This is a genomic window from Actinoplanes sp. NPDC004185, from assembly GCF_053603475.1.
The window spans coordinates 56,885-110,388 of record NZ_JBSGFR010000028.1 but is presented as its reverse complement, the minus strand read 5'-3'; the positions used below and the strand labels follow the sequence as shown (position 1 = coordinate 110,388).

At 71.0% G+C, this 53,504-nt stretch carries 64 protein-coding genes (2 of these 64 running past the window's edge); 25 read left to right on the top strand and 39 right to left on the bottom strand.

Annotated features, from left to right (window positions below):
* Positions 1-241: the end of a hypothetical protein gene (locus tag ACWEOZ_RS27250; protein ID WP_451913506.1), read on the top strand. 632 nt of this gene lie to the left of the window's left edge; 241 of the gene's 873 nt are visible here — the last part of the coding sequence; the start codon falls outside the window, past its left edge; the stop codon is at positions 239-241.
* 24 nt (positions 242-265) lie between these two features.
* Here ACWEOZ_RS27250 and ACWEOZ_RS27245 read toward each other — a convergent pair whose 3' ends face one another.
* From ACWEOZ_RS27245 to ACWEOZ_RS27235, 3 genes are read right to left on the bottom strand one after another with little or no spacing between them, the layout of a single operon-like run.
* Entirely contained in the window at positions 266-883 is a 618-nt protein-coding gene (locus ACWEOZ_RS27245) for a LytR C-terminal domain-containing protein (protein WP_451913505.1), read from the bottom strand.
* Positions 864-1,376: an RNA polymerase sigma factor gene (locus ACWEOZ_RS27240; protein WP_451913504.1), complete on the bottom strand. Its 513-nt coding sequence runs from the start codon at positions 1,374-1,376 to the stop codon at positions 864-866. Before ACWEOZ_RS27240 ends, ACWEOZ_RS27245 begins: the two co-directional genes overlap by 20 nt.
* A gap of 42 nt (positions 1,377-1,418) precedes the next feature.
* Positions 1,419-1,793: a DsrE family protein gene (locus tag ACWEOZ_RS27235; RefSeq protein ID WP_360545838.1), complete on the bottom strand. Its 375-nt coding sequence runs from the start codon at positions 1,791-1,793 to the stop codon at positions 1,419-1,421.
* A gap of 14 nt (positions 1,794-1,807) precedes the next feature.
* Here ACWEOZ_RS27235 and mtfM point away from each other — a divergent pair, with 14 nt between their 5' ends.
* The gene (gene mtfM / locus ACWEOZ_RS27230) at positions 1,808-1,912 is read left to right on the top strand and encodes a small membrane protein MtfM (protein ID WP_281420991.1); all 105 of its coding nucleotides are present in this window, start codon (positions 1,808-1,810) and stop codon (positions 1,910-1,912) included.
* A complete protein-coding gene (locus tag ACWEOZ_RS27225; RefSeq protein WP_451913503.1) occupies positions 1,909-2,508 on the top strand; it encodes an FABP family protein in 600 nt (199 codons plus the stop codon). Before mtfM ends, ACWEOZ_RS27225 begins: the two co-directional genes overlap by 4 nt.
* Positions 2,509-2,596: 88 nt before the next feature.
* On the opposite strand, the gene ACWEOZ_RS27220 is transcribed toward ACWEOZ_RS27225, so the two are convergent.
* Complete coding sequence (locus ACWEOZ_RS27220; protein ID WP_451913502.1) at positions 2,597-3,388, bottom strand: aminotransferase class IV; 792 nt, start codon at positions 3,386-3,388, stop codon at positions 2,597-2,599.
* A gap of 62 nt (positions 3,389-3,450) precedes the next feature.
* Here ACWEOZ_RS27220 and ACWEOZ_RS27215 point away from each other — a divergent pair, with 62 nt between their 5' ends.
* From ACWEOZ_RS27215 to ACWEOZ_RS27170, 10 genes are all read left to right on the top strand, one after another.
* Positions 3,451-3,849 carry a Fur family transcriptional regulator gene (locus ACWEOZ_RS27215; protein WP_360547078.1) on the top strand — a complete coding sequence of 133 codons (399 nt, stop codon included), beginning with the start codon at positions 3,451-3,453 and terminating at the stop codon, positions 3,847-3,849.
* Complete coding sequence (gene ygfZ, locus ACWEOZ_RS27210) at positions 3,846-4,907, top strand: CAF17-like 4Fe-4S cluster assembly/insertion protein YgfZ (RefSeq protein ID WP_451913501.1); 1,062 nt, start codon at positions 3,846-3,848, stop codon at positions 4,905-4,907. Before ACWEOZ_RS27215 ends, ygfZ begins: the two co-directional genes overlap by 4 nt.
* Positions 4,908-4,934: 27 nt before the next feature.
* Positions 4,935-5,768: a BKACE family enzyme gene (locus tag ACWEOZ_RS27205; RefSeq protein ID WP_360545830.1), complete on the top strand. Its 834-nt coding sequence runs from the start codon at positions 4,935-4,937 to the stop codon at positions 5,766-5,768.
* On the top strand, positions 5,765-6,700 hold the full coding sequence (locus ACWEOZ_RS27200) for an asparaginase (RefSeq protein WP_451913500.1): 936 nt from the start codon (positions 5,765-5,767) through the stop codon (positions 6,698-6,700). The genes ACWEOZ_RS27205 and ACWEOZ_RS27200 overlap by 4 nt, the downstream gene beginning before the upstream one ends.
* A gap of 69 nt (positions 6,701-6,769) precedes the next feature.
* Positions 6,770-7,300, top strand: coding sequence for a helix-turn-helix domain-containing protein (locus ACWEOZ_RS27195; RefSeq protein WP_451913499.1), 531 nt, complete (start codon positions 6,770-6,772; stop codon positions 7,298-7,300).
* Positions 7,297-7,749 carry a hypothetical protein gene (locus ACWEOZ_RS27190; protein ID WP_451913498.1) on the top strand — a complete coding sequence of 151 codons (453 nt, stop codon included), beginning with the start codon at positions 7,297-7,299 and terminating at the stop codon, positions 7,747-7,749. The genes ACWEOZ_RS27195 and ACWEOZ_RS27190 overlap by 4 nt, the downstream gene beginning before the upstream one ends.
* 86 nt (positions 7,750-7,835) lie before the next feature.
* On the top strand, positions 7,836-8,159 hold the full coding sequence (locus ACWEOZ_RS27185) for a DUF2516 family protein (RefSeq protein WP_451913497.1): 324 nt from the start codon (positions 7,836-7,838) through the stop codon (positions 8,157-8,159).
* Positions 8,156-9,043, top strand: coding sequence for an alpha/beta fold hydrolase (locus ACWEOZ_RS27180; protein WP_451913496.1), 888 nt, complete (start codon positions 8,156-8,158; stop codon positions 9,041-9,043). Before ACWEOZ_RS27185 ends, ACWEOZ_RS27180 begins: the two co-directional genes overlap by 4 nt.
* 189 nt (positions 9,044-9,232) lie before the next feature.
* Positions 9,233-9,685 carry a hypothetical protein gene (locus ACWEOZ_RS27175; protein ID WP_451913495.1) on the top strand — a complete coding sequence of 151 codons (453 nt, stop codon included), beginning with the start codon at positions 9,233-9,235 and terminating at the stop codon, positions 9,683-9,685.
* An 11-nt stretch (positions 9,686-9,696) separates the two neighbouring features.
* Complete coding sequence (locus ACWEOZ_RS27170; protein WP_451913494.1) at positions 9,697-10,506, top strand: EI24 domain-containing protein; 810 nt, start codon at positions 9,697-9,699, stop codon at positions 10,504-10,506.
* A 6-nt stretch (positions 10,507-10,512) separates the two neighbouring features.
* On the opposite strand, the gene ACWEOZ_RS27165 is transcribed toward ACWEOZ_RS27170, so the two are convergent.
* The 3 genes from ACWEOZ_RS27165 to ACWEOZ_RS27155 all read right to left on the bottom strand — a co-directional run bounded on the left by ACWEOZ_RS27165 (position 10,513) and on the right by ACWEOZ_RS27155 (position 13,904).
* Positions 10,513-11,529, bottom strand: coding sequence for a LacI family DNA-binding transcriptional regulator (locus ACWEOZ_RS27165; RefSeq protein ID WP_451913493.1), 1,017 nt, complete (start codon positions 11,527-11,529; stop codon positions 10,513-10,515).
* A 4-nt stretch (positions 11,530-11,533) separates the two neighbouring features.
* Positions 11,534-12,961 (bottom strand): GH1 family beta-glucosidase, encoded by a 1,428-nt coding sequence (locus tag ACWEOZ_RS27160; protein ID WP_360545810.1) that lies wholly within the window; start codon positions 12,959-12,961, stop codon positions 11,534-11,536.
* A gap of 181 nt (positions 12,962-13,142) precedes the next feature.
* On the bottom strand, positions 13,143-13,904 hold the full coding sequence (locus ACWEOZ_RS27155; protein ID WP_451913492.1) for a maleylpyruvate isomerase family mycothiol-dependent enzyme: 762 nt from the start codon (positions 13,902-13,904) through the stop codon (positions 13,143-13,145).
* Between the two features lie 57 nt (positions 13,905-13,961).
* On the opposite strand from ACWEOZ_RS27155, the gene ACWEOZ_RS27150 reads away from it, so the two are divergent.
* Complete coding sequence (locus ACWEOZ_RS27150) at positions 13,962-15,056, top strand: UDP-N-acetylmuramate dehydrogenase (protein ID WP_451913491.1); 1,095 nt, start codon at positions 13,962-13,964, stop codon at positions 15,054-15,056.
* 4 nt (positions 15,057-15,060) lie between these two features.
* On the opposite strand, the gene ACWEOZ_RS27145 is transcribed toward ACWEOZ_RS27150, so the two are convergent.
* Together ACWEOZ_RS27145 and ACWEOZ_RS27140 are read right to left on the bottom strand one after the other, a co-directional pair.
* On the bottom strand, positions 15,061-15,573 hold the full coding sequence (locus ACWEOZ_RS27145; RefSeq protein WP_451913490.1) for a CAP domain-containing protein: 513 nt from the start codon (positions 15,571-15,573) through the stop codon (positions 15,061-15,063).
* A gap of 119 nt (positions 15,574-15,692) precedes the next feature.
* Entirely contained in the window at positions 15,693-16,406 is a 714-nt protein-coding gene (locus tag ACWEOZ_RS27140; RefSeq protein ID WP_451913489.1) for a sensor histidine kinase, read from the bottom strand.
* A 223-nt stretch (positions 16,407-16,629) separates the two neighbouring features.
* Here ACWEOZ_RS27140 and ACWEOZ_RS27135 point away from each other — a divergent pair, with 223 nt between their 5' ends.
* The 10 genes from ACWEOZ_RS27135 (at position 16,630) to ACWEOZ_RS27090 (ending at position 24,834) form a co-directional block, all read left to right on the top strand.
* Positions 16,630-17,328 carry a response regulator transcription factor gene (locus ACWEOZ_RS27135; protein WP_360545800.1) on the top strand — a complete coding sequence of 233 codons (699 nt, stop codon included), beginning with the start codon at positions 16,630-16,632 and terminating at the stop codon, positions 17,326-17,328.
* 85 nt (positions 17,329-17,413) lie between these two features.
* Positions 17,414-19,756, top strand: coding sequence for a chemotaxis protein CheW (locus ACWEOZ_RS27130; RefSeq protein WP_451913488.1), 2,343 nt, complete (start codon positions 17,414-17,416; stop codon positions 19,754-19,756).
* A gap of 1 nt (position 19,757) precedes the next feature.
* Complete coding sequence (locus ACWEOZ_RS27125) at positions 19,758-20,195, top strand: chemotaxis protein CheW (RefSeq protein WP_451913487.1); 438 nt, start codon at positions 19,758-19,760, stop codon at positions 20,193-20,195.
* Entirely contained in the window at positions 20,195-21,067 is an 873-nt protein-coding gene (locus tag ACWEOZ_RS27120; RefSeq protein WP_451913486.1) for a hypothetical protein, read from the top strand. The genes ACWEOZ_RS27125 and ACWEOZ_RS27120 overlap by 1 nt, the downstream gene beginning before the upstream one ends.
* A 16-nt stretch (positions 21,068-21,083) precedes the next feature.
* On the top strand, positions 21,084-22,274 hold the full coding sequence (locus tag ACWEOZ_RS27115) for a protein-glutamate methylesterase/protein-glutamine glutaminase (protein ID WP_451913485.1): 1,191 nt from the start codon (positions 21,084-21,086) through the stop codon (positions 22,272-22,274).
* The gene (locus ACWEOZ_RS27110; protein WP_451913484.1) at positions 22,271-23,116 is read left to right on the top strand and encodes a CheR family methyltransferase; all 846 of its coding nucleotides are present in this window, start codon (positions 22,271-22,273) and stop codon (positions 23,114-23,116) included. Before ACWEOZ_RS27115 ends, ACWEOZ_RS27110 begins: the two co-directional genes overlap by 4 nt.
* A gap of 15 nt (positions 23,117-23,131) precedes the next feature.
* Positions 23,132-23,509 carry a response regulator gene (locus tag ACWEOZ_RS27105; protein ID WP_246595167.1) on the top strand — a complete coding sequence of 126 codons (378 nt, stop codon included), beginning with the start codon at positions 23,132-23,134 and terminating at the stop codon, positions 23,507-23,509.
* A complete protein-coding gene (locus tag ACWEOZ_RS27100) occupies positions 23,506-23,982 on the top strand; it encodes a chemotaxis protein CheX (protein WP_451913483.1) in 477 nt (158 codons plus the stop codon). The genes ACWEOZ_RS27105 and ACWEOZ_RS27100 overlap by 4 nt, the downstream gene beginning before the upstream one ends.
* On the top strand, positions 23,979-24,341 hold the full coding sequence (locus ACWEOZ_RS27095) for a response regulator (protein WP_451913482.1): 363 nt from the start codon (positions 23,979-23,981) through the stop codon (positions 24,339-24,341). Before ACWEOZ_RS27100 ends, ACWEOZ_RS27095 begins: the two co-directional genes overlap by 4 nt.
* Before the next feature lie 7 nt (positions 24,342-24,348).
* Positions 24,349-24,834 (top strand): hypothetical protein, encoded by a 486-nt coding sequence (locus ACWEOZ_RS27090; protein WP_360545785.1) that lies wholly within the window; start codon positions 24,349-24,351, stop codon positions 24,832-24,834.
* Between the two features lie 91 nt (positions 24,835-24,925).
* On the opposite strand, the gene ACWEOZ_RS27085 is transcribed toward ACWEOZ_RS27090, so the two are convergent.
* From ACWEOZ_RS27085 to ACWEOZ_RS26940, 30 genes are all read right to left on the bottom strand, one after another.
* The gene (locus ACWEOZ_RS27085; protein WP_451913481.1) at positions 24,926-25,975 is read right to left on the bottom strand and encodes a sulfotransferase family protein; all 1,050 of its coding nucleotides are present in this window, start codon (positions 25,973-25,975) and stop codon (positions 24,926-24,928) included.
* Between the two features lie 71 nt (positions 25,976-26,046).
* Positions 26,047-26,304: a hypothetical protein gene (locus ACWEOZ_RS27080; RefSeq protein WP_451913480.1), complete on the bottom strand. Its 258-nt coding sequence runs from the start codon at positions 26,302-26,304 to the stop codon at positions 26,047-26,049.
* Between the two features lie 3 nt (positions 26,305-26,307).
* Positions 26,308-27,882 (bottom strand): hypothetical protein, encoded by a 1,575-nt coding sequence (locus ACWEOZ_RS27075; RefSeq protein ID WP_451913479.1) that lies wholly within the window; start codon positions 27,880-27,882, stop codon positions 26,308-26,310.
* On the bottom strand, positions 27,872-29,914 hold the full coding sequence (gene flhA / locus ACWEOZ_RS27070) for a flagellar biosynthesis protein FlhA (protein ID WP_451913478.1): 2,043 nt from the start codon (positions 29,912-29,914) through the stop codon (positions 27,872-27,874). The genes ACWEOZ_RS27075 and flhA overlap by 11 nt, the downstream gene beginning before the upstream one ends.
* 77 nt (positions 29,915-29,991) lie before the next feature.
* On the bottom strand, positions 29,992-31,083 hold the full coding sequence (locus ACWEOZ_RS27065) for an EscU/YscU/HrcU family type III secretion system export apparatus switch protein (protein ID WP_451913477.1): 1,092 nt from the start codon (positions 31,081-31,083) through the stop codon (positions 29,992-29,994).
* Positions 31,084-31,086: 3 nt separating this feature from the next.
* Positions 31,087-31,851 (bottom strand): flagellar biosynthetic protein FliR, encoded by a 765-nt coding sequence (locus ACWEOZ_RS27060; RefSeq protein ID WP_360545771.1) that lies wholly within the window; start codon positions 31,849-31,851, stop codon positions 31,087-31,089.
* A complete protein-coding gene (gene fliP / locus ACWEOZ_RS27055) occupies positions 31,848-32,699 on the bottom strand; it encodes a flagellar type III secretion system pore protein FliP (RefSeq protein WP_451913476.1) in 852 nt (283 codons plus the stop codon). Before fliP ends, ACWEOZ_RS27060 begins: the two co-directional genes overlap by 4 nt.
* A gap of 1 nt (position 32,700) precedes the next feature.
* Positions 32,701-33,123: a flagellar biosynthetic protein FliO gene (fliO, locus tag ACWEOZ_RS27050; protein WP_451913475.1), complete on the bottom strand. Its 423-nt coding sequence runs from the start codon at positions 33,121-33,123 to the stop codon at positions 32,701-32,703.
* Between the two features lie 3 nt (positions 33,124-33,126).
* On the bottom strand, positions 33,127-33,879 hold the full coding sequence (gene fliN / locus ACWEOZ_RS27045) for a flagellar motor switch protein FliN (protein ID WP_451913474.1): 753 nt from the start codon (positions 33,877-33,879) through the stop codon (positions 33,127-33,129).
* Positions 33,876-34,808, bottom strand: coding sequence for a flagellar motor switch protein FliM (locus tag ACWEOZ_RS27040; protein WP_360545763.1), 933 nt, complete (start codon positions 34,806-34,808; stop codon positions 33,876-33,878). Before ACWEOZ_RS27040 ends, fliN begins: the two co-directional genes overlap by 4 nt.
* A 109-nt stretch (positions 34,809-34,917) precedes the next feature.
* Positions 34,918-35,385, bottom strand: coding sequence for a flagellar basal body-associated FliL family protein (locus tag ACWEOZ_RS27035; RefSeq protein WP_451913473.1), 468 nt, complete (start codon positions 35,383-35,385; stop codon positions 34,918-34,920).
* 20 nt (positions 35,386-35,405) lie between these two features.
* Entirely contained in the window at positions 35,406-36,422 is a 1,017-nt protein-coding gene (locus ACWEOZ_RS27030; protein WP_451913472.1) for a flagellar motor protein MotB, read from the bottom strand.
* Positions 36,423-36,513: 91 nt separating this feature from the next.
* A complete protein-coding gene (locus ACWEOZ_RS27025; RefSeq protein WP_451913471.1) occupies positions 36,514-37,302 on the bottom strand; it encodes a flagellar motor protein in 789 nt (262 codons plus the stop codon).
* Positions 37,302-37,595: a flagellar FlbD family protein gene (locus ACWEOZ_RS27020; protein ID WP_451913470.1), complete on the bottom strand. Its 294-nt coding sequence runs from the start codon at positions 37,593-37,595 to the stop codon at positions 37,302-37,304. Before ACWEOZ_RS27020 ends, ACWEOZ_RS27025 begins: the two co-directional genes overlap by 1 nt.
* 260 nt (positions 37,596-37,855) lie before the next feature.
* Positions 37,856-39,055, bottom strand: coding sequence for a flagellar hook protein FlgE (locus tag ACWEOZ_RS27015; protein ID WP_451913469.1), 1,200 nt, complete (start codon positions 39,053-39,055; stop codon positions 37,856-37,858).
* Positions 39,056-39,058: 3 nt separating this feature from the next.
* Complete coding sequence (locus ACWEOZ_RS27010) at positions 39,059-39,550, bottom strand: flagellar hook assembly protein FlgD (RefSeq protein ID WP_451913468.1); 492 nt, start codon at positions 39,548-39,550, stop codon at positions 39,059-39,061.
* Positions 39,551-39,633: 83 nt separating this feature from the next.
* Positions 39,634-41,838, bottom strand: a complete 2,205-nt coding sequence (locus ACWEOZ_RS27005) for a flagellar hook-length control protein FliK (protein ID WP_451913467.1) — start codon at positions 41,836-41,838, stop codon at positions 39,634-39,636.
* 29 nt (positions 41,839-41,867) lie between these two features.
* A complete protein-coding gene (locus ACWEOZ_RS27000) occupies positions 41,868-42,821 on the bottom strand; it encodes a transglycosylase SLT domain-containing protein (RefSeq protein ID WP_451913466.1) in 954 nt (317 codons plus the stop codon).
* Positions 42,818-43,492 carry a flagellar export protein FliJ gene (locus ACWEOZ_RS26995; protein WP_451913465.1) on the bottom strand — a complete coding sequence of 225 codons (675 nt, stop codon included), beginning with the start codon at positions 43,490-43,492 and terminating at the stop codon, positions 42,818-42,820. The genes ACWEOZ_RS27000 and ACWEOZ_RS26995 overlap by 4 nt, the downstream gene beginning before the upstream one ends.
* Before the next feature lie 90 nt (positions 43,493-43,582).
* Entirely contained in the window at positions 43,583-44,890 is a 1,308-nt protein-coding gene (locus tag ACWEOZ_RS26990) for a FliI/YscN family ATPase (protein WP_451913464.1), read from the bottom strand.
* Between the two features lie 13 nt (positions 44,891-44,903).
* Positions 44,904-45,578, bottom strand: a complete 675-nt coding sequence (locus ACWEOZ_RS26985) for a FliH/SctL family protein (protein WP_451913463.1) — start codon at positions 45,576-45,578, stop codon at positions 44,904-44,906.
* A complete protein-coding gene (fliG, locus tag ACWEOZ_RS26980; RefSeq protein WP_451913462.1) occupies positions 45,562-46,587 on the bottom strand; it encodes a flagellar motor switch protein FliG in 1,026 nt (341 codons plus the stop codon). Before fliG ends, ACWEOZ_RS26985 begins: the two co-directional genes overlap by 17 nt.
* Before the next feature lie 42 nt (positions 46,588-46,629).
* Entirely contained in the window at positions 46,630-48,231 is a 1,602-nt protein-coding gene (gene fliF / locus ACWEOZ_RS26975; protein ID WP_451913461.1) for a flagellar basal-body MS-ring/collar protein FliF, read from the bottom strand.
* Position 48,232: 1 nt separating this feature from the next.
* On the bottom strand, positions 48,233-48,568 hold the full coding sequence (fliE, locus tag ACWEOZ_RS26970; RefSeq protein ID WP_451913460.1) for a flagellar hook-basal body complex protein FliE: 336 nt from the start codon (positions 48,566-48,568) through the stop codon (positions 48,233-48,235).
* Positions 48,569-48,570: 2 nt separating this feature from the next.
* A complete protein-coding gene (locus tag ACWEOZ_RS26965; RefSeq protein ID WP_451913459.1) occupies positions 48,571-48,966 on the bottom strand; it encodes a flagellar basal body rod protein FlgC in 396 nt (131 codons plus the stop codon).
* 5 nt (positions 48,967-48,971) lie between these two features.
* Positions 48,972-49,319 carry a flagellar basal body rod protein FlgB gene (gene flgB, locus ACWEOZ_RS26960; RefSeq protein WP_451913458.1) on the bottom strand — a complete coding sequence of 116 codons (348 nt, stop codon included), beginning with the start codon at positions 49,317-49,319 and terminating at the stop codon, positions 48,972-48,974.
* A gap of 185 nt (positions 49,320-49,504) precedes the next feature.
* Positions 49,505-49,828 carry a hypothetical protein gene (locus tag ACWEOZ_RS26955; protein WP_451913457.1) on the bottom strand — a complete coding sequence of 108 codons (324 nt, stop codon included), beginning with the start codon at positions 49,826-49,828 and terminating at the stop codon, positions 49,505-49,507.
* A 5-nt stretch (positions 49,829-49,833) separates the two neighbouring features.
* Complete coding sequence (gene fliS, locus ACWEOZ_RS26950) at positions 49,834-50,226, bottom strand: flagellar export chaperone FliS (RefSeq protein WP_451913456.1); 393 nt, start codon at positions 50,224-50,226, stop codon at positions 49,834-49,836.
* Positions 50,227-50,240: 14 nt separating this feature from the next.
* Positions 50,241-51,710: a flagellar filament capping protein FliD gene (fliD, locus tag ACWEOZ_RS26945; protein WP_451913455.1), complete on the bottom strand. Its 1,470-nt coding sequence runs from the start codon at positions 51,708-51,710 to the stop codon at positions 50,241-50,243.
* 143 nt (positions 51,711-51,853) lie between these two features.
* Positions 51,854-52,984 carry a flagellin N-terminal helical domain-containing protein gene (locus ACWEOZ_RS26940; protein ID WP_451913454.1) on the bottom strand — a complete coding sequence of 377 codons (1,131 nt, stop codon included), beginning with the start codon at positions 52,982-52,984 and terminating at the stop codon, positions 51,854-51,856.
* A gap of 248 nt (positions 52,985-53,232) precedes the next feature.
* Between ACWEOZ_RS26940 and flgN the strand changes: the two genes are divergently transcribed.
* Positions 53,233-53,504, top strand: the 5' portion of a protein-coding gene (flgN, locus tag ACWEOZ_RS26935) for a flagellar export chaperone FlgN (RefSeq protein ID WP_360545721.1). It continues 214 nt past the right edge of the window; 272 of the gene's 486 nt are visible here — the first part of the coding sequence; it begins with the start codon at positions 53,233-53,235; its stop codon lies beyond the right edge, outside the window.

Below are 53,504 nucleotides of genomic sequence, written 5' to 3'. Positions count from 1 at the left end.
GGCAGGGAAAGCCACGAGCAGTGAGGTGAGCTGCCCGGGCGGCGGCGTCGCCCGTACGGTCACCGCCGACGAGCTGTCCGCTCCCGCCGATCTCGGACGGGCCTTGCGGGGCGCCGTCGCCGGGGCTGTGGTGGTGCAGTCGGACCCGCACGCGTGGGCGTACCGGGCCGGGAACGTGTCGGTGGTGGTCAGCGACAGCGAGGGCCGGGCCCGGGTGGACGCCACCACCGGCTGTCGTTGACAAAGCAGGCCGCGCACCGGCAGGTCAGCAGCCGGCCGGACGGGTCGGCGCGCCGACCCGCACCAGCGCCGTGTTCACCTCGGTCGTCGTGGCCAGCCGGTCGAAGTCGGCGCCGAGCACCAGGTCGATGGTCCGGCTGCCCCGGTCGGGCAGGAACTTCATGACGACGTCGCCGTGCACCAGCGCCCGCACCACGGTGGCGGCTCCGACAGCCTGGGGACCGTACCGGAGCACGGCCACCGGTCCCGAACCGTCAGTGTCCGGGTCGACCGCCTGCCGCTCGGTCGCCACGAAGCCGCGATGCTTGAGGTCGATGGTGACCTCGGCGAGCCGCTCGGAGCGGCCGACCACGTCGATCACCACGTCGGCGGGGTCGTCGGGCAGCGAGAGGTCGACGGGGAACGAGCACCGGGACAACGGGGCCGCGGGCGGTGCGGCGACCGGGCCCGGGTCACCACCGGTGACCGCGCTCAGCCCGAAGCCGCCGGCCACGACCACCGTGGCCAGCGCCGCTGCTGTGCCGGCCCGGCGCCGGCGGGCCCGGCTGTGGCCCCGCGCCCGGACGGCCGCCGCCGGAGCCAGCCGGACGTGCTCGACCTCGGCCGACAGCTCCACCAGACGTTCACGAACCGGACGCGACATCACTGACCTCCTGGGGGTCGCCGAGCAGCTCGGCGAGCGCGGTACGGGCCCGGGACAACCGGGCCTTGACGGTTCCGGCGGGGGCGCCGGTGTGCTGCACGATGTCGTCCACCGACATGTCGAGCAGGTAGTGCAGGGCCACCGCCTGGCGCTGGGCGGCGGGCAGCTGCTGCAGGGCGGCGACCACGGCCACCCGGTCCGGTGACGGGCTCGCCGTCTCCAGCTCGGGTGGGCCCATCCGGGCCTGAGCCGCCCACCGGCGACGCAGACCCCGCCACCGGTTCGCCGCCAGTCGCCACCCGGCCGCACGGACCCAGCCCTCCGGGTTCTCGTAACCCGACACCTTCGGCCAGTGCTGCCAGGCCCGGGCGTACGCCTCCTGGGTCAGGTCCTGCGCGTCGGCCAGGTCGCCGCAGACGGCGTACAGGTAGAGCACGACGCGCCGGGCGCTCGCCTGGTAGAAGGCGTCGAAGTCAGCGGTGCTGGGTGGCATGACCAAGTACACCCCGCAGCGGCGGGGCCGGTTGCATCCCGGTCAGTAGACGATCGCCTGGGCTCCGTCGGACATGATCTCCTCGACGAACACCGCGGCGCCGGCGATCCGGATGCCCGGCAGGACGTCCTGCGGGCCGATCTCCCGGCGGGCGGCGCACTGCGTGCAGGCGGTGACCCGGCCGCTGCCGATCAGCAGGTCGAGCAGGTCCGGCAGTGGCGCGGCGTGCGGCAGCTCGAACTGCGCGGCCCGGCCCGGCAGGGCGAACCAGGTGGACTCACCGGTCAGCCAGAACGAGACGTCCACGCCGGACGCGGCCGCGGTCGAAGCCACGGTGAACGCCTGCGAGCAGCGCTCCGGGGCGTCCGCGCCGGCGGTTGCCTTGACGACGAGCAAGCGGGCCATGCGGGTCAGCATAGGATGGGCCGGTCATGGTTACCGAGATCGGGTTCGTGAGTCTGCTGGTCGCCGGGTTCGGCGGGCTGGCAGGCGGTTTGGGCTATCTGGCGATGCGCATTGCAAGGGGACGCTGGTGAGCAGTGAGACGGAAAACCCGCTGGGCCCGCCGCCCTGGCTGAACGCGCCGCCGGTCGAGGCGTACCCGTACGAGGACACGCACGACCTGCGGCAGGGGCCGGATCTGCACCCGGCGCTGCTGGGGCTGCTGCCGTTCATCGGGTTGTGGCGCGGCCGCGGGCAGGGCGGCTTCCCGGCGCCGGAGGACTTCGACTTCGCGCAGGAGGTGCGGATCAGTCACGACGGGCGGCCGTTCCTGGCCTACGAGTCGCGGATCTGGATCCTGGACGCGGACTCCAAGCCGGTGCGGATGGCCGACCGGGAGACCGGCTGGTGGCGGCCCGTGCTGGTGAACGACCGGCCGGGCGACGAGATGGAAGCCACCATGATGACGCCGGACGGCGTGATGGAGCTCTACATCGGGCGGGTCAGCGGCACCCGGCTGGAGATGGTGACCGACGCGGTCGTCCGGACCCCCTCCGCCCTGGAGGTCACGGCCGGGCACCGGCTGTTCGGCATCGTCGACGGGGCGCTGCTCTACGCCCACGAGATGTCCGGCATGGGGGAGACGTTGGTGCCGCATCTTTCGGCGAGGCTGCTCCGGGTGGGTGGCTGAGCTTCTCCAAGGTCAAGAGCCAGGCCATGTCGTGCCTGGTTGCATGGTGCTGACCGTCGCTCCCGCCGAACGCGAGGTTCGTGCTCGGTCAGGAGCCGTCGAAGCCGAGCAGGGTGAGCAGGCGCGGCGTCCAGGGTGACGCCGCGCGCTCGGCGCCGCCGAGCGTGCGGGCCTCCGCCAGGCCGCGCAGCGAGCTGGCCAGCCAGATCGCGTCTGCGTCCGGCAGGGCCGCTGCGGTGATCATGCGTTCTTCCGCGCGGAGGCCCAGCTCCGGCGCGCGGCTGAGCAGGTGGGTCGCCGTGGTGCCGGGGAGGATGCCGGTCTCGGCGGCGGGCACCGTGCAGAGGGTGTCGCCGGTGAGCCAGATCAGGCTGGCTGTCGGGGCCTCCAAGGCATGGCCGTCGGTGCGGAGCCAGAGGACGTCGTCGGCGCCCTGCTTCTTCGCCCAGCGGGTGGCGGCGAGGTTCTCCGCGTACGAGATGGTCTTGGCCGGGGCCAGTGACCAGGGTGGGCGGGACGTCACGCCCAGGTCCGCGGTGATCAGCCTGATGCCGTCGCGGCGCTGGCGGCGGGCGGCGGCCGGCACCGCGCCGACCGTGGCATAGAACGTCGCCGGGGTGACGATCAGCCGCAGGGCGCCCTCACCGCCGGTCCAGGCCCGCGCCGCCCGGGCGGCCAGGGCGGCGAGCTCCGCGCGCGGTGGCAGCGGCAGTTCGAGCAGAACCGCCGACCGGGCCAGGCGATCCAGGTGGGCGTCGAGCAGCCACGGGCCGTCCGGACGCAGGTGCAGCGTCTCGAAGACACCCTCGCCGTACAGCACGCCCCGGTCCACCGGGCTCAGTTCGCCTGAGCCGGGGATCACCATCAAGCTGTCGCTCACCAGAGAAGAGGGTATGCCGTGCGAACTATGCTCGTAGCGTGTCCTCCTCTTCCCTCGCCGAGATGCTCCGGGAGCGCGGCCTGCGACTGACTCCGCAGCGCCAGCTGATCCTGGAGGCGGTGCACGAGCTGGGCCACGCCACCCCCGAGCAGATCCACCACACCGTGCGGGAGCGGGCCGCCGGCGTCAACATCACCACCGTCTACCGCACCCTCGAGCTGCTCGAGGATCTCCGGCTGGTGAGCCACACCCACCTGTCGCACGGCTCCCCGACGTACCACCGCGCCGGCGAGGACCAGCACGTCCATCTCGTCTGCCGCGACTGCGGGTCGATCGACGAGGTCGACCCGGGCGTGATGCTGCCGGTGACCGAGCAGCTGCAGCGGGACCGCAACTTCCGGGTCGACGTGGGGCACGTGTCCCTGTTCGGCGTCTGCGGCGACTGCAAGGAGCAGCCATGACCACCGTCCTGATCGAGGAGCTGGAGCCCACGTCGGCCGACGCCGGCGTCCCGGCCCACTACGGCGACCCGATGCGCGAGCAGCGCACCCTCGACACGGCGGTCGGCCTCGTCGACCGCTCCAACCGCGACGTGCTCGCGGTGCCGGGCGAGGAACGCGCGAGCTGGCTGCACACCCTCACCACCCAGCACCTGAGCGACCTGCGCGCCGGACAGGGCACCGAGCTGCTCGTGCTCTCCCCGCACGGGCACGTCGAGCAGCACGCCCTGGTCGCCGAGGACGGCACCACCGCCTGGCTCGACACCGAGCCCGGGGCCGGCGCCGCCCTGCTCACATACTTCGAGATGATGCGCTTCTTCACCAAGGTCGAGCCGCGCGACGCGAGCGCCGAGATCGCCGTGCTGTCCCTGGTCGGGCCGCAGGCCGTGGCAGCCGCGCGGGAGCACCTGGGCGTGGAGCTCGCCGAGCCGCGGATCTTCGAGGTGCCCGGCCCCAAGTTCGCCGCCGGGGCGGTGCCGGCCGCGCCGACCGCGCTCTACGACGTGCGGCCGTTCGGCTCCGGTGCCCTGGCGCGCCGGGTGCCGCTGGGCGTCGACCTGCTGGTGCCGCGCTCCTCGCTGGAGGAGGTGCTCGCGCTGCTGGCCGACGTGCCGAAGGCCGGGCTGTGGGCGTACGAGGCGGTCCGGGTGGCGCACCGGGTGCCGCGGCTGGGCTGGGAGACCGACCACCGGACCATCCCGTCCGAGGCGAGCTTCGTGGCGCCGGCCGTGCACCTCGACAAGGGTTGCTACCGGGGCCAGGAGACGATCGCCCGGGTGCACCACCTGGGCAAGCCCCCACGCCGGCTGGTGCTGCTGCACCTCGACGGCATCGCCACCGACCAGCCGCCCGCGCAGGGCACCCCGGTGACGCTGGACGGCCGGGCTGTGGGCTTCGTCGGCACCGCCGTGCGCCACCACGAGCTGGGCATGATCGCGCTGGCGGTCCTCAAGCGCAACGTCGCCGACGACGCGGCCCTGCTGGTGGGGGAGTCGGCCGCGGCCATCGACATCTCCTGAGCAGGGGCGGCATGGCAGGATCGCGGCATGACCGGGACCCTCATCACTGTCGCGCCCACCGGCGCGGAGAGCAGTAAGGCAGCCGTACCCGCGCTGCCGGTGACGATCGACGAGCTCGTGGCCACCGCCAAGGAGTGCGAGGCGCTCGGCGCCGCGATCGTGCACGTCCACATCCGCGACGACGCGGCCGAGCCGACCCTGGACCAGGGCCGGCTGCGCGAGACCGTGGCCGCGCTGCGGCAGTCGACGGACCTCATCGTGCAGCTCTCCTCGGGCGGCGCGGTGACCGATCCCGAGGCCGACCGGCTGGCCGTGCTGGACGCGGGCCCGGAGATGGCCTCCTGCACGATGGGCACGGTCAACTTCGGCGACGGCGTGTTCCTGAACCGCTGGGAGTTCATCGTCGACCTGCACACCCGCATGCAGGACAAGGGCATCGTGCCCGAGTACGAGATCTTCGACCTGGGCCAGCTCACCACCCTGCAGCGCCTGCTCGCCCAGCACGGCCTGCCGTACGGCGGCCACGTCCACGTCGACCTGGTGATGGGCGTGCCCGGTGGCATGCCCGGCACCGCCGCCGCGCTGGTCGCGTGCCACCAGGCGATCCGCGACCTGCCCGCGGGCACCACGTTCTCGGCCACCGGCATCGGCCGCAGCACGATCCCCGTGATGCTGGCGTCCCTGTCGGCGGGCGGGCACCTGCGGGTCGGGATGGAGGACACCGTCACGTACGCGAAGGGCCGTCCCGTGGAGTCCAACATGCAGCTGGTGGCCCGCGCGGTCGGCTTCGCGCAGCTGGCCCAGCGTCCCCCGCTGACCACGGCCGAGGCCCGTGAGCTGCTCGGGATGGTGGCCCGATGATCCTCGCCGAGGTGGTGCGCTCCGGTTTTGTCGAGTCCGTGCACCACGGTTCGGTGGTCGTGCTGGACGCCGCCGGCCGGACGATTGCGGCAGCCGGGGACGTGACCGGGCCGTTCTTCCCGCGGTCGTCCAACAAGCCGCTGCAGACCGTCGGCATGCTGCGGGCCGGCCTGCGCACCGCCGACCCGGCCGATCTCGCGCTGATCAGCGGCAGCCACTTCGGTGAGCCGTTCCACGTCGCCCGGGTCCGCCGGATCCTGGCCACCGCCGGTCTGGACGAGTCTGCGCTGCGCTGCCCGCCGTCGCTGCCGCTGTCGGAGGACGAGCGCGACATCGTGCTGCGGGACGGTGGCGGGGCCACCCCGGTCCTGATGAACTGCTCCGGCAAGCACGCCGGGATGCTCGCGACCTGCGTGGTGAACGGCTGGTCGCTCGCGGACTACCGGGACGCCAAGCACCCGCTGCAGGTGGCGCTGGCCGCGGCGGTGAGCGATCTGGCCGGGGAGCCGATCGCCGCCACCGGCATCGACGGTTGCGGTGCGCCGGTGTTCGCCGTGTCGCTGACCGCACTGGCCCGGGGCTTCCAGCGGCTGGTGGACGCTCCGCCGACCTCCTTCGAGCGGCTGGTGGCCGACACGATGCGGGCCGACCCGGAGCTGGTGGCGGGCACCGGCCAGGACGACAGCCGGCTGATGCGCGGCGTGCCCGGGCTGCTGGCCAAGGGCGGGGCCGAGGGCGTGGTCGCGGTGGCCGTCGAGGGTCTCGGCGCGGTGGCGATCAAGGTGGCGGACGGCGCCATGCGAGCCCGGATGCCGGTGCTGGTGTCCGCGTTGCGCCGGCTCGGCGTCTCCGCACCCGTGCTGGACGAGCTGGAGACGGTGCCGGTGCTCGGCGGCGGGGTCCCGGTCGGCGAGGTCCGCTCGGCCTGGTGACCGGGTTCACGCTAGCTCTTGTTAGCGTTTTGCTTGCAAGAGCTAGCACCTCCGGCTACCGTCGGATGCATGGCCGCTCCCAAGGACCTGCCCCAGGACATCGGTGAATTCATCCGTGACCTGCGGCAGACCGCAAAGATCTCGCTCCGGCAGCTCGCCGACCGGGCGGGCGTGAGCAATCCCTATCTCAGCCAGATCGAGCGCGGCCTGCGCAAGCCCAGCGCCGAGGTGCTGCAGCAGCTGGCCAGCGCGCTGCGGGTGTCGACGCCCGCGATGTATCTGCGGGCCGGCCTGCTCGACGGCGAGGGTCAGCAGGGGGTGCTGGCCGCCATCGCCGCCGATCCCGAGCTGACGATCGCGCAGAAGCAGTCCCTGTCGCAGATCTACGAGACGTTCCGCAACGAGACCGCCCGGCAGACGCCGGCCGCGACCGTGCCCGACGAGGGCACGCCCGACGAGAGCACGTCCCGTGATGGCATGCCCGCCGCGGACGTGCCGGACGAGGACGAGGCCCTGCGGGCTGTCGTCCACGACGTGGCAGTCGTCGAAGGCGGCGCCGCCCCCGCACCCAAGACCACGAAGCCCGAGGAGAAGTCATGACCGAGCAGACCAAGACCCGTTTCCCCGCTCCGCTCTACGCCGCCGCCGGCGCCGGCGACCTGGCCTACCAGCAGCTGCGCAAGCTGCCGGCCGTCGTCACCGAGCTCGGTGACCGCGCGGTCGCCTCGCTGCGCACCGCGAACGACACGGCGAGCAGCACCGCCACCACGCTGAAGAGCACCGCGAGCAGCACCGATTTCGACAAGCTGCGCGAGACCGCCACCGCGGGCGCCGTCGCGTTCGCCCAGGCCGCGCAGGAGCGGGCCCTCGCCGTCTACACCTCGCTGGTCGCCCACGGCGAGCGCGTGGTCGGCACCGGCGTGGTCGAGGCCGCCGACGTGGTCAACGCCGACATCGAGACCACCGAGGAGCCGAAGGCCGTCGAGGCTGCCGCCACCCCGGCCCCGAAGCCGCGCAAGCGCGTCACCCGCCCGGTCACCGACAAGTAAGTCCGCAGACAGCTCGGTAACGACCTGCGACTGATTGATCCGCGGGCCTCGGCGTCGGCCGGGGCCCGCGGCATAGACTGGCCGTCATGGACTACAGCGCGACACCCATCTTCTACGACAACGTCGCGAGCCTGATCTCGATCGCCGTCTCGATCGTGTCGTTGGTGGTGCAGGCAGTCGCACTGATCCACTGCGTGACCCAGCGCGGCGACGGGTTCCAGGCCATCGGCACCCTGCCCAAGGGCGCCTGGCTGGCCATCCTCGCGGTCTGCATCATCCTGACGCTGCTCGGCGTCGGCGGCGGCGCCACCGGTCTGTTCGGCCTCATCGGCATCGCGGCCGCACTCATCTACCTGCTCGACGTCCGGCCCGGCCTGCGTGACCTGTCGGACGGCAAGGGCTTCTGGTGAAGCGTCTCCGCTGGCCGCCGCCCCCGGACGGCGGCCCGCGGAGCTCCGGCCCCGGGCCCAGCGCGCCCCGCAGCGGCCGGCCCACCCTGCCGATGCCGCCGACCCAGCTGATCGAGACCCCGCACGGCGGCCGGCTCGAACAGCTCGTCACCGGCGTCGGCGAGCCGGTCACCGTCTTCGCGCACGGGCTGGCCGGTGACATCGCCGGGACCCGCCCGCTGGGTAGTGGCGTCCTCGGCCGCCGGGTGTTCTTCCACTTCCGCGGGCACGGCCGCTCCGACGCGCCGCCCGGCCCGTGGAGCTTCGCCGACCTCGCCGACGACCTGCGGGCCGTCGCCGACCGGGCCGGGGCGACCCGGGCGCTGGGCATCAGCATGGGCGCGGGCGCACTGTGCCGGCTGCTCACGGAGTTCCCCGAGCGCTTCGAGCGGATCGTGCTCTATCTGCCTGCGCCGCTGGACGGCGTACGGCCGCCGGTGGCCGAGGCGCGGCTGGCCCGGCTGCTCACCGCGGTGGAGTCCGGCGAGGCCGCGCTGGTCGCCGAGGCCGTCGAGCCCGAGCTGCCGCCGGCGGTGCGTAACACGCCCACGGGCTGGAGCTATCTGCGGCACCGCGTCGAGCAGCTGCTGACCGACGGGCTGGCCCCGGAGCTGGACACGCTGTGGCGCGCCCCCGCGGTGCCCGACGATTCGGTGCTGGCCGCGTTCCGGGGCCCGGCCCTGGTGATCGGCTGTGTCGGCGACGACGTGCATCCGGTGTCGGTCGCCGAACGCCTGGCCGGTCTGCTGCCGGGTGCGGAGCTCCAGGTCTACGACCGGCCCACGCTGCTGTGGACCCATCGCAAGGAGCTGCGCGAGCGCATCTCCACCTTCCTCAACGCGTAGCGCAGCTGGTGAGCGGGCCGCTCCGCGACCGAGTCCGGGGCTTTGTCGACCAGCTCGCCCTCGGTCGGTCGGCCCGCCGGCGGCCCAGGCGGCGAGGCGAGCAGCGCCGGCCCCGAGTGCGAGGGTGAGGTAGTAGGGCGAATCCGGCTACGCCGTAACTTTTCGGGCCGCTGATCCGGTGTTGAGGACGTGCGGTACTCCCCCAGATCCATCTTCTTCAGCGTCGTGGCCCTCGGCCTCCCGTTCGCCGTCACCGTCGGCTGGACCCTCGGTACGCCGCCCCCCGCCCCACCGCCGGTGAGTGCACCCGGCGGGGCCGGCGGGATCGGCGCCGCGCCGCCACCCAAGCCCACCACCGCGACCACCTCACCGGTGCTCGGCTGGTCGCCCCGGCCGCCCGAGCCGGTGGCGGTCGAGTCCTCGCTGCCCGCCCTGCCCGCCGCCAGTACGGCGCCGACCGCCTCCAGTCCGGCCGTCATCGTCACGTCCGGCTCGCCGGATCCGACGCTGACCCTGTTGCCGCCGGTGCCCACCCCCACCCAGATCGTCAGCACCCCGCCGAGCCCGTCGGCGACGGTGCCGTCCGGCAGCGCCGCACCGGACTTCGGCCTCGGTGGAGCAGGGCTGGTCCGCAGGTCCTAAGCTCCCGCAACGTGGATGACACTCACCTGCGGTCCGCGGCCGGCCGGGGCGCCGCGGCGACCGGCGGCGCCGTACGCCGGTTCGTCACCGGGGCCGGCCTGCTGGCCCGGGGTCTGGGCCTGGTCCTGCGCAATCCGCGGATGCTCGGCCTCGGCCTGCTGCCCGCGGTGATCTCCGGCGCGCTGTACGCGGCCCTGCTGATCACCCTCGTCGTCTTCATCGACGACCTGTCGGCCGGGGTCACCTGGTTCGCCGACGACTGGTCGGCCGCCTGGCGGGACGTGATCCGGCTCGTCGCGGGCGCGGCCCTGATCGGGCTCAGCGGCCTGATCGGCGTGCTCACCTTCACCGCGGTCACGCTGCTGATCGGTGACCCGTTCTACGAGAAGATCTCGGGGATGGTCGAGGACCGCTTCGGGGGTGTGCCGGACGAGGTCGAGGTGTCGCTGGGCCGTTCGCTGGCCCGCAGCCTGGTCGACTCGTTGCGCCTGATCGGCCTGTCGGTGCTGTTCGGCATCCCGTTGTTCGCGGCCGGTTTCATCCCGGTGGTCGGCCAGACGGTCGTGCCGGTGGTCGGCGGGGCGGTCGCCGGCTGGCTGCTGGCGGTGGAGCTGACCGGGGTCCCGTTCCAGCGTCGCGGCCGGCGGCTGCGGGACCGCCGGGCGGCCCTGCGCGGCAACCGGGCGACGGCGCTGGGCTTCGGCGTCGCGGTCTTCGTCTGCTTCCTCATCCCGCTCGGCGCCGTGCTGCTGATGCCGGCGGCGGTCGTCGGCGGCACGCTGCTCTCCCGCAAGGTGCTGGGCCTGCCGATCGAGGGCTGAGCACCCTCAGGCCGAGGCGCGCACCACCAGCTCGGTGGGCAGCACCACGGCGTCCGGGACGTCCTGCTTGTCGTTGACCAGCCCGAGCATCTGCCGGGCCATCGTGCGGCCCATGTCGACGATCGGCTGGCGGACCGTGGTCAGCGGCGGGTCGCTGAGCCGGCTGATCTCGAAGTCGTCGAAGCCGACCACCGCCACGTCCGCCGGCACCCGGCGGCCGGCGTCCTTGAGCGCCTGCAACGCGCCGTGGGCCATCATGTCCGAGGCCACGAACACCGCGTCGAGCTGCGGATCCTCGGTGAGCAGCCGGCGCATCGCGCGCAGCCCGGAGTCGCGGGTGAAGTCGCCGAAGGCCACGTGCTCGGTCAGCCCGGCGTCGCGCAGGGTTTCCTGGTAGCCGGTGAGCCGGTCGACCCCGGCGATCATGTCCTGCGGCCCGGCGATGGTGGCGATCCGGCGGTGGCCGGTGCTGATCAGGTGACGCACGGCCTGGCCCACGCCGCCGACGTGGTCCACGTCGACGTAGGGGACCGGCAGCTCGGCCGGGGTCATCGGGCGGCCGCTGCACACCACCGGGATGCCGAGCCGGGCCAGGGCGCCGGGCAGCGGGTCGGCGCCGTGCATCGAGGCGAACATGACGCCGTCGACGTGGCCGGCCATCGCGTACCGCTCGACCCGGTCGTGGCTGGCGGCCGAGCCCGCCATCATCAGCACGAGCTGTTTGTCCGCCGCGTCCAGCTCCATGCTCACCCCGCGGATCACCGCGGGGAAGAACAGGTCGTCGGAGAAGACCCGGTTGGCGGTCTCCGGCAGGATCAGCGCGATCGACTCCGTGCGTTGCGTGACCAGGCTGCGGGCGGCCTGGTTGGGTACGTAGCCCAGCTCCGCGACGGCCTGGTGCACTGCCTCGCGGATCGCCACGGCGACCGTGGTCGACCCGTTGACGACGCGGGAGACGGTCGCCCTCGAGACGCCGGCGCGCCTCGCCACCGCCTCGAGGGTCGGTCGCTCCCGCGTCACCATCAGCTCACTCCCCGATCCGGCCCTGGTCGGTGAGACCGTTACGCCGGATCACCTCCTGGTACCACCGTGCGCTGTCCTTGGGCACCCGGCGCTGCGTGGTGTAGTCCACGTGCACGATGCCGAACCGCTTGGCGTACCCCTCGGCCCATTCGAAATTGTCCATCAACGACCAGGCGAAGTATCCCCGAAGGTCAACGCCGTGGGAAATGGCATCGAGGCAGGCGCGCAGGTGCCCGTCGAAATACTCGATCCGGTTGGTGTCGTGGATCTGCCCGTCCTCGGCCGGGCCGTCCGGGTACGCGGCGCCGTTCTCGGTGATCATCATGGGTGTGCCGGGGTAGTCCCGGTGGATCCGGTCCAGTAGCCGGGTCAGCGCGGCCGGCTCGATCTGCCAGCCGATGTCGGTGATCGGGCCGACCGGCTTGCGGAAGGCGATGCCCTCGGTGCCGGGCGCGTCGGGCGAGGCCGGCTGGCCGGGCTTCGCCGAGACGTACGACGGGGTGTAGAAGTTGATCCCGAGCACGTCGATCGGCGCGTTGATGATCGCCTCGTCACCCTCGCGGATGAAGCTCAGGTCGGTGAAGCGGGCCATGTGCTCGCGCATGTCGTCCGGGTACCGCCCGCGCAGCAGCGGGTCGAGGAAGATCCGGTTGCTCAGGCCGTCCACGATCCGGGCCGCGTCGACGTCGCCCGGGTTGTTCTCGTCCAGCGGGAAGACGGCCGACGGGTTGAGGGTGATGCTGACGCTCTGCGCGCCGGCCTCCCGCAGCGCCCGCGCGGCCAGGCCGTGGCCGAGCAGCAGGTGGTGCACCGCCTTGAACGCCGACGCCGCGTCCCGGATCCCGGGGGCGTGCACGCCGCTGGCGTAGCCGAGGTAGGCCGAGCACCACGGCTCGTTCAGCGTGGTCCAGGTGCGGACCCGGTCGCCGAGCCGGGCGTGCATGATCTGGGCGTACTCGGCGAAGGCCTCGGCGGTGTCCCGGACGGTCCAGCCGCCCCGGTCCTGCAGGCTCTGCGGCAGGTCCCAGTGGTAGAGCGTGACCACCGGGTCGATGCCCTTGCCGATCAGCTCGTCGGTCAGCCGGTCGTAGAAGTCCAGGCCCCGGGTGTTGACCGGGCCGGTGCCGTCGGGCTGGATGCGCGGCCAGGCGATCGAGTACCGGTACGAGGCCAGGCCCAGGTCGGCCATCAGCGCGACGTCCTCGACGTACCGGTGGTAGTGGTCGCAGGCCACGTCCCCGGTGTGCCCGGCGTGCACCCGGCCGGGTTCGCGACTGAACGTGTCCCAGATGGACGGGCCGCGCCCGTCCTCGTTCACCGCGCCTTCGATCTGGTACGACGCCGTTGCGGCGCCCCAGACGAAGCCGTCCGGGAACCGTACCCCCGATGCCAGCGGATCGTCGCTCGATTCCACCGAGACGGTTGCCGTCATCCTTACACCGCTCCCTGCGTGATCCGCCGCTGCCGTGCCGGGCCGCGCCGACCGGTCTGATCAGCGGCGGGACTCTGACGGGCGACCGGAAGCGATCGCCCTTAACCGGTACAGCGTAGAGCCATTCACCTTTCCGGGAGACATCCGAAAGTTGCGGAGTCCCGTTCGGGGGACGAGATGCTCAACCGGCCTGCAACGCGCTGAACAGGCGCCGATCACCGGTGATGACCAGATTGTCCGGATCAATGCGGCCCATGAGGGCCAGCAGAAGGTCGCTGGCCGTGCCGCTGGCCTCGGCCCGCGCGTGGTGGTCGTCGCTGTCGAGGATGGTGCCGGTGTCGAGCAGCGCGATGCCCGCGCCGCGGAGCCGGACGAACCACTCGTAGCTGGCGTCGGTGGCCACCAGGTGCACGACGCCGTGCAGATCGGTGGGGCCCTTGCGGCGGCCCGCGGGCAGCCAGGTGTCGAGCACCTCATTGACCCCGTCGGCGGCGAGCTTGGTCTCGATCGGGGTGGCCCGGCCGGCCGCGGACTCGGCGTCCCAGCGGTGCACGGAGACCTCGTGGGCGATCCGGCGCTGCCAGAAGCCGGCCTTGCGGGCCTGGGCCGGCCAGGTCCAGCTGGGGAAGTCCGGGTCGAGCGCGTCGAGCGTCTCGATCGTGCCGGTCAGCTCCCGGCGCAGGCCGTCGAGCGCCTCCGGCCACGGGGACCGCGGCTCGGGGACGACCCGGTCGGCGGGCCGGTCCACCACGCCGCGCGGCGTCAGCTCCCGCACCCAGTGCAGCAGCACGGTGAGGTGCTCGGTGAGATCAGCGACCGTCCAGCCGGGACACGAGGGCACGACGGCGTCGGGACCCGTCTCGGTGACGGCGTCCTGGAAAGCCGGCCCGTCCGCGCGCAGGGCGGCGAGCCAGAAGTCCTTCGTCGCGTGCAGCCTGTTCATCAGCCTTCTCCCGCTCGAGGAGGTCCACCGGTTCGCACCCCGGGCCCGCGGCCTAGGGTGAACGTCGTGCCTGACGTTAGCGCTGACCACCCAACCGACGCATCCGCTGCGCATGCCAGTTCGCTGGGGGCGTACACGACGCTACGCCTCGGCGGTCCGGCAAGCACGTTGACCGTGGTGTCCGATCCGGACGAAGCGGTCTCAACCGTACGGGGTGCTGCCCGAAAGGGGCAACCGGTGCTGGTCCTCGCGGGCGGGAGCAACGTCGTCATCGGGGACGACGGGTTCCCCGGGACGGTGCTGCTGCTGCGCACCCGGGGCGTGCGGGTGATCGACCGGGACGCCCGCGGCGCGCTGGTCCGGGTGGCCGCCGGTGAGCCCTGGGACGAGCTCGTCGCGGACACCCTCGAACGGGGGATGTCCGGCCTGGAGGCGCTGTCCGGCATCCCGGGCTCGGCCGGCGCGACGCCGATCCAGAACGTGGGGGCGTACGGCCAGGAGGTCGCGCACACCATCGAAGCGGTGCACGTCTATGACCGGCACGAGGACGAGATGCGGGTGCTGTCGCTGCCGGAGTGCGGTTTCGCGTACAGGTCGAGCATTTTCAAGCACAGCGACCGCTGGCTGGTCCTCGACGTCGACTTCCGGCTCGCCGAGTCGGCGGAGTCGGCGCCGATCCGCTACGCCGAGCTCGCCCGGCACCTCGGGGTCGAGGTCGGTGAGCGGGTCAGTGCCGCGCGGGTCCGCGAGACCGTGCTGAAGCTGCGCGCGAGCAAGGGCATGGTGCTCGACCCGGAGGATCCGGACACCCGCTCGGTGGGTTCGTTCTTCACCAACCCGGTGCTGTCCGCCGAGGAGTGGGCCCGGGTGCAGGACCGGCTGGTCGACGCGGGCGAGCCGCCGAGCTGGCCGGCCCCGAACGGCACGGTCAAGGTGCCGGCGGCCTGGCTGATCGAGAAGGCCGGCTTCGCCAAGGGGTACGGCGGCAGCACGGTGGCCATCTCGTCGAAGCACACGCTGGCCCTGACCCACCGCGGCGGCGGCACCACGACGGCCCTGCTGGAGCTGGCCCGCGAGATCCGCGACGGGGTACGGGACCGGTTCGGTGTCGTCCTGCATCCCGAACCGGTCCTGATCAACTGCTCGCTCTGACGGCTCAGCGCCAGCCGAAGACCTGCGTCCAGTAGTAGGTGCCGTTCACGGCCTGCTGCACACCGGCGCCGAACGACTTCACGTCGCAGTTGAGGATGTTGCGGCGGTGCGGCGGGCTGGCCATCCAGGCGGCCATCACCTCGGCCGAGCTGGAGAAGCCGTAGGCCACGTTCTCCGCCGCCACGGCTTGGTAGCCGGCCGCCCGCGACCGGGTCAGGAAGGTCGAGCCGCGCCAGCCGAAGTGGCCGAAGTCGCCGGTGGCCGCCATGTAGTGGCTCTGCCGTACGGACGCGACGGTCAGTTCCTCGTCCACGGTGAGCGCCGGGCACCCGTACCGGGCCCGTTCCTCGTTGGTCAGCGTGACCACCTCGGCCCCGAGAACCTGCGAGGTCGTCGGGCCGGTCCGCGCCGGGCCGGTCGCGGGGACCGCGGCCTCGGCGTGCGCCGGCGCGACGGTCAGCCCGAGCAGCGCGATCGGCGCGGCCGCGACAAGGGCGAGACGACGTACGGATTCCAACAAGGTGCTGCCTCCCGGTCCACGGCCGGGCGCCTGTCGCCCGGCATCGTAATCGGACCGGCTTTTTGGGGTCGCGTCCCTTGTTTGACCGTTTCCGGGTGCGCGGTGCGAGGTCTGTGTCAGTCTGAGGGGATGGTCAGCGGAAGCCCGATCTCGGCACCGGCGCCCGTTTCGGGGGCGAAGGTCAGCCGGACCGAGCCACCGTGCCGGGCCGCGATGGCCTCCGCCAGCAGCATCCAGACGGCGGTACTGCGCCGCCGGTGCGGCGGTTCCGGAGTGGCCAGCATCCCGGCCATCAGATGCTCGTCGGTGAGCTGCTCCGCCTGCCGCGCGGTGACGTGCACGGTCCAGCCTTCGGCCCCGGCCTCCGCGTGCACTGTGGCCGACCGGTCCGCGGCCCCGCTGGCCACTGTGCCGACCACCGCATAGAACAGGTCCCGCAGCAGCGAGGCGTCCGCCGACAACGCCGGCCCGGTGCCCGCCCGCACCGTCGCCGCGGTGTACGGCTCCCGGGTGGCCAGCAGCTCGGCGGCCTCGCGGATCAGCGCGCCGGGGTCCACCGGGGCCGGCCGCAGTTCCAGGTCCCCGGTCTGCAGCCGGGTCACCAGCATCAGGTCCTCGACCAGGGTGAGCATCCGGTCGGTGTTGCGCCGTACGGCGGCCAGCGCCACCGAGCGTTCGGCCGGGGCCAGGTCGTCGGTGTCGAGGCTCTCGGTGAACGACGCGATGGTGGTCAGCGGCGTCCGCAGCTCGTGCGAGATGACGGTGAGGAAGCGGGGCTGGAGCGCGCCGCCCGACAGGGCCGGGGTCGCGGGAGCGGGAGCGGGGCTCATCGGTTGTCCACCGATCGGCCCCGGAAGCGGAAGCGCACGCTGAACTATAACTTTCCGTATATGAGCCGACACGTCACGCTATCGTGGTTTTGGACATTTCATCTTCGTCGCCCGCGGTCGCGGGGGACGCAAGCAAGACGCTGACCGATGTCGGGCATGTGCCGTGCCGGCCCGGGCAGCCGCGTCTGGCGACGCAGCGTTGGGGGGTCATGGTGGTGGGAGCATGAGCAGGCTGCTCGTGGTCGAGGACGACCCGGACATCGCGTTGGCCCTGCGGCTGCTGTTCAGCCGGGCCGGCTACGAGGTGGCGCACGCCGGTGACGGCCGTACCGGCCTGAAGGAGGCGTACGCCGAGCACCCCGACCTGGTCGTGCTCGACGTCGGCCTGCCGGAGATGGACGGCTGGCAGGTGCTCGAACGGCTGCGGGACGTCTCGGACGTCCCCGTGCTGGTGCTGACCGCCCACGGCCAGGAAGCCGAGAAGGTACGCGGGCTGCGCGGCGGCGCCGACGACTACCTCACCAAGCCGTTCGCCAACAACGAACTCCTCGCCCGGGTCGAGGCCCTGCTGCGCCGCTCGAACGGTGCGCAGAACAGCTGGGCCAGCCAGATCTACGACGACGGCCTGGTGCACCTGGACCCGACCAAACGCCGGGTCTACGTCAAGGGCGACGAGAAGCGCCTCACCCCGACCGAGTTCCGGCTGCTCAACGCCCTGGTCCGGCACGCGGGCGCGGTCCTGAGCCCGAACCAGCTGCTGACCCAGGCCTGGGACGACCCGACCGGCATCGGCCAGGAACGGGTCAAGTTCGCGGTCCTGCGGCTGCGCCGCAAGCTCGGCTGGACGGACCCCGAGGATTCCCCGATCGAATCCGTGCGCGGCTTCGGTTACCGCTATCGGCGGCCGGGGGGTGACAGCTGAGCGCCCAGCGGTAGCAGTCCGGGTGTCCTCAGGTGAGGACTCCGGAGGTCGATGAGCAGCATGGGAACCGAGCAGGAGGTAGTCCGTGGAAGACCTTGGCGAGATCGTCGGCGAATTCCTGATGGAGAGCCACGAGAACCTGGATCAGATCGACCGGGATCTCGTCGCCCTCGAACAGGAACCGGGATCGCGTGATCTGATCTCACGCATCTTCCGGGCCATCCACACGATCAAGGGAACGAGTGGATTCCTGGCCTTCAGCCGGCTCGAGACCCTCGCCCACGCCGGCGAGTCACTGCTCTCGCGGCTGCGGGACGGGGTCCAGCCGGTCACCCCGACCACGATCACGACCCTGCTGGCCACGATCGACGGGGTCCGGTCGTTGCTGGAGGCCATCGAGCAGGACGGCAACGAGGGTGACGTCGACGTCGACAGCATCATCACCGCCGTACACGCCCAGATGAACGCGCCCGAGGCCGCCGCACCGGCCGAGCCGGCCGCGGCCGCCGAGCCCGCCGAGGAGCCGGAGCCGCTGGAGGAGAAGCCCGTGCGGGTGGCGCCCGAGCCCGTGGAGGGGCAGCGGAAGCCGCTCGGCGAGATGCTCGTCGAGTCCGGTGCCGCGGCGCCCAGCGACGTCGGCTCCGCGCTGCAGCAGCAGCTCGAAGGGGACGAGCGCAAGCTCGGCGCCATCCTGCTGGAGGAAGGCAAGGCCCAGCCCGCCGCCGTCAACGAGGCGTTGCAGCAGCAGGCTCCCAAGCGCAGCGTCGCCGACAGCGCGATCCGGGTCGACGTGGACCTGCTGGACGGCCTGATGAACCTGGTCGGTGAGCTGGTGCTGGCCCGCAACCAGCTGGTCCGCGGCGTGATGGAGACCGGCGACTCCGGTCTGGTCCGCAGCGCCCAGCGGCTCGGGATGATCACCAGTGAGCTGCAAGAGGGCATCATGAAGACCCGGATGCAGCCCATCGAGCACATCTGGTCCAAGCTGCCCCGGGTCATCCGGGACCTCAGCCAGTCGCTCGGCAAGCAGGTCGAGCTGGTGATGGAGGGCAAGGAGACCGAGCTCGACCGCAGCCTGCTCGAAGCCGTCAAGGACCCGCTGACGCACCTGGTGCGCAACGCGGTGGACCACGGCATCGAGGAGGCCGACAAGCGGGTCGCCGCGGGCAAGCCCGCCGTGGGCACGCTGACGCTGCGGGCGTACCACGAGGGCGGGCACGTCGCCGTCGACGTGGCCGACGACGGCGCCGGCATGGACGTCGACCGGATCGCCGCCAAGGCCGTCGAGAAGGGCCTGCTGCGCGCCGAGCAGATCGCCACGATGGACAAGCGCGAGATCATGGCGATGGTCTTCCAGCCCGGCTTCTCCACCGCCGCCAAGGTGACCAACGTGTCCGGCCGCGGGGTCGGCATGGACGTCGTCAAGACCAACATCGAGCGGATCGGCGGCGCGGTCAGCGTCGACTCGACGCTGGGCGAGGGTACGGTCTGGCGCCTCACCATCCCGCTGACCCTGGCCATCATCCAGGCGCTGACCGTCGACTGTGGCGACCAGCGCTACGTGGTGCCCCAGGTGGCCGTGCTGGAGCTGGTCTTCATCGACGGCCAGTCCACGAAGATCGAGTACGCCTCCGGCGCGCCCGTCTACCGGCTGCGCGGCAAGCTGCTCCCGCTGGTCCGCCTGGACCGGGCGCTGGGCCTCGACGTCGGCGGCGACCAGGGTGTCTACATCATGGTGCTGCACGCCGACGGCCGCCGCTTCGGCCTGGTCGTGGACCGCGTCCTGAACACCGAGGAAGTGGTGGTCAAGGCGCTCAACAGCCGGTTCAAGGACATCGGCCTGTACGCCGGCGCCACCATCCTGGGCGACGGCAAGGTCGGCCTGATCCTCGACGTCTCCTCACTGGCCCGGCGCTCGCACCTGACCGCCGAGTCCGACCGGGAGAACCTGGTCGGCACCTCGCGGGCCAGCGGCGGACCCGCCAACGGCGAGCGCCTGCTGGTCACGGCGGTCGGAGAACGCCGGGTGGCGATCCCGCTGGACGCGGTCACCCGGCTCGAGGAGTTCCCCCGGGACCGCATCGAGCACGCCGGTTCCCGCGAGGTCGTGCAGTACCGGGGCCAGATCCTGCCGCTCGTGCGCCTGTCGCACCTGCTCGGGGCGTACAGCGAGGTGGAGGAGGGCGACACCGTGTCCGTGGTCGTCTACAGCGAGGGCGAGCGCAGCGTCGCCCTGGTCGTCGACCGGATCGTCGACATCGCCGAGAACTCCACGACGGCGCGCCGCGAGGCGGAGGAGGACGGCCTGGTCGGCACCGCGGTCATCCAGCAACGGGTGACCGAGCTGCTGGACGTGCGCCGGGCCATCCTGGCCGCCGATCCGAACTTCTACACCGAGGCGGCCGACGAGATGCTGGTGGAGGCCTGACATGGCGAGTCGTCAGTTCGCCACCTTCGAGGTGGCCGACCAGCTGTTCGGGGTCGAGGTGCACACCGTGCAGGAGGTGCTCTCCTACAACGAGTACACCCCCGTACCGCTGGCTCCGCCGGCCGTCGGCGGCCTGTTCAACCTGCGCGGCCAGGTGATCGCCGCGGTCGATCTGCGGGTGCAGCTGGGTCTGGCCCGCCAGGCCATGCAGGGTCCGGTGATGAACGTGATCCTGCGCGGCGACGGCGAGCCGGTGAGCCTGCTCGTGGACCGCATCGGCGAGGTCGTCGACCTCGACGACGAGGCCTTCGAGGGGCCGCCGGACACGCTCAGCGGTCCGACCCGGGAGCTGGTCACCGGCACCTTCAAGATGGACGGCCGGCTGATGCTGGCCCTGGACGTGAACCAGGCCGTCGACACCTATCGAGCCACCACCTGATGTACAGCCTCGTCAGCGCCCCCGTCCTCGGCTTCGACCTGACCCGCCTCGGTGGCGGGTCGGCGACCGCCGAGGTGCTGCTGCGCGCCCTGCGCCTCAGCGCCGGGGACCTGCCGGTGCTGGCCGAGCGGCTGCCCGACGAGGGTGTCCGCGGGCCGCTCTGGGTCGAGGTGGAGAGTGCGGCCCGTAAGATGCCGACGCTGAAGGGTCTCAAGGCCGACGACCCGGCCAGCTCGCTGGCGCTGGTCGAGCGGGCCCCGATCGGCTCGGTGGACTCGCTGCTCACCTGCCTGCGCTACGACGTGATGGCCTGGACCTGGCACGGCACCGGGCGCGACGCCAAGCAGAGCGAGGACGCCGCCTCGGCGACGGCCCTGCTCTGCGACGCGGCCGTGGCCAGCTATCTCCGTGAGGTGCTGGACGACTCGACCCGCCGGATGCTCGGTGCCGGCTGGGTGTCCGCGCTGCGCAAGCTGCCCGCGGGCAAGCCGATCGACCTGGGCCCGCACCACTACGCGGTGTCGGCCCTGCTGGACCGGCTGCGCTCGATCCGGGCCAACGACCTGGCCCGGTTGACGCAGTCCGCGGAGGACGCCCGGCGCAACGCCGGCGGGTGGTCCCCGGCGGTGCACTCGGCGTCCTGGGCGGCATACCTGTCCGACCGGGTCCGCACCGCCGCGGCCGCCCAGATGCTGCTCGTGCAGGCGATCGACACGGCGGCGATTCCGCTGGCCGATCGCGCGGGCGGGGTCTGGAACATGCTCAGCGGCGCGGTGCAGGCCCTCGTCGTCCGGGACCTGCTGGACACCGCCACGGCCCACCGGCTGCTCGCGCCGGTGGTCGCGGCGCTCGGCCCGGCGTGGCTCGGGTGAAGGGCGCGGTGACTTCATGATCAAGGTCCTGGTCGTCGACGACTCCGTGGTCGTCCGCCGGCTCATCGTCGACTCGCTGACCGGTGCGCCCGGCATCGAGGTGGTCGGCACCGCCGCCAACGGCCTGCTGGCCCAGGCGAAGATCGATCAGCTCAAGCCGGACGCGGTCACCATGGACATCGAGATGCCGCAGATGAACGGCATCGAAGCCGTGCGAGAGCTGCGCAAGCGGCACAAGCAGCTACCGGTGATCATGTTCAGCACGCTGTCGGCCGCCGGGGCGAGCGCGACGCTGGAGGCGCTGTCCGCCGGCGCCACCGACTACGTGACGAAGCCGAGCAACGTCGGGTCCATTGCGGAATCCATCGCGGCGGTGCGCGAGCAGCTCGTACCGAAGATCCACGCGCTGGCCGGCCGCCGCCCGCCGCCCGGCCCACCGGCCCGGCCCGGCCCGCCGCCGGGCCGGCCGGGACTGAACCCGCCGGCCGCCGGTCGTCCCGGCGGACCGGTGCCCGGGCGTCCCGGCCTCGCACCGCTGCGTCCCGGCGGGCCCGGGGCAGCCGGTGCGGCCCGGCCGGTACGCCGGGCGGGTGCACCCGGCCGCGTCGACATCCTGGCGATCGGCTCGTCGACGGGTGGCCCGGACGCGCTGACCAAGGTGCTGCAGGCGCTGCCCGCCGACCTGCCGGTGCCGATCGTGGTCACCCAGCACATGCCGCCGGTCTTCACCCGGATGTTCGCCGAGCGCCTCGACCGCAGCACCTCGCTGCGCGTCGTCGAGGCGGGCGACGGCATGGAGCTCGCACCCGGCACCGTCTACATCGCTCCCGGCGACAAGCACCTCGTGCTGCAACGCCGGAGCACCGCGACGCTGACCCAGCTCAGTGGCGCGCCGCCGGAGAACTCGTGCCGTCCGGCGGTCGATGTGATGTTCCGTTCGGTGGCCGCGCTCTTCGGAGCCTCGGCGTTCGCCACGGTGCTGACCGGCATGGGTTACGACGGACGGGGTGGTGCGAAGGTGCTGCGTGAGGCAGGTGCCGAAATCCTGGCGCAGGACGAGGCCAGTTCCGTGGTCTGGGGCATGCCCGGTGCGGTGGTCGGCGCGGGGCTGGCGGACGAGATCCTGCCGCTGGACCGGATCGCGGCCGCACTGATCCAGCGGCTCCAGACCGGTCGTGTCGCGCGCCCGACGGCGGTGACCCGATGACCCTTTCGGCAGCCGACTTCTCGTTCGTCTCGGCCCTGGTCCGCCGCGAGGCGGCCATCGTCCTCGCCCCGGGCAAGGAGTATCTGGTCGAGGCGCGGCTGATCCCGGTGGCCCGGCAGGTGGGCGCGGCCAGCGTGGCCGAGTTCCTGGCCAACCTGCAGCGCCGGCCGAACCCGGCCGACCAGCGCCGGATCATCGACGCGCTGACCACCAACGAGACGTCGTGGTTCCGGGACCGGGAGCCGTTCTCCGCGCTGACCGACGTGGTGCTGCCCGAGCTGGTCCGCACCCGGGGGACGAACCGCAAGCTGCGGCTGTGGTCGGCGGCCAGCTCCAGCGGTCAGGAGGCGTACAGCCTGGCGATCACGCTGCAGGAGAGCCTGCCGGCGGGGTGGTCGTACGAGATCATGGGCAGCGACATCTCCACCGAGATGATCAAGCGGGCCGAGACGGCCGAGTACAGCCAGGTCGAGGTCAACCGGGGGCTGCCCGCGACCCAGCTGGTCCAGTACTTCGAGCGGGCCGGCGCGCACTGGCGGGTCACCCCGGGGCTGCGACGCAACGTGTCGTTCAAGCTGATGAACCTCACCGCGCCGCTGCCGGCGTTGCCGCCGTTCGACGTGATCTTCCTGCGCAACGTGCTCATCTACTTCGACGTCGCGACGAAGAAATCGGTGCTGCGCAACGTCGCCCGGCTGCTGCGCCCCGACGGCTGGCTGTTCCTCGGAGCCGCCGAGACCACGATCGGCATCGACGACAACTACGAACGGGTGGCGGCCGGCCGGACCTCTGCCTACCGAGTGCGGAGCGCGGTGCCGGCCGGTACCGCGAGGAAGGGGTGAGCTGCGGTGCGTGCCATGGTGATCGACGATTCCCGGGCGATGCGGATGATTCTCAAGCGCATCGTCGCCAAGCTGAACTTCGAGGCGGTCGAGGCCGGTGACGGCCAGGAGGCCCTCGATCTGCTGGCCACGATGACCGAGGTGCCGGAGCTGGCCCTCATCGACTGGAACATGCCCAACATGAACGGGCTGGAGTTCGTGACGAAGGTGCGCGCCGAGCCCCGGTTGCGCGAGATGACGCTGGTCATGGTCACGACCGAGAGCGAGCAGAGTCAGATCGTCCGGGCCCTGGCCGCCGGCGCCCACGAATACGTGATCAAGCCCTTCACGGAGGGCGCGATGATCGAAAAGCTGGCCCTGCTGGGCCTTGTCCCGACCGGAGCGAACTCATGAGCGAACCCGTGGTGACTGAGGGAGACCTCGCCGAGATGGTGGAACAGGTGTGGGTCTCGTACTTGGATCCCGAGGGGGTGAGCCCCCTGGTGCCGCACGGTGACGTGAAGCAGGTGTCGGAAGTGCACTCGACGGTGTCGATCACCGGCTCCTGGCACGGTCACCTGGTCTATGCGTCCTCGCAGAACGCCGCCCGGAAGGCCGCTGCGGCCTTCCTCGCCATGGAGGCGGACGAGGTCGGCCAGGAGGACATCTCCGACGTGCTCGGTGAGCTGGCGAACATCGTCGGCGGCAACGTCAAGGCCATGCTGCCGGCCGGCTGCTTCCTGTCGCTGCCGACGGTGGTGCTGGCGCCCGACACGGCCTCGTACTACCCGGCAGCCGAACGGATCAGCGGCCTGTACGGCGTCTGGGACGGCGAGCCGGTTTCCATCTCGATGTGGCAGAGCGTGAAGCAGGAGGCAAGCGCATGAAGATCCTGATCGCGGACGACAGCCGGGTGATGCGCCAGATCGTCACCCGGACACTGCGGCAGGCCGGTTTCGGCGACCACGACCTGGTCGAGGCGGCGGACGGGCAGCAGGCCGCGGACATGGCGGTCGCCGAGAAGCCGGACCTGGTGATCTCGGACTGGAACATGCCGGAGATGACCGGCATCGAAGTGCTGCGCAAGCTGCGGGCGGCCGGCAACAACGTGAAGTTCGGCTTCGTGACCTCGGAGTGCACGCCGGAGATGCAGCAGGCGGCGGAGGCCGCCGGTTCGGCTTTCTTCATCGTCAAGCCGTTCACTGCAGAACGTTTTGACGAGGTCTTCTCTCCTATTTTGGGATGATATAGCTATGTCTGACACCTCGGTTATCCCCGTCGCCCTCACCGTCCGCAATCTCTTCGAGGACCTGCTCGGTCGTGATGTCAACGTCTCGCCGGGCGACCCCATGACGGCCGCCGACCTGCCCACCGCCGTGATCGCCGTCTACGCCGACACGTCGCAGCAGCTCTACGCGGTCCTGGGCATGCAACTGGCGCTGGCGGCCAACGCGGGCGCCGCGCTGGGCCTGCTCCCGGCCGGCGCCGCGGAAGACAGCATCGAGGAGAAGCAGCTCTTCCCGAACCTGGCCGAGAACGTCTTCGAGCTGTGCAACGTGCTGACCAGCCTGCTCAACCGCGAGGGCGCCCCGCACGTGAAGCTGTACCAGGTGATCTATCCGGGCATGGACATCCCGAACGATGCCCGCGCTCACCTGCTGGCCCTGGGCAAGCGCCTGGACCTGACGGTCGAGGTGGCCCGCTACGGCAAGGGAAAGCTGTCGCTCTCCGTCGTGTAGGCAACGGCGCGGGGATCCACTTGCCCGGAATTCGCGAGCAGATCCCCGCGCCGGCAACGGTCAGTCCCTGACCACGACGGCGGCCGAGCTGTCACGGCTGGCCGGCGTCGACCCGGCCGTTCGTCTCGTGCGGCTCTGATGCGATCCGCTGCGTGAGCGTCATCCCCGGCACGTACGCCAGGCCCCGGCCGGGGCGCAGCCGGCTCGCGGCCCGGCTCAGACCGCGCCGGGCCGGAACCAGTCGCTGCGGGGCCGCGGTCCAGCCGTAGCGCAGCAGCTCGGCCGGAGCCGGCCGGACCGTGCCGGACAACTCGTATCCACTGGCCACCAGCCGCGAACCCAGCGCCGCCTCGCACAGGGCGATCTCCTCCGGGTCGAGCCGGGTCTGCCAGCTCTGCACCCGCTGGGTGGTCACCGGCGCGTGGGTCAGCGCGTGCCAGGTCTTGAACGAGGGCACCGCCACCTGTGCCACCGCGGACGGCTCGGCCATCGCCGGGTGGTACTCCTCGCCCAGGTACGCGCACATGGCGGCGAGCCGTCCGTGCGGATCGGCCACCAGGTCCTCGTAGCGCACCTCGTGCCACTGCCGCGGTCCCAGGCGCCGGGCGGCCCGGCGGGCATCGTCGACAGCCCGCGCCCACGCCGCGACCGTCGCGTAGATGTCCTTGCGGTGCCAGGACATCTCCTTGAGCGAGGCCACGCAGTCCCGGCCGTCGCGGACGATGTTGATGAACTGCGCGTCCGGGAAGAGCCGCAGCAGGATGTCGATGTTGTGCAGGTAGGCCGGTCGCTTGTCGCCCCAGCGGGGTTTGCCGAAGCGGGCCGCGTACTGCTGGAAGACCGTGCCCAGCGCTGAGCCGAGGGTGCCCGGCCCGGCGGTGATCCGCTCGACCACGTCCTCGACGTCGAGGCCGAGGTCGCAGAAGCGGGTCTCCTGGTGGTCGACGATCCGGCGGGCCAGGGCGCGCCGGTTGGCCGGCACCGAGAGGTCGCCGAAGTCGCGGCGTTCGCGGTACACGTTCAGCACGAACCGGGTCTCGGGCGGGATCGCGATGCGGGGATGGGCGTGCAGCATGAGCTGCAGCATCGTGGTGCCCGAGCGCGGGCAGCCGACGACGATGACCGGGCGGTCAGCGGGCACAGTTCACCTCCGGTGGGCAGTCGAGCACCGGAAGTAACATATGCCAGCAAAAAGGAATTATTAACGAACTGTCAAGGCGTGTCGTGAATGCCCGTAGACCCTGACGAATCGGGCACTCCCGGCGTCGGCGTCGTGGGGGTGCCCGGTTCCTCCGTCCTGCCGTACCCGGCGGTGACGAAACGCAGGCCGGCGAGCAGGACCGCGGCGATCGGCACGGCGATGAGGAAGCGGATCAGCACCTGGCTGATGTCGACCTCGTCGGTGAGATAGCGGTACAGCGCCGGTGCGCTCATCAGCAGCGCGAACAGCAGGACGGAGGGACGGATCACGGACTACCTGCCCCGTGCGGGCCGCCGCGGGAGAGCGGCCATCGGCACCACGTCCGCGGCGATCCGGGCGCACAGCATCGCGGCCCAGGCGTGCGGGGTGGCGGGCTTGCCGTCCAGCGAGACGATCGGCAGATCCAGGCCCAGCACGGTGGCCGGGTCCGAGGTGATGTCGACGCTGTGCACCACCAGCGCCTCCACCTCACCGAGCGTCCGCAGGTGCCGGGCCGTGTCGGCTGTCTTGCGGGTCGCGTCCACGACCGCCCACACCGCCGTGGCCCCCAGCGCGTCGCACATGTCGCTGACCCAGATCGGGTCCGTGCCACCGACCGGTGCGTCGACCACCACGATCCAGGCGTGGTCGGCATTCTGCAGCCGCTCCGCCTTGCCCGCGGCGACCGGCGGGTCACCGAGCACCCGCGAGGAGTGCATGCCGGTGCCGGCCGCGGTGGGCCCGCCCAGCATCAGGTGCGCCTGGTCGATCCCGGCCTGCTCGCAGAGCTTGCGGCCGATCGGCAGGGCGTGGTCCAGATCCCCGCAGAGCACCAGGATCTCGCCGGGTGCGTCCGGCACGGGCGGTGCACCGGGCCGCGACGCCAGCACGCTGAGCACCCCGGCATACGTGTCACCGCCGATGATCTGCGCGGCCATCTCCTCCGGCATGCCGACCTTCATCAGGTTCAGCTGGACCGGATCGCCCTGGAACTGTCGCAGCACGGCCGGCGGCTGAGCCGTCGTCGTCGCGTGCACAGTGGGCGCCGGTGCGGCCGCGGGCACCCCCAGCCCGAGCCCGGCCAGCGTCTCGGCCAGCCCGTTGCCGGCCGGCGCCGGCGAGGTCGGCACCAGCCCGTACGCCGCGGCGGCGGTGCGCGGCGGTGCCGGGTTCTGCGCGGCCCGGTTGGCGGCGGCGTTCGTGGGGAAGGCCGGCGCGTCGTTCACCCCGAGACCGCCCATGAGCTCCGCCAGCGACGGTACGGGCGGCAGCGGCCGGGTGCTGCTGGAGCCACCACCGTTGACCGGCGAGCCAGTGGCCTGGGCCGGGCGGAACGGTCGTACCGTCGGGCTTTCCGGCCGGTCCTCGTCGGTGACCTTGGGCCGTGGCCCCGGCCGGCCCCACGGGCTGGTGTCGGCCTTGTCCAGGCCGGCCATCAGCTCCGCGAAGGCGGCGCCCGGATCGGAGGCGGCCCGTCCGGCCGCGCCCGGCTGCCCGGCACCCAGCTGGCCGGCCCCCGGTCCGGACCGGCCCACCGCGGCTTCGGCGTCACCCATCCCCGCGTCCCGGCCGGTCAGCCGGTCCGCGGTGGCCGGGCCACCGTCCGGCGCGATCCGGTCCCGGGACTCGGCGCGGGCCAGCAACTGTTCCAGCGTCTGTGGCGGCTCCTCGGCCGCCGGTGGCCGGCGTGGTACGTCACGTTCGTCGGCGTCCGGAACTTCGACCGACAGCTCGTAGTGCTGCTTGGCGAAGAAACCGCCGAAGCCACCGCTACGGACCTTGTCGGCCGAGATGATCCGGACCGATGAGCCGTACTCGTCGCGCACCTGCGCCAGCAACGGCTCGATGGCCGGCCCCTCAAGCAGCACCCGCGTAGGCACCGTTCACCACCCCCATGGTCTCGATCTGTGCGGTGGAACCAGAGATCTCGGAATAGGACAGCACCTGCACCCGGCGGGAACCCGCGCGCAGGAGACGCATCAGTGGCAGCCGTAGCTGCGGTGAGCAGGCCAGCACCGGAGTGATGCCCTGCTGTTCGGCCGCCTCGACCAGCCGGCCCGCCTCGGTGACCATGGCCTCGGCCCGCATGCCGTCGATCGCCATGAAGGCACCGGTCTCGCTCGGGCGCAGCGACTCGAGCAGGTTCTGCTCGAGCATCGGGTCCAGCGTGATGACGCTGAGCCGGCCGCCGGCCGCGTACTGGGCGGCGATGGCGGGGCCCAACGCGGCGCGGGCCGACTCGACCAGGCCGTCGTGGTCGACGGAGACCTTGGCGCGCAGCGACAGCGACTCGAAGATCCGGACCAGGTCGCGGATCGGCACACCCTCGTCGAGCAGCGCTTGCAGCACCCGCTGGATCTGGCCCAGGCTGAGCAGCGAGGGCGTCAGCTCCTCGACCACCACGGGGTGGGTGCGCTTGACCATCTCGGTCAGCGACCGCACGTCCTCGCGGCCGAGCAGGCGGCTGGCGTTCTGCCGGACGATCTCGGCCAGGTGGGTGATGATCACGGACGCCCGGTCCACGACCGTCGCGCCGGAGAGCTCCGCCTGGTAGTGCAGCTCGGCCGGGACCCATTTGCCGGCCAGCCCGAAGACCGGCTCGACGCCGGCCCGGCCGGGCAGCGCCTGCAGGCCGTCGCCGATCGCCAGCACGGTGCCGGGCGGGGCCTGGCCGGTGCCGGCGTCGACCCCGCTGATCCGGATCGCGTACGAGGAGAGCGGCAGGTCCAGGTCATCGCGGGTACGCACGGGCGGCATCACCATGCCCAGCTCGAGGGCCATCTTGCGGCGCAGGGCCCGGACCCGGTCCAGCAGGTCGCCGCCGTTGGTGTCGACCAGGTCGACCAGGTCGGGCGAGAGGGCCAGCTCCAGCGGGTCGACCCGCATCTCCCCGAGCAGCTGCTCGGGGGAGTCCGGCGCGGGGCGTTCGAGCTCGGCCGCGGGGGTGCCGGCGGCCTCCGGCACCGGATCCTTGATCCGCTGGGCGATCAGCATCACCGTGCCGCCGATCAGCAGGAACGGGATCTTGGGCAGGCCCGGGATCACGCACAGCCCGAGGGCGGCGCCGCCGGCGATGCGCAGGGCCAGCTTGTTCTGGCTGAGCTGGGCGGTGACGCTGCTGCCCATGTCGCCGGTGGTGGCCGAGCGGGTGGTGATCAGACCGGTGGCCACCGAGAGCAGCAGGGCGGGGATCTGCGAGACCAGGCCGTCGCCGACGGTCAGCAGGCTGTAGTGGTTCATCGCCTCGCCGGGCGACATGCCCTCCTGGAGCATGCCGATGGCGAAGCCGCCGACCAGGTTGATGACGGTGATGATGATGGCGGCGATGGCGTCGCCCTTGACGAACTTCGAGCCACCGTCCATCGCGCCGTAGAAGTCGGCCTCGGCGGCGACGTCGGCGCGGCGTTGTTTCGCCTCGGCTTCGTCGATCAGGCCGGCGTTGAGGTCGGCGTCGATGGCCATCTGCTTGCCCGGCATCGCGTCGAGGGTGAAGCGGGCTCCGACCTCGGCGACGCGCTCGGCACCCTTGGTGACCACCACGATCTGCACGATGATCAGGATCATGAAGATCACCAGGCCGATGACCAGGGAGCCACCGACCACGAAGCTGCCGAACGCGTGGATGACCTTGCCGGCGTCGCCGTCGCGCAGGACCAGCCGGGTGGCGCTGATGTTGAGCGCCAGCCGGAAGAGGGTGGCGACCAGCAGCAGGGCCGGGAAGACGGAGAAGTCGAGCGGGCGCTGGACGAACATGGCAATCAACAGGATCAGCAGGGCGCCGGTGATGTTGAGGGCGATGAGCAGGTCGAGCAGGAAGGTCGGCAGCGGCACGACCATCATGACGATGATGCCGATGACCCCGACGGGTACGGCGAACTTACCGAGGTTGCGGTTCTTCACAGCACCCCCTCCACTTGCTGATACTCCCGCAGCGAGGCGCGCGATGTGAGTAAATCTCCCAGATTGTGGCTATGGTCCTATGCGGCCGCCGGGGTCGGGTTCGGGTTGCGATGGACCCCGGCCGCCGATCCCTTGGCCTTCAGGCTCATCACGAACGCCAGTACCTTGGCCACCGTGCCGTAGAACTCGGCCGGGATCTCCATGCCCACCTCCACGCTCTGCTCCAGCGCGCGGGCCAGCGGCACGTCCTGCACCATCGGGATGCGGTGCTCGGTGGCGAGCTCACGGATCTTCTGGGCGGTGTTGCCCTGGCCCTTGGCGATCACCCGCGGGGCACCGCGCTCCGGTTCGTACCGCAGGGCCACGGCGACGTGGGTCGGGTTGACCAGCACCACGTCGGCGGTCGGCACGTCGGCCATCTGCCGGTTGCGGGCCATGGCCATCTGTTTGGCCCGGATCTGGCCTTTGACGTGCGGATCGCCCTCGGTGTTCTTGTGCTCCTGTTTGACCTCCTCCTTGCTCATCCGCAGCTGCTTGTTGGTGCGCTTGCGCACCACGAAGTAGTCGGCGGCGGCCATCACGATGCCGGCGACCGCCGCCGCCCGGATCAGCGACAGCACGGCGTCGTTGATGACGCCGAGCAGCGAACCGATCTGCAACTGACCCGCGGTCATCAGCAGCGGCACGATGTCCTTCATCGTCATGTACAGCACGCCGCCCAGCACCCCGGTCTTGACCAGCGCCTTCGTGCCCTCCCAGAGCGACTGCATGCCGAACATCTTCTTGAGGCCGGGCAGCGGGTTGAGCCGGTTGAACTTCGGGATGAACAGCTTGGTGGCGACCCGGATGCCACCCTGGGCGCCGGCCGCCGCGACGCCCACCGCCATCATCGTCAGCGCCAGCGGCAGCACGGCCCAGGCGGCGCTCATCATGCCGTCCTTCAGGATGCCCATCGCCACCTGCGGATCGGGGTCCGCGATGACGTCCGGGACCTTGGCCATCAGCTCCCGCGAGTGCTCCATCGTCGAGCTCAGCGTGCGCGGCAGCACGATGCTGGCGGCCAGCATGCCGACCCAGGCGCCGATGTCCTGGCTGCGCCCGATCTGACCTTCCGCCTTGGCCTTCTTGAGTTTCTGGGCGGTGGGCTGTTCGGTCTTCTCGCCGGCCACGGGTCACCCCCCGCTCAACCGGACGACCGCGGTGACAGCCTTGTCGATCAGGGTGTCGAGGGCCCGCGGCAGGACCGCGATGGCGGTCCCGGACAGGGTCAGCAGCAGGAAGATCTTCGCCGGGAAGCCCAGCTGGAACGCGTTCAGCGCCGGTGCCACCCGGTTGAGCAGGCCGAACGCGACGTCGGTGAGGAAGAGCACGGCGATCAGCGGACCGGCGATCTGCACCGCGGCCACCACCATCTCGCCGATCCCGCTGGTGAGCAGCCGGCTCAACGTCTCCAGCGAGAAACTGGCGTCCAGCGGCAGCGTCTTGTACGACTGCAGGAACCCCCGCAACACCAGCTGGTGCCCGTCGCTGGCGAACAGCAGCGTCGCCGCCACCAGGTTGTAGAAGCGCCCGAAGACCGAGCTCTGGTTCTGCGACAACGGGTCGTAGGCGGACGCGAGGGTGAAGCCGCCGAAGACGTCCAGCAGGTCACCGGCCGCCTGCACCGCGGCGAAGAAGAGGTACGTGATGAACCCCAGCGCCGCGCCCACGAAGACCTGCAGCACCGAGCTGGCGATGATCGCCGAGGTCTGGATGGTGGGCACCGAGGTGGTCAGGTAGGGCGCCATCGGCAACGCCAGCCCGATCGAGAGCAGGACCTTGACCTGCCCGGGGATGAGCCGGGAGTTGAACGGCGGGCAGAGCATCAGCCACGCGCCGGCCCGGGCCGCGCCGAGCATGATCGCGACCAGTTCCGAGATCGGCAGATCCCAGTTCATTGGTACGACCCCACGAGCGCCGTGATGATCAGCCCCCAGCCGTTCACCAGCACGAAGAGCAGAAGCTTGAACGGCATGGCCACGGTCACCGGGGGCAGCATCATCATGCCCAGCGACATCAGCGACGCGGAGACGACCATGTCGATGATGAGGAACGGGATGAAGATGACGAAGCCGATGATGAAGGCCGCGCGCAGCTCGGACAGCACGAACGCCGGGATCAGCGTGGTGAGCTCCACGTCAGCCGGGGTCGCGGGCTTCTTCTGCCCCGACACCTTGACCAGCAGGGCCAGCTCGTCCTCGCGGGTGCTCTTGAGCATGAACTCGCGCAGCGGCTGCACCCCGTCGGAGAACGCCTGCGACTGGGTCTTGTCGCCGGCCAGGTAGGGCTGCACGCCCACCTCGTTCACCTGCGACACCACCGGGCTCATGATGAACAGGCTGATGAACAGGGCCAGCCCGGCGAGCACCTGGTTGGGCGGCAGGCTGGTCAGTCCCAGCGCGTTACGGGTGATCCCGAGGACCATGAACACCTTGGTGAAGCAGGTGCACAGCAGCAGCGCGGCCGGGGCGACCGAGAGCAGGGTCAGGCCCAGCACGATCACCAGCGAGGAGGCCGGTTTGCTGCCGTCGGGATTCGTACCGTTGATGTTGAAGTTGATGCTGCCACCGCTCGAGCTCACCGTGGGCGCGACCGGGGCCGTCGGGCCCGGCGCGCGCGGCAGCTCGTAGCCGACCGTGACGGCGGCGGGCGCGGGCATCGGCTGCGGCGGCGCGGCCTGCGCCGCGGCCGCCGGCACCAGCGCGCCGAGCGCGAAGAGCAGGATCAGCAGGGTACGACGCCACATGTCAGCGCCTCGTCGTCCGGTCACGCAGGAAGTCCAGGGTCGAGCTCCACGTCCGCGGGGACAGCAGCGAGCCGTCCAGCTTGCCGCCGTGATGCGGCAGCACGGTCGGGTGCACCGCCGGGAGCACGCCGTCGGCCTCGACCACCGGCCCGGGCCGGACGTGCGGTTCGTGGCCGAACGCGTCCAGGTCGGTTTCGCCCAGCAGACTGACCTGGGTGTCGGTGACGCCGAGGATGAGGGCCCGGTCGGCCACCTGGACCACCGCCACCGACGAGCCGCGGCTCAGCGACTGCCGGTTGAGCACCGACAGGCTGCCGGACCCCCGCCGGCCCACGCCCCCGCGCCGCGCCACCCTGGCCAGTCCCCACATCAGGCCGAAGACGACCAGCAGCGAGAAGCCGATCCGCAGCACGAGCTCGAACAAGGGTTACTCCCGTTCGCTGCCGGGAGCGACGATCTCGGTGATCCGGATGCCGAAGTTCTCGTCGATGACGACCACCTCGCCGCGGGCGATCAACCGGCCGTTGACCAGCAGGTCGGCCGGACTGCCGGCGGCCCGGTCGAGCTCCACGATCGCGCCCGGGATCAGCGACAGCAGCTCCCGCACGCTCATCCGGGTGCGGCCCAGCTCGGCCGAGACCTCCATCTCGACGTCGTGCAGCATGTCCAGCCCGCCCCGCATGGGCGCGGCGCCACCCTCGCCCCGGCGGGCCACACCACCGGGCGCTCCGTCGGACGGCCACGGCGTCAGCGTCATGGCGATGACCGCCCGGATGTCGCCCCCGTCCAGCAGCGGCACGGCCACGGCGTCGTTCTTCGCGGCGATCGCGCTCAGCGCCACGCCCGACTCCATGAGCTGGCCCGGGTCGAGCACCACGGGGCCGAACGCGCGGGCCGCGGCCTCCAGCGCGGGCCGGACCGCCGCGGTCAGGTCCAGCTCACCGAGCGGGCTCTCCTTCAGCGCGTCGGCCAGGTCCTGGCCGACCACGACGACGACCTCACCGGTCGCCGCGCCGCTGAACCGGGCGGTGACGGCCTGCCCGGTGGTCAGCATGTCGGCGCTCGCGCTCACCGGCGCGCCGACCAGCAGCTCGCGGCTCGTCGGGAGCACGGCCAGGGCCGCCTCGGCAGCGCTGCGGACCAGCGCGAGCTGGGGATCGGTGATCGTGGGCGCGGTCATCGGCGCTCCTCCTTGGGTGACGGCACGACGAGGCAGGCGAGCCGGGCACCCTGGTTACCGGGAACTGCGTGTGCGAAAACGGTCTCGTTGACGGTGACCTCGAGCGGCACGCTGGTCGGGTGGGCCAGCGGCACGACATCACCGGGTCGTAGATCCACAATGTCATCGGTACGCATGCGGATGGGCTGGAATCGGACAGCTACGTCAATCGGCGCCGCGGAAAGTCCGGCTGTGAGGTTGCGCAGCGAGGTGTCGCGTACCATCCGCTCGGCCGCGGTCAGCTCGATGGTCTCCTGCTTCTCCAGCACCGGCAGGATGGTGCTGAACGGCAGGCAGATGCTGGCCACGCACTCCTCGGTGCCGATCTTGACCTCGAACGAGGCGATCACCACGGCGTCGCCCGGCTGGTGCGCGCGCAGGAACTGGGCGTTGTACTCGATCTCCTTGAGCTTCGGGGAGATGTCGACCAGTTGCTCGAAGCCGTACCGCAGCTCGCCGAGCATCCGTTCCATCAGACCGCGCAGCAGGGGCATCTCGACCTCGGTCAGCGGCCGCTCCGGCTGGGCCCCGCCAGGGCCACCCAACATGTGGTCGATAGCGGTCATCGCGGCGGAGGAGGCGAGTTCCAGCAGCACCGTGCCGGACAGCGGTTCGATGGAGACGACCGCGATCACGGTGGGGTTGGCCAGCGAGGAGATGTACTCGTCGTAGTTCAGCTGCTCGATGGAGACCAGGGACACGCTGCTGACCACACGCAGCCGGGTGGTGAACAGCGTTCCGCAGCTGCGCGCGTACGTCTCGAAGGCGATCTGCAGGGTCCGGATGTGCTCACGGGACAGCTTGATCGGCTTGCGGAAGTCGTACGTGGTGGGGCCGGCGTTGCCGCGCCGGGCCATCTTGCCGGGGGATCGGGTCGGAGACGTGGTCACGTCGTCCTGATCGGCCGGGTTGCGGAACCGCTGAGCCGCCGGGCGTGCTTTGTCCCCGGCTACGCGAAATGGGCAGGTCCGCGGGGAGCGGACCTGCCCATCGCGGCGGTCACTGGGTGACGAAGGAGGTGAAGTAGATGCCCATCACCAGGTGCTTGTCCTCGACGTTGTACGCCTTCTCGATCTTGGAGAGCAGCTCTTCCTTGGCCTTGAGCCGACCCTTCTCGGTCTCCAGCTCGGCCAGCTCCATGCCGGTGTACTCGTCGATCGCGATGTCGCGGGCCTCCGCGAGGTCGATCTCCTCCTCGCCGGCCTCCTCGGTCATCTGCAGGGCGAAGCCGAGCTTGAGGTAGTGCGCGTCGGCCAGGTTGATCGTCATCGTGTCCTCGATCGCGACGACCGCGCCCTTCACCGGCTCCGGCTCGGCGGCCTCGGCCGCGTCGCCCTTGAGGAAGAAGAACCAGCCGCCGGCGCCGCCGCCGCCGAGCAGCACCACGGCGAGGATGATGATGATCATCAGCTTCTTCTTGGACTTCTTCGGCGCTTCCGCCGTAGCTTCCTTGTCGTCCTTGCTCATCGGAACTCCTCCTGTCGTGGTCAGTCGTGCGGGGTGGTGGACTCGGTGGTTGATTCGGTCGTGCCGGCGGTCGCTTTAGCCTCCGCGGCGGCCTGCTTGGTGGTAGTTCCGGTGTGCAGCTTCGCGTCGTCGCCCGCGGCCGCCGGCAGCAGCGCCGCCTGCTCGGCGTTGAGCTGGGTGAGCACGACGACGTCCACCCGGCGGTTCATGGTGACCGCCCGCGGGTCCTTGGGGTCGATCAGCGGCTTGGTGTCGGAGAAGCCCACCGCGCTCATCCGGTCCTTGGGCAGGCCGTGCCCGATCAGGTACCGGACAGTGGTGGACGCCCGGGCCGCGGAGAGCTCCCAGCCGCTGGGGTAGTACGAGGTGGTCGCCTTGAGCTGGTTGGTGTTGCCGTCGACCTCGATGTTGTTCGGCAGCTTGGCCAGGGTGGGCGCGATGGCGTCGAGGATCTTGCGCCCGCCGGTCCGCAGCTCGGCCCGGTTGCCGGCGAAGACGACCTCGTTGGTGACCACGGTGACCACCAGGCCGCGCTCGTTGATGGTGAACTTGACCTGGTTGAGCAGCTTGGCCGCCTCGAGCGCGTCGGCGATCTTCCGTTCGATCTCCTTGAGGTTCTCGGCCTCCTTGGTGGCCGCCTTCGCGTTGGCCGAGGCCTCCTTGCGGCTCGCGGCGAGCAGAGCCCGCTGCACCGCTTCCTTCTGCTCCTTGGTCATGCCCTCGGTGCCGCTACCGCCGTCGCCCGGGTTGGTGCCCGGGTCGATCGGGACGACGTTGGTGCTCTGCCCGGCGCCCTCCAGGTTCGAGACGTTGCCGGTCATCGCGACGCTGGAGGCACCGAAGCCCTCGGAGAGGCCGGCCGCCAGCTCGGCGAACTTCTTCTTGTCGACGTTGCTCATGCTGAACAGCACCACGAACAGGACGAACAGCAGCGTGAGCATGTCGGCGTACGACACGAGCCAGCGCTCGTGGTTGACGTGCTCCTCGTGCTCCTCGTGGCCGCCCTTCTTCCGGCGCCCCCCGCCGCCCGAGCTCATCCTGTGCCCACCTTTCGCATGCCCTCGTGGCCCTCGCCGTCACTGTCGCGGCGGACGCCTTCCCGGCGTGGCTCGGTGCAGTCGGTCATGCCTAGGCCGCCTTCTTGGTGGACGCGGCCTCGGCCGCCTTGGCGGCGTCCGGCGGCAGCAGGCTGCGCAGCTTCTGGGCGACCAGACGCGGGTTGGAGCCGGCCTGGATCGCGAGCACACCGTCGATGACCAGTTCCATCTCCTCGGCCTCGATGCCGGAGAGCCGGCTCAGGCGGGCCGCGACGGGCAGGAAGATCAGGTTCGCGGACAGCACGCCCCAGAGCGTCGCGACGAACGCCGCGGCGATGGAGTGGCCGAGCGTCTCCGGCTTGTCGAGGTTCTCGAGCACGTGCACCAGGCCCATGACCGTGCCGATGATGCCGACGGTCGGGGCGTAGCCACCCATGTTCTCGAAGATCTTCATGCCGGCCTTGTCGGCCTTCTTCTTGGCGCCGACCTCGGCGTGCAGGATGTCGTGCAGCTCCTCGGGGTCCGTACCGTCGATGGCCAGCTGCAGCCCACGCTTCAGGAACGGGTGCTCGACGGTCTTGACCGCGTCCTCGAGGGCCAGCAGGCCCTCACGGCGGGCCCGCTCGGCCAGCTTGACGATGTCGTCGACCAGCTTGTTCGGCGGCGTCACCTTGGCCAGGAAGGCCTTCTGCAGCAGCTTGCCGGCGCCGAGAGCGTCCTTGAGCACGCCACCGGCCATGCCGGCGCAGAACGCGCCGCCGAAGACCAGCAGCATGGACGGGATCAGGATGATGGAGGCCGGGCTACCGCCCTCCAGGATCTGCACGGTGAAGACGATGGCCAGTGCGATGACTACACCAAGGATGGTGGCGAGGTCCATCAGCGGTCCTTCCGGTGCAGCTGCAGCACGTTCGTCGCAGCGGTCTCGTCGTCGTGGTCAGCGGGCGCGGGCTCGGCCAGCAGGGCCGGCTCGGACTCGATGCGACTCGCCTGGGCGATCAGCGAGGCGCGGTAGTGGCGCACCGAGTCGATGAACTCGGGCACCGATTCGGCAATGACGTACTTGGTGCCGTCCACCAGCGTGATGACCGTGTCGGGTGTGCAGTCGGCACGCTCGACCAGGTCGGGGTTGAGGGCGAACACGGCTCCGTTGAGGCGGGTTACGAGAATCACGACATCCGTCCTTGGGGCGTCTCTTTGGCTGGTGGGCCGTCCATGGCCCGTCCTTAGTCACTTCGGCGTGGTGCCGGTTGCCGATGAGGGCGACCTGGTCGCATTCCGGGTGCGACCCCACGCAATTTCCCGGAACAGACAGAGGCCGGGGCCGGCAGACGTACCTCCGGCCCCGGCCTAAGCCGGCGATCCTTCTCTCAGTCCCCGCCTGAGCTGGTGCTTCTGCTCAACCCCCGCCTAAGCCGGACCATGCATCCGTCTTATCGTTTGAGGTTGACGAGTTCCTGGAGGATCTCGTCGGAGGTGGTGATGATCCGGCTGTTGGCCTGGAAGCCGCGCTGGGCGATGACCAGGTTGGTGAACTCCTGGGCCAGGTCGACGTTCGACATCTCCAGCGCGCCGCTGGTGATCAGGCCGAGGCCCGCCGAGCCGGCCGAGCCGACCTGGGCCAGGCCCGAGTTGACCGTGCTGCGGAACATCGAGTCACCGATCTTCTCCAGACCGTTGACGTTGTTGAAGTTGGCCAGCGCCAGCTGACCCAGCGTCTGCTTCAGGCCGTTGGAGAAGACACCGACGATCTGGCCGGTGTTCGACACCGTGTAGGAGCTCAGGATGCCGGCGGCGGAACCGTCCGAGGCGCTCACCCGGGCCTCGGTGTTGCCGCTGTACTGGGTGATGTCGGTGATGTCGACGGAGAGACCGTCCAGCACGATGCTGGTCATCGGGTTGACGCCGTCGTTCGGCTTGCCGTTGACGAACGGGATGGCGACCGTGCTGCCGCCGGGCGTCGTCGCGGTCCACTCGTCCTGGCCTGTCCGGGTCATCGTCACGTTCAGGCTGCTCGAGGCGCCGTTCGCGTCGATCACCGGGATGGGGATCACCTTGGAGCTTCCCGGCGTGACACCCGTGGCGTCGATCGGTGCCTCGTACGACAGGTTGCCGGTCAGGGTGAACTTCGTGGTCGCCGCGGGGGCCAGGCTGATGCCGATCGGCAGCTTGATGTTGCCGGGCGCGCCCGCCACGTTGACCCCGCCCTGCGCGTCGGCGCTCCAGCCCTGCACGATCTGGCCGTTGGGCGTGGTCAGCGAGCCGTTGGCGTCGAAGGTGAACGAGCCGGCCCGGGTGTAGACCGTCTCGCCGCCGCTCTTGGTGATGAAGAAGCCGTCACCCTGGATCATCATGTCGCCGGACTTGCCGGTGGTCTGCGCGGCGCCCTGGCTGAAGTTGGCGTTGACGCTGGCCGTCCGCACACCCAGGCCGACCTGGGCTGGGTTGGTGCCACCGGCGCCGTTCTGCGGGGCGCCGGCCGCGTTGACCATCTGCGACAGCGTGTCCTGGAAGACGGTCTGGCTCGACTTGTAACCCGTGGTGTTGACGTTGGCGATGTTGTTGCCGGTGACGTCCATCATCTGCTGGTGTGCGCGCAGGCCGCTGATGCCGGAGAAGAGAGAACGCAGCATAGGTCAGGTGTCCTTCGGGGTAGCGGGATCGGTGGTTGTCGCTGGTCCGGTTGCGGTTTGCTGGACTTCCGTGACCTTGGACAGCTGCACATCCGTGTTCCCGACCACGAGCGTCGGTTCGCTGTCTCCGTTGAGCTTCGTCTTGGTGACGACGCCCGTCTGCGTCATGCCGTTCGCGTCCTGATACGTGACCGTGCGGCCGACCAGCGCGCTCGCGCCGATCAACTGCTGGGCCTGCATCATGTCGGCGATCTGGCCGAGCTTCTCGACCTGGGTGAACTGCGCCGTCTGGGCCAGGAACTGGGTCGAGTCGGCCGGGTTGCTGGGGTCCTGGTACTTCAGCTGTGCCACCAGCAGCTTCAGGAACGTGTCCTGGTCGGCCACCGACTTGCTGGCACCGGCGTCCGTGCTGGTCTTGTTCGTGTACATCGACGTCGCTTTCGCGTTCTTGGCGTCGAATTCCCTGCTGACGTTTCCGCCGATCGGTGACGTCATGAACAAGTCCTCCAGAGTTCGAGTCGGTGGCCCTCGCCCTCAGTTTCGGCGGGTTCGCCGATTCACTTAGCCCCTGTTCCGGCTCAGGCCCGGATGTCGAGCCGGCTGTTGCCGGTGGTGCGCGGGGGACTCGGCTCGGCCGGTACGGGAGCCGGTTCCGCGGTGTCGCCGCCGTTCCCGCCGCGGGTCCCGTTGTTGCTGCCCATGAACGCGAACTGCTGGCGCGCCTGGTCCTGGCCGGTGCCCTGGCGCAGATCCAGCGAGGTGTTGCCGAAGCCGGACTGCTGGAGTTCCCGGCGCAGGTCGTCCAGGGCGTTGCGCAGCGACTCGTGTCCCGCGTCGGTCGAACTGGACAGCTGCACGTTGATCTCCCCGTTGCGGATCTCGGCGACGACCTGCACCGGGCCCAGATCGGCGGGGTGCAGGTTGACGGTGAGCCGGTGGACGCCGTCCGCGTCCAGCCGCAGCGGGATGATCCGGGCGGCGAGCTGGGTGGCCTGCGGGCTGGGCGCGGCCGGGGCCGGCGGCGCGGCGTCCGCCACGGGGGCGGTGGGTGCGGCGGGTGCGGTCGCGGCCACTCCGGCATTTCCCGGTACGGCGAAAGGCTGTTCGGTACCCGGGGCGGTGGTGGTGGGTGGCTGCGGGGAATTCGTACCGGTGCCCGGTTGTTGTCCGTCCGCGCTCTGCCCGGCGGTGTCGCCGCCGGCGGTCTGTTCGCCGAGCGGAGGTGCTTCGGCCGGGGCGGTGTCGGTCTGGGCGGTGTCGGTAGTGGCGGCGTCGGCGGTTGGTGGAGCAGTCTCCGTGACCGGCGCAGTCGTGGTGTCCGGAGTGATGGCTGTGGTGGGAGGGGTGGCTGCGGCCGGTGCCGGATCGGCGCCCTCGGCCACGACCTGGGTCGTACCGGGTTCCACGGGGGCCGCAGGAGTGCCATTGGCGGACGGCTGCGCTTGCGGGGCCGGAGTTCCGGTGGTGTTGCTCAGGCTGGGCGCGGCCGCGGAGGCGCCGGTCTGCGTGGTGGCCGGGCTTTCGTCCTGAGTCCCCGCAGTCGCCTGCGCGCCGCCGGCGAGGGTCTCGTCGCTACCCGGCGTCGCCGGAGCGACCGGTGCCTGGCCGGTGGCCGCGGTGCCTGGCGTGCCGGTGCCCGGCGTGGCGGTGCTGGACGTGCCGGTGCTCGGCGTGGCGGTGCTGGACGTGCCGGTGCCCGGCGTGGCGGTGCCGGGTGCGGCGCTGCCCGGCGTGGCGGTGCCCGGGGTGGTGGTGCCGGGTGCGGCGCTGCCCGGCGTGGTGGTGCCAGGTGTGGTGGTGCCAGGTGTGGTGGTGCCGGGTCTGGTGGTGCCAGGTGTGGTGGTGCCAGGTGTGGTGGTGCCGGGTGTGGTGGTGCCGGGTCTGGTGGTGCTTGCCGCGGTGGTGCTTGCCGCCGTGGCGCTGGTGGTGGTGGGGCCGGGCGTGGTGGCGGTGGGGCTGGTGACGGCCGTCGTTGTTGCCTGCGCCGCTGTGACGGCCGGCGTGCTCGGCGTGGCCGGTGTCGCCGTCGGCTCGGTGGTGACCGGCCCGGTCAGCACCGGGCCGATCGCGGGCAGCGCGGCCTGGGCCAGCACGGCCGGCGGCGTCGGCGGAACAGGCTCACTGGTGTCGGCCTCCACCGCCTCGGCCTCTACCGCTTCCGTCTCCACCGCCTCGGTCGCAGCCGGCGCCGTCCCGGCCGGCTCGGCCGCCACCGGCTGAGTTTCCCCGGTCTTCGTGGCGACGGCCTGCTCCGGACGCGCGGTCCGCTGCCCGGCTGTGCCCTCGACCTGCTCGCCCTGGGGCCGGAGCTCGCCTGTTTGAGGCGGTGTGGGCTGAGTCTCCCGCTGCTCGGCGGCGGGCCTTTGGACTTCGGCGCGTGGCGCGGCCGGCCGGGCCTGGGACAGCCGCTGCGGCACGGCCCGCTGCTCGGTGGCGCGGCTGGGCACAGCCCGGTGCTGGGCGGCGCGGTTCTGCAGCCGGGCGTCGGCCGAGCGGGACTCGGCCTGGGCCAGCGCCGCCCGGTTCGCGGCCCCGGAACGGTGCAACGCGGCCTGGTCCTGCGCCCGCTGCTGAGCCGTCCGGCCCTGCGCCGCCTGGTTCTGCGCCGCCTGGTGCTGCCGCTGCCGGTCCGCCCGGTTCTCGGCCTGGTCCGCCGGGGCCCGGTCCAGCTCGGCCGAGAGCGCCGAACCGAAGGCGTCCGCGCCCTCGCCTGCTCGGGGGCCCGTACGGCGCCCGGCGTCGGTCGTCGGTCTGCGGTCCGGCCCGGTGACGGAGCTCGTCATACGGCGGTTCTCCCTTGCGAGTACGGCGCTCAGCCGAGCGCGGCCAGCGCCTTCTGGACCTTGGGCACGTACGCCTGGGTCTCCGCGAACGGCGGGATGCCCCCGTACTTGTGCACGTTGCCGCCGCCGGCGTTGTACGCGGCCAGCGCCAGCGGCAGGGACTTGAACTCCTTGAGATGGCTGGAGAGCAGCTTCGCGGCACCGTTGATGGCCTGCTGCGGGTCGAACGAGTTGTCGACGCCGAGACCGCGTGCGGTGGCCGGCATGAGCTGCATCAGGCCCTGCGCGCCGGCCTTGCTGACGGCCTTCGGGTTGTAGCCGGACTCGACCTTGGCCACGGCGGCCAGCAGTTTCGGTGAGACGTCGTACTTCGCGCCCGCCTTGAGGAACATGTCCGCGTACGGGACACCGGCCAGCGAGGTGGAGTTCTGCAGGCTGGCCGGGCGAACGGCCGCCGCGGCCCCGGTGCCGGTGGCGGCCCGGGCGGCGAGATCGGTGCCGACGACCCGGCGGATGTGCGTGGGCGTCTCGTAGACCGACTGGATCTTGACGTGGTCGCCGGCCTTGGGCGCCGCGATCATCTTGTTGTCGCCCAGGTAGATGGCGACGTGGTCGACGGGGGAGTCGAAGGCCAGGATGTCGCCGGGCTTCGCGTCGCGCATGCTGTCGACCTTGGTGCCGGCCCGCGCCTGCTCCCCCGAGGTGCGGGGCAGGTCGATGCCGAGATCCTGGTACGCCTTCTGCACCAGGGCCGAGCAGTCCAGCCCCTTGGCGGCGTTCGTGCTGCCGAAGACGTACGGCGTGCCGAGGTACTTCTTCGCGGCGTCGACCACGGCCTGCCCGGTGACACCGGTGGTGCCCGTGGTGCCGGTGGCTTTGCTGAGCGCCTTGGCGAAGGCGGCGTCCGGTGCGGCCGGTGGGGTGATCCCGAGCTGGGACTTGAGCTCGGAGATGCGGGACATGACTCCCTGGACACCAATCATGCGCGGCTCCCGTCGTCGGCGTTGCCCTCGTCGGTGAGTTCGGCGGGTTCGCCGTCGCGCTTAGCGGCAAGCGAAAGTGGGGCCCGGGCGGCATCGATCGCCTGCCGGGCGTTCGCCAGGTCGACGGCGGGCCGCCGGGCAGCCACCGAGTTCGCTGTCTCCCGGGCGGCGTCCTCCCGGTCGGCGGCGGTGCCGTTGCCGTGGCGCAGGGTGCTGGCCCGTTCCTCGCTGGTCGCGTCGATGCCCCGGGCCGCGTTGCGGGCCTTGGCCGTCACGGCCATCTCGTCGATGGCGAGCTGCTCGGTCCGCAGGTCGTGGGCCTTGACCGCCGCGGCGTGCCGTTCGGCCATCGACTCCACCGCCCGGCGCCGCTTGGCCGCGTCGGCCAGTTCGGCCTGCTTCTCCCGGGCCAGGTCCTCGGCGTCGGCGACCATCCGGTGCGCGCCGGACAGAGTGGCGGCCATCGACTGGCGGGCCACCATCGAGGCGACCATGGCCCGCGCCGTGCCCTCGGTCGGTGCGTCCGCGCCGGCCAGGTCGAGCTGACGGCGCTTGACCAGCGCCTGGGCGTCGCGGATCTCCTGGCGGGACTGGCTGACAGCGCCCTTGGCGGCGTCCTCCTGAGCCTTGCGGGCCCGCAAAACGGGTCCGAGCCGGAACAGACGATTCACGAGACCTCCCGATGCGTCGAGGCGACTCCCTCACCATTCCGGTCGGCCCGGGCCCGGACCGGCTGAGCGCCTGCACCCGAGCTGCACCCGTCAGGAGGCGGCGATGAGCTGCCGCAGCGCGTGCCACGACTCGGCCGCGCTGACCTTCTCGTCCAGGCCCTGGCGCAGGAAAGCGGTGATCTGCGGCCAGATCGCGGTGGCCCGGTCGGCGTCCGGGTTCGTGCCCGGCACGTACGCGCCGATCTCGACCAGTTCCCGGACGTCGCGGTGGGCGGCCATCAGGCGACGCAGCTCCGCCGCGTCGCTCTTCTGCTCCGGGGTGGTGATCCGGTTGGCCACCCGGGAGATCGAGTCGAGCGCCTGGATGCTCGGGAAGTGGCCGGCGGTGGCCAGCTTGCGGTCGAGCACGATGTGCCCGTCCAGGATCGAGCGGGCCGCGTCGGCGATCGGCTCGTTGTGGTCGTCGCCCTCGACCAGCACCGTGTAGAGGCCGGTGATGCTGCCCCGGGCGCCGGGACCGGCCCGTTCCAGCAGGGAGGCGAGCATCGCGAAGACCGACGGCGGGTAACCGCGGGTGGCCGGCGGCTCGCCGACGGACAGGCCGACCTCGCGCTGGGCCATCGCCGCGCGGGTCACGCTGTCCATCATCATCAGCACGTCGCCGCCCTCGTCGCGGAAGTACTCGGCGATCCGGGTGGCGACCGAGCCGGCCCGCAGCCGGACCAGCGGCGGGGTGTCCGAGGTGGCGATCACCACCACCGAGCGGGCCAGCCCCTCGGGTCCGAGGTCGTGCTCGATGAACTCGCGGACCTCCCGGCCGCGCTCGCCGACCAGCGCCACGACGTTCAGCTCGGCCGTGGTACCCCGGGTGATCATCGACATCAGCGTGCTCTTGCCCACGCCCGACCCGGCGAAGATGCCGATGCGCTGGCCGCGGCCGCAGGGCACGAGCGTGTCGAGGACCCGTACGCCCAGCGGCATCGGCGCGTCGACCAGCTGGCGTTCCATCGCCGAGGGCGGGGCGGCCTCGATGCCGACCATCTCGCCCTTCAGCGGCGGGCCGCCGTCCATCGGGCGGCCCAGGCCGTCCAGGATGCGGCCGCGCAGATCCGGGCCGACCGCGACGCGCAGCGGACCACCGGTGGAGACCACCGGGCTGCCGGTGCTCATGCCCGCGATCGGGCCCAGCGGCAGGCAGGAGAGGCGTTCACCGTCGATCGCGGCCACCTCGGCCAGCACGGCCTCGTCGCCCTCGCCGATCTGCAGCAGTTCGCCGACCCGGGCCTCCAGCCCGCTGACGGTCACCCGCAGGCCGACCGCGCCGGTGACCTTGCCGCGGCTCAGCGGCTGGGCGGCGGTCAGAGCGGCGTTGATGCGATTGCGGAAGACGTCGGTCACCGGTAGGGGCCTCTCACAGTCTCAGCGCGGCCCGCGCTCTCGCCACGGCGGCGGCGATGGAGGCGTCGACGGTCGTGGTGCCGGTCTCGGCCACCGCGTCGCCGGGGTGCAACGCCGGTTCGGGCCGCAGATGCACCGGCCGGCCCTCGTAGTTGTAGTCGGCGTCGGTTGCCGTACCGACGAGATTGCGGAAATCGTCGGGATGCAGGCTCACCACGATGTCGCCCTGCTCGGGCGCGGCGTTCATGGCCCGCCGCAGCGCGGCCGCGGCCCGGCCCTCCGGATCGTCCATGGCCCGGCCGACGATGGCCTCGGCCAGCTCGAACGCGTGGGCCAGCACCGCCTCCTGCAACTCGTGCAGAGTGGGCATCAGTTGGGTCTCCAGGTTGGTGACGGCCCGGCCCAGTGCGTTGACCGCACTTGCCAGCGCCGCCGCGCGGCGCTGGTCGTGCGCCAGCTCCACGGCCCGGGCGCGCTCGGCGGCCGCCTCGGCGGCGAGCGCCGCGGCCCGCTGGCCCTGCGCCCACCCTTCGGCATAACCGGTGGTCCGGGCCTGTTGCTTGGCCCGCTCGACCGGCGCGCTGTCCTCGGGTACGCCGCGCCGCAGATCCACGCCGAAACGGGCTGCGGTGGCCGCCTCGGCGACGCTGCCCCGCAGCACCGGCCCGTCGTCAGTCGATGAGCTCATCGGCCTCGCCACCACGCTGGATCTCGATCTGGCCGGAGTCCTCCAGCGCGCGGATGACCGCGACGATCTTGGTCTGCGCCTCCTCGACCATCTTGACCTTGACCGGGCCCATCAGGTCGATCTCCTCCAGCAGGTTCTCCCGGCCCCGCTCGGACAGGTTCTTGGTGACCTTGTCGCGGACCTCCTCCGCCACGCCCTTGAGCGCGGTGGCCAGGTCGGAGGGCTCGACCTGGCGCAGCACCAGCTGGATCGAACGGTCGTCGAGGTTGACGATGTCCTCGAACATGAACATCCGCCGCCGGATCTCCTCGGCGATCTCCGGGTTGCGCGCCTCCAGGGCCTCCAGGATGAGGCGCTCGGTGGTGCGGTCGGCCCGGTTGATGATGTCGACCAGCGGGTCCAGGCCGCCGACCGTGGAGAGCTCGTCCGGCTGCAGCACGGTGGAGAGCTTGCGCTGCAGGGCCAGTTCCACCTGCCGGATCACGTCCGGCGAGGTGCGGTCCATGACGGCGATCCGGTGCGCGACGTCCGACTGCACCTCGGGCGCCAGCCCGGACAGGATCGAGCTGGCCAGCGCCGACGGGATGTGGGCCAGCACCAGCGCGATCGTCTGCGGGTGCTCGTACTGCACGTAGGAGAGCAGCTGCCGGGGGTCGGCGTGGCTGAGGAAGTTGAACGGCATGTCGGTCATCGAGGCCTGCAGCCGGTCCAGGATCAGCGCGGCGCGCTCGGTGCCCAGCGACGCCTCGAGCAGCTCGCGGGCATAGGCCATGCCCCCGGCGCCGGCGTGCTTGGTGGTGGCCAGGGCGTAGAACTCGTCGATGACGTCGCCGACGACCTGCGGCTCCAGCTTGCCCAGCCGGGCGATTTCCGCGGAGATCTCCTCGACCTCGTTCTCCTTCATGTTGGCGAGCACCCGGGTCGAGTACTCCTTGCCCATCCGGACCATCAGGATGGCGGCTTTGCGCAGGCCCGTCATCGACGTCGTGCTCAGTCCGGGTGCGGTCAACGCGGTTCCTCCTTGAACCAGGGGGTGGACGTTCAGGCGGGCCTAGCGGGTGGCGGCGAGCCAGCCGCGCAACAGGGCGGCCATCTCCTCGGGCTGGTCCTCGACCATCTGCTCGATCTCGCGCTGGCGTTCCTCGAGGGCTTCCAGGTCGGCGTTCGCCGCCTCGATGGCGGGCGAGGGGATCGCCGCGTTGAGCTGCGCCAGCCGCTGCTGCTCAAGGGCGGACTGCATGTCCTCGAGGTGCTTGAGCTCGGCCGGGGTCAGCGCCTTGCGCTTCTTGGCGCGCCGGCTGGCCCGCCAGGCCAGGAAGATCAGCAGCAGCACGACCAGGGCCATCGCCGCGGTCTTGATGAGCGAGGTCTGCTTGACCGACTGCTCGGCGGCGGCCGACGCGGCGAGCGCGTCCTTGGCCGCGGTGGCGGCACTGGTGTCGAACGGCATGGCGCTGACCGCGATGGTGTCGCCCCGGGTGGGGTCGATCCCGGCGGCCGCGCTGACCAGCGCCTGCATGTCGGCCGAGTTGACGTTGCCGGCTGTCGTGCTGTCCAGCAGCACGGCCACGTTCAGCCGCTTGATGCCGCCCGGCGCGCTGTTCACGGTCTTGGTGGTCTCGTCGACGGCGTTGTTGCGCACGGTGTTGCTGTTCTCGTACTGCCCGGCGCCGTTGCTGCTGGTCGCGCCGTTGGGCACCTGGATGTTGTCCGGGCCGAGCACGCCGCCCGTACCGGTGCCGTTGCCGTTGTACGCCTCCCGGCTGATGCTCTCCGACAGCGCAGCCACCGACGGGTTCGAGGTGTACGTCTTGGACGTCGTCTGGGTCTTGTCGTAGTCCAGCTCAGCGGTGGTGGTGACAACCGCGTGGCCGGGGCCGACGACGCTGTCGAGCATGTTCTGCAGCGAGGCGTTCAGCCGGTTCTGGAACGAGACGGTCTGCGAGTCCGCGCCGCTGTCGCCGCCGGTGGCCACGGCAGCGCCGCCGCCGGTGGACAGGATCCGGCCGTCGGCGCCGGCCACGGTGACCTGCTCCGGGTCGAGACCCTCGACGCTCGACGCGACCAGGTGCACGATCGCCTGCACCTGCTGGTTGGAGAGCGGCTCGTTGGCGGAGGACTGCACGAGCACCGAGGCCGTGGTCTTCTTCTGGTCGTCGGAGAAGACGTCCTTCTGCGGCATCACCAGGTGCACGGTGGCGGCCTCGACGCCGTCGATCGCCTTGATGGTGCTGGACAGCTCACCCTCGAGCGCCCGCTGGTAGTTCGTGTGCTGCATGAAGTCGCTGGTGGTGATCCCCTGCTGGTCCAGCAGCGCGTAGCCGGTGTCCGACTCGCCGGGCAGGCCCTCGCCGGACAACTGCAGCCGCAGGTCGTACACCTGGTCCTTGGGCACCAGGATGGTGCTGCCGCCGTTGCTCAGCTCGTACGACGTGCCGGTCTTCTGCAGCGACTCGACGATCGCGCTGGCGTCCTTGCTCGACAGGTTGCTGAACAGGGCGGAGTACGACGGCTTGGAAGCCCAGGTGGCGAAGAAGTAGCCGCCGATGAGCAGAGCGAGCACAGCGGCGACGGTGACGGCCTTCTGTCCGGGGGTGAAGGACTTGAAGGTGTCACCGGCCTTGCGGACGGGCGCGGGGAGTCGGTCGCTCATGTCAGGCCTGCATCCTCATGATCTCCTGGAAGGCCTCCACAGCCTTGTTGCGGATCGCCATGGTCAGCTGCAGTCCCAGCGCGGCCTCGGTGGAGGCCATCGTGTACTGGGCGGGGTCCTGCAGCGTGCCGTTGGCGACCTGCACGGCCAGGTCCGAGGCCTTGGACTGGGAGGCCTGGACGCTCTCGAGGCCCTTGGAGAGCATGCCCGCGAAGTCGGTGTTCGGACCGGTGACGGCCTTGGTCGTGCTCGCGCCGGCCACACCGTCGACGCCGGAGATCGCCCCGACGCCGCTGAGGCCGCTGACCGCGCCGAGCGCGCTGATCGGAGAGGTCATGGTCAGCCCTTCCCGAGCTGGATCGCCGCGTTGTAGGACTCCCGGGCCCGGTCCACGACCGAGAGGTTCGCCTGGTACGCGCGCTGCGCCATCATGAGCTGGGCCATCTGGCTGCCGAGGTCGATGTCCGGCCGGCGCACGTAGCCCTCGGTGTCGGCCATCGGGTTGTCCGGCTCGTAGGCCAGCACGCCCTCCGCGCTGCCGTACGCGATGCCACCCACCTGAGCGCCGTTGCCGTCCTGGGCCTCCTGGGCGACGACGTAGCGCGCCTGGAAGGCCTTGTCGGACGTCTTGCTGACGTTGTCCATGTTGGCGATGTTGTCGGAGACGGCGTCCAGCCACTTGCGGTAGACGGTGACGCCGGATGCGGCGGTACCGATCGCGTTGAAGGTGCTCATCCGGCTCAGGCCCCCTTGATCGCGTCGCGGATCAGTCCGTACTTGCCGTCGAGGGCGCGCAGCGTGAGCTGGTAGCGCATCGTCGTGTCGATGTGCGAGAGCGTCTCCTCATCGAGGTTGACGTTGTTGCCGTTCAGCCGCGTCGGCTCCAGCGAGTTCTGCACGCTCGGCGAGACCGTCGAGGGCGACCGGCCGTGAGCGACGGCGCTGCTGAGCGCCTCCTCGAACTTGACCTTACGAGCCTGGTAGCCGGGGGTCTCGATATTGGAGATGTTGTTGGCGATGGCGTTCTGGCGGGCGGACAGGCCGGCCACTGCGACGCGGAGCGAGGACGATGCGACGTCGTCGAACACGGCAGTTCCCTTCTGCGGAGGAGGTGCCTGTCCCTGGCGATAGGTCGGAGCAATCCGTTGCTCGTACTCTCCGATTCGGCCCGTCGGCCGATCCGCTGAGTCCGAAACGGTTGCTGGTGGGTTGCACACAACAACCCGAGACCCCTGCCGGGGTCCCGGGTTGTGGCAGTGCTGATGCCGGTGGGTCAGATGGCGCAGTCGATGTAGGTGGGAATGCCTTTGCCGGCGGTGCCGACCTCCACCCGGGCGGCGAAGGCCGTCTGCCGGCGGTTGGCGGTGATCGCCAGGGCCGCGGCGCGGGCGGCCTCCAGCTGGCGGGTCAGGATGAAGTCGGCCCGGGGCCGGAGGTCCAGCGGCAGCGGGCCGAGACCCGGCGGCGGCGTCCACGGTGTCGCGGCCGGCAGCTCCTGGCTGCGGTGCTCCTCCGAGATCATGCGCTCCACGGCCTCGACGTCGGCCTCGAGCTCGTCGAGGGCGGCGATCCAGGCCTGGCGCCAGTCGTCCGCCATCGGGATCACCCCTCGGCCGCCGCCGCGGCCATGGCGGCCTCGCGCCAGGTGTCGCGCAGCGGCTCCATCAGTCCGCGGATGGCGCTCACCTTGGTCAGGTCCCCCCGCACGTTTGCGTTGACCAGCTCAGTCTCGACGAAGGTGTAGAGCGCGGCCAGCCCGGCGGCGCCGTCCCAGGCGTCGAGGTTCAGCGAGACGTGCAGCTCGGTGACGATGTCCTGGGCGTGCAGCAGATGGGTGTTGGCCGCCGACCGGTTGCCGCCGGCCAGCGCCTCCTCGCCGCGGACCAGGTCCATCACGAGACGGTCGAAGAGCATCAGCAGCAGCTTGGCCGGCGAGGCCGTGGCAGCGACGTCGGCGAGGTAACGCTCACGCATGGCCGGTGAGAGGTTGGTCATGGAGTGCGCTCCGTTCAGCCGAGACCGGCGAGCTGACCCGCCAGCCAGGAGGATTGTTGCTTCATCTTGCCCAGGGCGACCTCGAGGCCGGAGAACTGCTTCTGCAGCGCGGTCCTGCGCAGTTCCAGCCGGACGTCCCATTCGCTGACCTGGTCGTTGAGGCTGGAGATGGTCTTGGTATTGCGCTCCATCAGGGCCTGCATGGTGCCCTGCGGGGTCTTGTTGGGATTGTCCGGGTCCTTGACGCCCTCGCTGGCGATCAGCGCCAGCGCCTCCAGCTTGCGGCCCAGCCCGTTCGCCTGGTCGAAGCCCGGCTCGAAGACCCCCTCCTTGCCGTTACCCTTGGGGCTGGTGACATCGGTGTAAGAGTCGAAAAACTTCTCGGCGCGGGCGGGATCGGCTTTGTAGGTCTTCAGGAAGGAGTCCTTCGCGAAGTCGAGCGTGCCGTCCCGCTTGATCGAAATGCCGACTTCCTTGAAGCTGGCCGTCGTGTCGTTCGCGCCGAGTCCGGCCGCGCCGCCCGAGACGGCGCTCAGGATGTCCTGGCGGAGCTTGCGGATCGCGGCGTCGCCGACGAGCGGGCCGGCGCCGACGTCGCCAGTTTTGATCTTGCTCTGCGAGGCGAGCTCGTTCAGCACCACGTTGACGTTGTCGACCAGGGCCTGCACCTTGGTGGCGATGCCCTCGACGTCGGCGCTGATGTCGACGGTGACCGGTGCGTCGCCCAGGGCCTGCGCCTTCGCGGCGGTGACAGTGACGCCCGGCAGGATCTCGGCGAAGGTGTTGCTCGCGGAGTTGATGGCGTAGGCGCCGCCGCCCTCGCCGACCGTCAGCACGGCGTCGCGGCCGTCGAGCGTGACCGTGGAGGTGCCGAGGTCGAGCCCCTCGGGGAGGCCGACGCTGTCGATCTTCGCCGCCGCTGCCGCGCCGCTCTCCTTCGCGGTGAGCTGCAGGGTGTACCGGCCCGGCGCGATCTGGACGGCCGAGGCTTTGTACGGTGCTTCCGCCTCGCCGTTGATGGCGGTCACGACCGCCTGCAGCGACCGGTCCGCCGGCGTGAGCGGCTTCTTCGTGCCGTCCTTGAGGTAGATGTCGAAGGAGTCGTTGCTCATCACCGGCGCCGTGTCGGCGTCGGTGATCGAGGTGACGGACGCGTCCTTGAACGTCTGGAGGCGGGTCGCGGCGAGCTGGTCGACGTGGAAGCTCAGCGAGCCGGCGGACGCCCCGGGCTGCGCCGAGATCGCCGCGGCGCTCGAGCTGGACGTGGCCTTCATGCCACCCCAGGTGTCGCTCTTGCCGAGCGCGTTGGCCGCGGCGGCGAGGCTGGACAGCCTGCTGTTCACGCTCTGGTAGGCGGTCACGACCTTGTTGACCGTGGAGACCTTGCTCTTCAGCGCCGTCTGCGGGGCCGCCTCGACCTGCATGAGCTGGTTGATGGTGTCCGTAGTGCTCATGCCAGTGATCAGGCCGTCGATACTGGCCATCGCGCTGATCCCTCCGTCGGTGGGCTGGAACGGGACGGGCGGCCGGCGATGTCGCCGACCGCCCGTCTATTCGGTTGTCAGAGCCGTTGACTGAGCTGTTCCCGTGGTGATTCGCCGCGGGGTGCGACGCCTCACCGGCCGGCTCAGCGCAGGAGGGACAGCACGCCCTGCTGCGACTGGTTGGCCTGGGACAGCATCGCGGTGCCGGCCTGGGTGAGGATCTGCGAACGGGTGTAGGACATCATTTCCTGCGCCATGTCCGTGTCGCGGATCCGGCTCTCCGACGCCGAGAGGTTCTCCACGGCGACGTTGGCGTTGGCGATGGTGTGCTCGAAGCGGTTCTGGTACGCACCGAGCTTCGCCCGAGCGGTCGACACCTGCTCGATCTTGGAGTCGATCAGGTTGACGGCCGCCTGGGCGTCCGCCGCCGTCTTGAACTGCATGCCCGGCGTGGCCGCGACGCCGTCGTCCGCGACACCGGCGGTGGGCAGCGTGAACGTCACGTCCGCGTTGTCACCGGTCTTCGACGTGACGATCAGCTTGTTGTCCTTGTCCACCGACGCCGAGAACTTCTCCGCGAACCCGGAGTTGTTGTTGAGCGTGTCGGCGACGTCCTGAACGGTCTTGTGGTCACCGGCGGCACCCAGGCTGACGGTCACGTCCGGGTCGGCGCTGCCCGTGACGTTGAAGGACATGTCGCCCTCGACCAGCGTCGGGGTGACGACGTCGAACGACTTCGAGTTGCCGCCGAGCTTGGCCGCGATGTCCGTGACGTCGATCGAGCTGAGGTCGACCGCGATCTGGCTGTTGGCGTCACCGTCGGCGCCGACCTGGAACTTCAGCGGCGTCGCGTTGCCGTTCAGCAGCTTGGTGCCGTTGAAGTTGGTCGAGTCACCGATTCGCTTCAGCTCGTCGTTGAGGCTGGAGACCTCGGTGGCGATGTTGGCCCGGGCCTTGTCGTTGTTCGAGTCGTTACCGGCCTGCACGCCCAGGTCACGCATGCGCTGCAGGATCGAGTGCACCTCGTTGAGCGCACCCTCAGCGGTCTGCACCACCGAGACACCGTCCTGCGCGTTGCGGACGGCGACCTTGAGGCCACCGACCTGGCTGCGCAGACCCTCACTGATCGCCATACCCGCGGCGTCGTCGGCGGCCCGGTTGATCCGGAAGCCGGACGACAACTTCTCCAGCGACTTCGACATCTGGTTGTCGGAGACCGACAGGCTGCGGTAGGCGTTCTGGGCAGCGATGTTCTGGTTGATACGAAGACCCATTTGAATTTCCTCCTTGAGTGGGGTCTGACCGGCCCGTCCGTGAGCCGTTGTGCTTACGCCATCAGTGATCGGTCGGCCCCCGTCCGTTCTGAGGGGTATCTGAAGTTTGTTCAGAACTTCTTCCGGGGGCCGGATCCGGCCGGGACCCGATTCGCAACCCGAAGGCGCTCAAGTCCTCAGAGACGCCCCGCGGGTGCCGACTTGTCCGGTGAAGCGGGAGGGACTCCTGCCGTGGAGAGGAGGAGCCGGTGAGTCTGACTGACCTGTCCAGCGTCCTGTGGCGTGCGCGGGAGCTGTTGGAACTCCTGTTGTTCAAGCTCGAGGAGGAGCAGTTGCTGCTCGCCTCGAACCGGTCCCGCTGGCTCGCGCACGCCACCCGCGAGGTGGAGGTGGTGCTGGATCAGATCCGCCAGACCGAGGTCGTGCGGGCCGCCTACGCGCAGGGTGTCGCGGTGGAGCTCGGGCTCAACGCCGAGGCGTCCCTCGGGCAGCTCGCGGACGCGGCGCCGGCTCCCTGGTC

Coding starts and splice junctions, on each gene's coding strand:
- ACWEOZ_RS27245 (WP_451913505.1), bottom strand. CDS start 883: ATGTCGCGTCCGGTTCGTGAACGTCTGGTGGAGCTGTCGGCCGAGGTC.
- ACWEOZ_RS27240 (WP_451913504.1), bottom strand. CDS start 1,376: ATGCCACCCAGCACCGCTGACTTCGACGCCTTCTACCAGGCGAGCGCC.
- ACWEOZ_RS27235 (WP_360545838.1), bottom strand. CDS start 1,793: ATGCTGACCCGCATGGCCCGCTTGCTCGTCGTCAAGGCAACCGCCGGC.
- mtfM (WP_281420991.1), top strand. CDS start 1,808: ATGGTTACCGAGATCGGGTTCGTGAGTCTGCTGGTCGCCGGGTTCGGC.
- ACWEOZ_RS27215 (WP_360547078.1), top strand. CDS start 3,451: ATGCTCCGGGAGCGCGGCCTGCGACTGACTCCGCAGCGCCAGCTGATC.
- ygfZ (WP_451913501.1), top strand. CDS start 3,846: ATGACCACCGTCCTGATCGAGGAGCTGGAGCCCACGTCGGCCGACGCC.
- ACWEOZ_RS27205 (WP_360545830.1), top strand. CDS start 4,935: ATGACCGGGACCCTCATCACTGTCGCGCCCACCGGCGCGGAGAGCAGT.
- ACWEOZ_RS27200 (WP_451913500.1), top strand. CDS start 5,765: ATGATCCTCGCCGAGGTGGTGCGCTCCGGTTTTGTCGAGTCCGTGCAC.
- ACWEOZ_RS27195 (WP_451913499.1), top strand. CDS start 6,770: ATGGCCGCTCCCAAGGACCTGCCCCAGGACATCGGTGAATTCATCCGT.
- ACWEOZ_RS27190 (WP_451913498.1), top strand. CDS start 7,297: ATGACCGAGCAGACCAAGACCCGTTTCCCCGCTCCGCTCTACGCCGCC.
- ACWEOZ_RS27185 (WP_451913497.1), top strand. CDS start 7,836: ATGGACTACAGCGCGACACCCATCTTCTACGACAACGTCGCGAGCCTG.
- ACWEOZ_RS27165 (WP_451913493.1), bottom strand. CDS start 11,529: ATGGTGACGCGGGAGCGACCGACCCTCGAGGCGGTGGCGAGGCGCGCC.
- ACWEOZ_RS27160 (WP_360545810.1), bottom strand. CDS start 12,961: ATGACGGCAACCGTCTCGGTGGAATCGAGCGACGATCCGCTGGCATCG.
- ACWEOZ_RS27155 (WP_451913492.1), bottom strand. CDS start 13,904: ATGAACAGGCTGCACGCGACGAAGGACTTCTGGCTCGCCGCCCTGCGC.
- ACWEOZ_RS27140 (WP_451913489.1), bottom strand. CDS start 16,406: ATGAGCCCCGCTCCCGCTCCCGCGACCCCGGCCCTGTCGGGCGGCGCG.
- ACWEOZ_RS27135 (WP_360545800.1), top strand. CDS start 16,630: ATGAGCAGGCTGCTCGTGGTCGAGGACGACCCGGACATCGCGTTGGCC.
- ACWEOZ_RS27125 (WP_451913487.1), top strand. CDS start 19,758: ATGGCGAGTCGTCAGTTCGCCACCTTCGAGGTGGCCGACCAGCTGTTC.
- ACWEOZ_RS27120 (WP_451913486.1), top strand. CDS start 20,195: ATGTACAGCCTCGTCAGCGCCCCCGTCCTCGGCTTCGACCTGACCCGC.
- ACWEOZ_RS27115 (WP_451913485.1), top strand. CDS start 21,084: ATGATCAAGGTCCTGGTCGTCGACGACTCCGTGGTCGTCCGCCGGCTC.
- ACWEOZ_RS27110 (WP_451913484.1), top strand. CDS start 22,271: ATGACCCTTTCGGCAGCCGACTTCTCGTTCGTCTCGGCCCTGGTCCGC.
- ACWEOZ_RS27105 (WP_246595167.1), top strand. CDS start 23,132: ATGGTGATCGACGATTCCCGGGCGATGCGGATGATTCTCAAGCGCATC.
- ACWEOZ_RS27100 (WP_451913483.1), top strand. CDS start 23,506: ATGAGCGAACCCGTGGTGACTGAGGGAGACCTCGCCGAGATGGTGGAA.
- ACWEOZ_RS27095 (WP_451913482.1), top strand. CDS start 23,979: ATGAAGATCCTGATCGCGGACGACAGCCGGGTGATGCGCCAGATCGTC.
- ACWEOZ_RS27090 (WP_360545785.1), top strand. CDS start 24,349: ATGTCTGACACCTCGGTTATCCCCGTCGCCCTCACCGTCCGCAATCTC.
- ACWEOZ_RS27060 (WP_360545771.1), bottom strand. CDS start 31,851: ATGAACTGGGATCTGCCGATCTCGGAACTGGTCGCGATCATGCTCGGC.
- fliP (WP_451913476.1), bottom strand. CDS start 32,699: ATGTGGCGTCGTACCCTGCTGATCCTGCTCTTCGCGCTCGGCGCGCTG.
- fliN (WP_451913474.1), bottom strand. CDS start 33,879: ATGACCGCGCCCACGATCACCGATCCCCAGCTCGCGCTGGTCCGCAGC.
- ACWEOZ_RS27035 (WP_451913473.1), bottom strand. CDS start 35,385: ATGAGCAAGGACGACAAGGAAGCTACGGCGGAAGCGCCGAAGAAGTCC.
- ACWEOZ_RS27030 (WP_451913472.1), bottom strand. CDS start 36,422: ATGAGCTCGGGCGGCGGGGGGCGCCGGAAGAAGGGCGGCCACGAGGAG.
- ACWEOZ_RS27025 (WP_451913471.1), bottom strand. CDS start 37,302: ATGGACCTCGCCACCATCCTTGGTGTAGTCATCGCACTGGCCATCGTC.
- ACWEOZ_RS27015 (WP_451913469.1), bottom strand. CDS start 39,055: ATGCTGCGTTCTCTCTTCTCCGGCATCAGCGGCCTGCGCGCACACCAG.
- ACWEOZ_RS27010 (WP_451913468.1), bottom strand. CDS start 39,550: ATGACGTCACCGATCGGCGGAAACGTCAGCAGGGAATTCGACGCCAAG.
- ACWEOZ_RS27005 (WP_451913467.1), bottom strand. CDS start 41,838: ATGACGAGCTCCGTCACCGGGCCGGACCGCAGACCGACGACCGACGCC.
- ACWEOZ_RS27000 (WP_451913466.1), bottom strand. CDS start 42,821: ATGATTGGTGTCCAGGGAGTCATGTCCCGCATCTCCGAGCTCAAGTCC.
- ACWEOZ_RS26985 (WP_451913463.1), bottom strand. CDS start 45,578: ATGAGCTCATCGACTGACGACGGGCCGGTGCTGCGGGGCAGCGTCGCC.
- fliF (WP_451913461.1), bottom strand. CDS start 48,231: ATGAGCGACCGACTCCCCGCGCCCGTCCGCAAGGCCGGTGACACCTTC.
- fliE (WP_451913460.1), bottom strand. CDS start 48,568: ATGACCTCTCCGATCAGCGCGCTCGGCGCGGTCAGCGGCCTCAGCGGC.
- ACWEOZ_RS26965 (WP_451913459.1), bottom strand. CDS start 48,966: ATGAGCACCTTCAACGCGATCGGTACCGCCGCATCCGGCGTCACCGTC.
- ACWEOZ_RS26955 (WP_451913457.1), bottom strand. CDS start 49,828: ATGGCGGACGACTGGCGCCAGGCCTGGATCGCCGCCCTCGACGAGCTC.
- fliS (WP_451913456.1), bottom strand. CDS start 50,226: ATGACCAACCTCTCACCGGCCATGCGTGAGCGTTACCTCGCCGACGTC.
- fliD (WP_451913455.1), bottom strand. CDS start 51,710: ATGGCCAGTATCGACGGCCTGATCACTGGCATGAGCACTACGGACACC.
- ACWEOZ_RS26940 (WP_451913454.1), bottom strand. CDS start 52,984: ATGGGTCTTCGTATCAACCAGAACATCGCTGCCCAGAACGCCTACCGC.